The sequence below is a fragment of the Streptomyces sp. NBC_01237 genome (assembly GCF_035917275.1).
Classification (GTDB): Bacteria; Actinomycetota; Actinomycetes; order Streptomycetales; family Streptomycetaceae; genus Streptomyces.
Genome location: NZ_CP108508.1, coordinates 6,877,709 through 6,935,041, shown reverse-complemented (window position 1 = coordinate 6,935,041; position 57,333 = coordinate 6,877,709). Strand labels below are relative to the sequence as shown.

Annotated in this window: 49 protein-coding genes and 1 pseudogene (2 of these 50 only partly in view); 16 read left to right on the top strand and 34 right to left on the bottom strand. The window is 70.7% G+C overall.

Going from position 1 to position 57,333, the window contains the following annotated elements:
• The 4 genes in view from OG251_RS30875 to OG251_RS30860 are tightly spaced (at most 30 nt apart) and all read right to left on the bottom strand, a layout consistent with a single transcriptional unit that may run on beyond the window.
• On the bottom strand, positions 1-720 hold the 5' portion of the coding sequence (locus OG251_RS30875) for a class II 3-deoxy-7-phosphoheptulonate synthase (protein ID WP_326680169.1). Its footprint begins 621 nt before the window's first position; only the first 720 of its 1,341 coding nucleotides appear in the window; its start codon is at positions 718-720; its stop codon lies off the left edge, out of view.
• Positions 721-750: 30 nt separating this feature from the next.
• Positions 751-2,586: an asparagine synthase (glutamine-hydrolyzing) gene (gene asnB, locus OG251_RS30870; protein ID WP_326680168.1), complete on the bottom strand. Its 1,836-nt coding sequence runs from the start codon at positions 2,584-2,586 to the stop codon at positions 751-753.
• Positions 2,587-2,598: 12 nt separating this feature from the next.
• Positions 2,599-4,134 carry a phenylacetate--CoA ligase family protein gene (locus tag OG251_RS30865; RefSeq protein WP_326680167.1) on the bottom strand — a complete coding sequence of 512 codons (1,536 nt, stop codon included), beginning with the start codon at positions 4,132-4,134 and terminating at the stop codon, positions 2,599-2,601.
• On the bottom strand, positions 4,118-5,761 hold the full coding sequence (locus OG251_RS30860) for an HAL/PAL/TAL family ammonia-lyase (protein WP_326680166.1): 1,644 nt from the start codon (positions 5,759-5,761) through the stop codon (positions 4,118-4,120). The genes OG251_RS30865 and OG251_RS30860 overlap by 17 nt, the downstream gene beginning before the upstream one ends.
• Positions 5,762-6,028: 267 nt before the next feature.
• On the opposite strand from OG251_RS30860, the gene OG251_RS30855 reads away from it, so the two are divergent.
• Together OG251_RS30855 and OG251_RS30850 are read left to right on the top strand one after the other, a co-directional pair.
• The gene (locus tag OG251_RS30855; RefSeq protein WP_326680165.1) at positions 6,029-6,706 is read left to right on the top strand and encodes a helix-turn-helix transcriptional regulator; all 678 of its coding nucleotides are present in this window, start codon (positions 6,029-6,031) and stop codon (positions 6,704-6,706) included.
• Positions 6,707-6,722: 16 nt separating this feature from the next.
• A complete protein-coding gene (locus tag OG251_RS30850) occupies positions 6,723-7,193 on the top strand; it encodes a hypothetical protein (protein ID WP_326680164.1) in 471 nt (156 codons plus the stop codon).
• On the opposite strand, the gene OG251_RS30845 is transcribed toward OG251_RS30850, so the two are convergent.
• Together OG251_RS30845 and OG251_RS30840 are read right to left on the bottom strand one after the other, a co-directional pair.
• Positions 7,183-8,250: a GDSL-type esterase/lipase family protein gene (locus OG251_RS30845; protein WP_326680163.1), complete on the bottom strand. Its 1,068-nt coding sequence runs from the start codon at positions 8,248-8,250 to the stop codon at positions 7,183-7,185. The two genes, OG251_RS30850 and OG251_RS30845, sit on opposite strands and share 11 nt — an antisense overlap.
• Positions 8,247-9,773, bottom strand: a complete 1,527-nt coding sequence (locus tag OG251_RS30840; protein ID WP_326680162.1) for an MFS transporter — start codon at positions 9,771-9,773, stop codon at positions 8,247-8,249. Before OG251_RS30840 ends, OG251_RS30845 begins: the two co-directional genes overlap by 4 nt.
• Positions 9,774-9,970: 197 nt before the next feature.
• Here OG251_RS30840 and OG251_RS30835 point away from each other — a divergent pair, with 197 nt between their 5' ends.
• Positions 9,971-11,161, top strand: a complete 1,191-nt coding sequence (locus tag OG251_RS30835; RefSeq protein ID WP_326680161.1) for an acyltransferase family protein — start codon at positions 9,971-9,973, stop codon at positions 11,159-11,161.
• 160 nt (positions 11,162-11,321) lie between these two features.
• Positions 11,322-12,530, top strand: a complete 1,209-nt coding sequence (locus tag OG251_RS30830) for a cytochrome P450 (RefSeq protein ID WP_326680160.1) — start codon at positions 11,322-11,324, stop codon at positions 12,528-12,530.
• Positions 12,531-12,645: 115 nt separating this feature from the next.
• Here OG251_RS30830 and OG251_RS30825 read toward each other — a convergent pair whose 3' ends face one another.
• From OG251_RS30825 to OG251_RS30815, 3 genes are read right to left on the bottom strand one after another with little or no spacing between them, the layout of a single operon-like run.
• The gene (locus OG251_RS30825; protein WP_326680159.1) at positions 12,646-13,485 is read right to left on the bottom strand and encodes a methyltransferase domain-containing protein; all 840 of its coding nucleotides are present in this window, start codon (positions 13,483-13,485) and stop codon (positions 12,646-12,648) included.
• Positions 13,482-13,643, bottom strand: coding sequence for a hypothetical protein (locus tag OG251_RS30820; protein WP_326680158.1), 162 nt, complete (start codon positions 13,641-13,643; stop codon positions 13,482-13,484). The genes OG251_RS30825 and OG251_RS30820 overlap by 4 nt, the downstream gene beginning before the upstream one ends.
• A complete protein-coding gene (locus OG251_RS30815; RefSeq protein ID WP_326680157.1) occupies positions 13,640-14,452 on the bottom strand; it encodes a cyclase family protein in 813 nt (270 codons plus the stop codon). Before OG251_RS30815 ends, OG251_RS30820 begins: the two co-directional genes overlap by 4 nt.
• Before the next feature lie 126 nt (positions 14,453-14,578).
• Here OG251_RS30815 and OG251_RS30810 point away from each other — a divergent pair, with 126 nt between their 5' ends.
• Complete coding sequence (locus OG251_RS30810; RefSeq protein WP_073720913.1) at positions 14,579-15,073, top strand: MarR family winged helix-turn-helix transcriptional regulator; 495 nt, start codon at positions 14,579-14,581, stop codon at positions 15,071-15,073.
• Between the two features lie 56 nt (positions 15,074-15,129).
• On the opposite strand, the gene OG251_RS30805 is transcribed toward OG251_RS30810, so the two are convergent.
• From OG251_RS30805 to OG251_RS30790, 4 genes are all read right to left on the bottom strand, one after another.
• On the bottom strand, positions 15,130-16,365 hold the full coding sequence (locus tag OG251_RS30805) for a serine hydrolase domain-containing protein (protein ID WP_326680156.1): 1,236 nt from the start codon (positions 16,363-16,365) through the stop codon (positions 15,130-15,132).
• A 285-nt stretch (positions 16,366-16,650) separates the two neighbouring features.
• Complete coding sequence (locus tag OG251_RS30800) at positions 16,651-17,631, bottom strand: LLM class F420-dependent oxidoreductase (RefSeq protein WP_326680155.1); 981 nt, start codon at positions 17,629-17,631, stop codon at positions 16,651-16,653.
• 272 nt (positions 17,632-17,903) lie between these two features.
• Positions 17,904-18,842, bottom strand: coding sequence for a M56 family metallopeptidase (locus tag OG251_RS30795; RefSeq protein WP_326680154.1), 939 nt, complete (start codon positions 18,840-18,842; stop codon positions 17,904-17,906).
• On the bottom strand, positions 18,839-19,207 hold the full coding sequence (locus OG251_RS30790; protein ID WP_326680153.1) for a BlaI/MecI/CopY family transcriptional regulator: 369 nt from the start codon (positions 19,205-19,207) through the stop codon (positions 18,839-18,841). Before OG251_RS30790 ends, OG251_RS30795 begins: the two co-directional genes overlap by 4 nt.
• A gap of 442 nt (positions 19,208-19,649) precedes the next feature.
• Here OG251_RS30790 and OG251_RS30785 point away from each other — a divergent pair, with 442 nt between their 5' ends.
• The gene (locus tag OG251_RS30785) at positions 19,650-20,687 is read left to right on the top strand and encodes an NlpC/P60 family protein (protein ID WP_326680152.1); all 1,038 of its coding nucleotides are present in this window, start codon (positions 19,650-19,652) and stop codon (positions 20,685-20,687) included.
• Positions 20,688-20,778: 91 nt separating this feature from the next.
• Here the strand turns inward: OG251_RS30785 and OG251_RS30780 are convergent, their stop codons facing one another.
• The 6 genes and pseudogenes from OG251_RS30780 to OG251_RS30755 form a co-directional block, all read right to left on the bottom strand.
• Positions 20,779-21,573: a GNAT family N-acetyltransferase gene (locus OG251_RS30780; protein ID WP_326680151.1), complete on the bottom strand. Its 795-nt coding sequence runs from the start codon at positions 21,571-21,573 to the stop codon at positions 20,779-20,781.
• Positions 21,574-21,704: 131 nt separating this feature from the next.
• Positions 21,705-23,855, bottom strand: a complete 2,151-nt coding sequence (kdpB, locus tag OG251_RS30775) for a potassium-transporting ATPase subunit KdpB (RefSeq protein WP_326680150.1) — start codon at positions 23,853-23,855, stop codon at positions 21,705-21,707.
• Between the two features lie 207 nt (positions 23,856-24,062).
• A complete protein-coding gene (locus tag OG251_RS30770; protein ID WP_442818437.1) occupies positions 24,063-25,925 on the bottom strand; it encodes an APC family permease in 1,863 nt (620 codons plus the stop codon).
• Positions 25,926-26,380: 455 nt separating this feature from the next.
• Positions 26,381-26,680 carry a hypothetical protein gene (locus OG251_RS30765; RefSeq protein ID WP_326680148.1) on the bottom strand — a complete coding sequence of 100 codons (300 nt, stop codon included), beginning with the start codon at positions 26,678-26,680 and terminating at the stop codon, positions 26,381-26,383.
• A gap of 235 nt (positions 26,681-26,915) precedes the next feature.
• A pseudogene (locus OG251_RS30760) lies at positions 26,916-27,020 on the bottom strand (zinc-binding dehydrogenase); the annotation flags it as partial.
• Between the two features lie 164 nt (positions 27,021-27,184).
• Positions 27,185-28,603 carry an MFS transporter gene (locus OG251_RS30755; protein WP_326681472.1) on the bottom strand — a complete coding sequence of 473 codons (1,419 nt, stop codon included), beginning with the start codon at positions 28,601-28,603 and terminating at the stop codon, positions 27,185-27,187.
• A gap of 270 nt (positions 28,604-28,873) precedes the next feature.
• Here OG251_RS30755 and OG251_RS30750 point away from each other — a divergent pair, with 270 nt between their 5' ends.
• The 8 genes from OG251_RS30750 to OG251_RS30715 all read left to right on the top strand — a co-directional run bounded on the left by OG251_RS30750 (position 28,874) and on the right by OG251_RS30715 (position 35,072).
• Positions 28,874-29,521 (top strand): TetR/AcrR family transcriptional regulator, encoded by a 648-nt coding sequence (locus OG251_RS30750; protein WP_326680146.1) that lies wholly within the window; start codon positions 28,874-28,876, stop codon positions 29,519-29,521.
• Positions 29,522-29,587: 66 nt separating this feature from the next.
• Complete coding sequence (locus tag OG251_RS30745; protein ID WP_326680145.1) at positions 29,588-29,818, top strand: hypothetical protein; 231 nt, start codon at positions 29,588-29,590, stop codon at positions 29,816-29,818.
• A complete protein-coding gene (locus OG251_RS30740; protein WP_326680144.1) occupies positions 29,815-31,002 on the top strand; it encodes an NAD(P)/FAD-dependent oxidoreductase in 1,188 nt (395 codons plus the stop codon). Before OG251_RS30745 ends, OG251_RS30740 begins: the two co-directional genes overlap by 4 nt.
• 18 nt (positions 31,003-31,020) lie before the next feature.
• A complete protein-coding gene (locus OG251_RS30735) occupies positions 31,021-32,244 on the top strand; it encodes a cytochrome P450 (RefSeq protein ID WP_326680143.1) in 1,224 nt (407 codons plus the stop codon).
• Positions 32,245-32,303: 59 nt separating this feature from the next.
• A complete protein-coding gene (locus tag OG251_RS30730) occupies positions 32,304-32,498 on the top strand; it encodes a ferredoxin (RefSeq protein WP_326680142.1) in 195 nt (64 codons plus the stop codon).
• 281 nt (positions 32,499-32,779) lie between these two features.
• Complete coding sequence (locus tag OG251_RS30725; protein WP_326680141.1) at positions 32,780-33,094, top strand: nuclear transport factor 2 family protein; 315 nt, start codon at positions 32,780-32,782, stop codon at positions 33,092-33,094.
• Positions 33,095-33,273: 179 nt separating this feature from the next.
• On the top strand, positions 33,274-34,284 hold the full coding sequence (locus tag OG251_RS30720) for an ATP-binding cassette domain-containing protein (RefSeq protein ID WP_326680140.1): 1,011 nt from the start codon (positions 33,274-33,276) through the stop codon (positions 34,282-34,284).
• Positions 34,281-35,072, top strand: coding sequence for an ABC transporter permease (locus OG251_RS30715; RefSeq protein WP_326680139.1), 792 nt, complete (start codon positions 34,281-34,283; stop codon positions 35,070-35,072). Before OG251_RS30720 ends, OG251_RS30715 begins: the two co-directional genes overlap by 4 nt.
• Here the strand turns inward: OG251_RS30715 and OG251_RS30710 are convergent.
• The 5 genes from OG251_RS30710 to OG251_RS30690 all read right to left on the bottom strand — a co-directional run bounded on the left by OG251_RS30710 (position 35,050) and on the right by OG251_RS30690 (position 43,778).
• The gene (locus OG251_RS30710; RefSeq protein WP_326680138.1) at positions 35,050-38,217 is read right to left on the bottom strand and encodes an ATP-binding protein; all 3,168 of its coding nucleotides are present in this window, start codon (positions 38,215-38,217) and stop codon (positions 35,050-35,052) included. The two genes, OG251_RS30715 and OG251_RS30710, sit on opposite strands and share 23 nt — an antisense overlap.
• 54 nt (positions 38,218-38,271) lie before the next feature.
• On the bottom strand, positions 38,272-39,600 hold the full coding sequence (locus OG251_RS30705; RefSeq protein ID WP_326680137.1) for a class I SAM-dependent RNA methyltransferase: 1,329 nt from the start codon (positions 39,598-39,600) through the stop codon (positions 38,272-38,274).
• Between the two features lie 113 nt (positions 39,601-39,713).
• Positions 39,714-41,762: an APC family permease gene (locus tag OG251_RS30700; RefSeq protein ID WP_326680136.1), complete on the bottom strand. Its 2,049-nt coding sequence runs from the start codon at positions 41,760-41,762 to the stop codon at positions 39,714-39,716.
• Between the two features lie 119 nt (positions 41,763-41,881).
• Positions 41,882-42,931: a 1-aminocyclopropane-1-carboxylate deaminase gene (locus tag OG251_RS30695; RefSeq protein WP_326680135.1), complete on the bottom strand. Its 1,050-nt coding sequence runs from the start codon at positions 42,929-42,931 to the stop codon at positions 41,882-41,884.
• A gap of 172 nt (positions 42,932-43,103) precedes the next feature.
• Positions 43,104-43,778 (bottom strand): GntR family transcriptional regulator, encoded by a 675-nt coding sequence (locus tag OG251_RS30690; RefSeq protein ID WP_326680134.1) that lies wholly within the window; start codon positions 43,776-43,778, stop codon positions 43,104-43,106.
• A gap of 313 nt (positions 43,779-44,091) precedes the next feature.
• Here OG251_RS30690 and OG251_RS30685 point away from each other — a divergent pair, with 313 nt between their 5' ends.
• Together OG251_RS30685 and OG251_RS30680 are read left to right on the top strand one after the other, a co-directional pair.
• Complete coding sequence (locus OG251_RS30685) at positions 44,092-44,760, top strand: potassium channel family protein (protein ID WP_073720935.1); 669 nt, start codon at positions 44,092-44,094, stop codon at positions 44,758-44,760.
• A complete protein-coding gene (locus tag OG251_RS30680) occupies positions 44,760-45,437 on the top strand; it encodes a potassium channel family protein (protein WP_073720936.1) in 678 nt (225 codons plus the stop codon). Before OG251_RS30685 ends, OG251_RS30680 begins: the two co-directional genes overlap by 1 nt.
• Positions 45,438-45,631: 194 nt before the next feature.
• On the opposite strand, the gene OG251_RS30675 is transcribed toward OG251_RS30680, so the two are convergent.
• From OG251_RS30675 to OG251_RS30630, 10 genes are all read right to left on the bottom strand, one after another.
• The gene (locus OG251_RS30675; protein ID WP_326680133.1) at positions 45,632-46,390 is read right to left on the bottom strand and encodes a DUF3159 domain-containing protein; all 759 of its coding nucleotides are present in this window, start codon (positions 46,388-46,390) and stop codon (positions 45,632-45,634) included.
• A 3-nt stretch (positions 46,391-46,393) separates the two neighbouring features.
• Positions 46,394-46,810 carry an OB-fold nucleic acid binding domain-containing protein gene (locus tag OG251_RS30670; RefSeq protein WP_326680132.1) on the bottom strand — a complete coding sequence of 139 codons (417 nt, stop codon included), beginning with the start codon at positions 46,808-46,810 and terminating at the stop codon, positions 46,394-46,396.
• Positions 46,811-46,963: 153 nt separating this feature from the next.
• Positions 46,964-47,656: a response regulator gene (locus tag OG251_RS30665; protein WP_326680131.1), complete on the bottom strand. Its 693-nt coding sequence runs from the start codon at positions 47,654-47,656 to the stop codon at positions 46,964-46,966.
• A 58-nt stretch (positions 47,657-47,714) separates the two neighbouring features.
• Entirely contained in the window at positions 47,715-50,258 is a 2,544-nt protein-coding gene (locus OG251_RS30660; RefSeq protein WP_326680130.1) for a sensor histidine kinase KdpD, read from the bottom strand.
• Between the two features lie 432 nt (positions 50,259-50,690).
• Complete coding sequence (locus tag OG251_RS30655; RefSeq protein ID WP_326680129.1) at positions 50,691-51,425, bottom strand: ABC transporter ATP-binding protein; 735 nt, start codon at positions 51,423-51,425, stop codon at positions 50,691-50,693.
• Between the two features lie 352 nt (positions 51,426-51,777).
• Complete coding sequence (locus OG251_RS30650; protein WP_326680128.1) at positions 51,778-52,446, bottom strand: potassium-transporting ATPase subunit C; 669 nt, start codon at positions 52,444-52,446, stop codon at positions 51,778-51,780.
• Between the two features lie 6 nt (positions 52,447-52,452).
• Positions 52,453-54,588 (bottom strand): potassium-transporting ATPase subunit KdpB, encoded by a 2,136-nt coding sequence (gene kdpB, locus OG251_RS30645; RefSeq protein WP_326680127.1) that lies wholly within the window; start codon positions 54,586-54,588, stop codon positions 52,453-52,455.
• The gene (kdpA, locus tag OG251_RS30640) at positions 54,585-56,249 is read right to left on the bottom strand and encodes a potassium-transporting ATPase subunit KdpA (protein ID WP_326680126.1); all 1,665 of its coding nucleotides are present in this window, start codon (positions 56,247-56,249) and stop codon (positions 54,585-54,587) included. The genes kdpB (OG251_RS30645) and kdpA overlap by 4 nt, the downstream gene beginning before the upstream one ends.
• A gap of 7 nt (positions 56,250-56,256) precedes the next feature.
• Complete coding sequence (gene kdpF / locus OG251_RS30635) at positions 56,257-56,346, bottom strand: K(+)-transporting ATPase subunit F (protein WP_037701211.1); 90 nt, start codon at positions 56,344-56,346, stop codon at positions 56,257-56,259.
• A gap of 325 nt (positions 56,347-56,671) precedes the next feature.
• On the bottom strand, positions 56,672-57,333 hold the 3' portion of the coding sequence (locus OG251_RS30630) for a DUF3710 domain-containing protein (protein ID WP_073721999.1). It continues 112 nt past the right edge of the window; only the last 662 of its 774 coding nucleotides appear in the window; its start codon lies beyond the right edge, outside the window; the stop codon is at positions 56,672-56,674.

Here is a 57,333-nt window from a genome sequence, read left to right as displayed (position 1 = left end):
GGTCAGCGCGTTCTCGTAGTCCAGCAGAAGCCCCTCGTGCGAGGAGTAGAACTCCACCGCCCTGAGCTGCTCCGGGTCCGTGCCGCACGCCTTCATGAAGGCCAGGGCCTTGTCGATCTCGCGCGCCAGGGCCTCGTAACGCCGCCCGGACGGCGAGGACTTCACGAACTCCCGGTTCCAGGTGTGGACCCGGCTCGGATCGGCGTAGCCACCGGTGGTGAACGCGCGCACCAGGTTCAGCGTCGACGCGGACGCCCGGTACATCCGCCTGAGCCGTTCCGGATCGGGGGTGCGGGCCTCCTCGGTGAAGGCCAGGCCGTTCACCGCGTCCCCCCGGTAGGAGGGCAGGGTCACCCCGCCCCGGGTCTCGGTCGGGCTGGAACGGGGTTTCGCGTACTGGCCGGCGATCCTGCCGATCTTCACCACCGGCACCGAAGCGGCGTAGGTCAGCACGGCGCTCATCTGGAGCATCGTCTGAAGGGTGCCCTGGACGTACTCCGCGGAGACCCGGTCGAACACCTCGGCGCAGTCGCCGCCCTGGAGCAGGAACGCCTCCCCCCGGGCCACGGCCGCGAGGCGGTCGCGCAGTTGGTCGCACTCGCCCGCGAAGACGAGCGGCGGATACGCGGCGAGCTCCGCGAGCACACCGTTCAGGGCCTCGGGGTCGGGATAGGCGGGTTGCTGCCCGGTCGCTGCGGAACCGGGGACCGCGCTCCGCACCTCAGCCCCCCGCCGATCGGCGCGGCGCGTTCACAGGACCACCTGTACGTCGTAGGCGGTGAGCCACTCGTTGAGCTGGAGGGCGCGCGGCAGGATCGGCGGCGGGGTGAAGGTGCCGTTGACCCAGTCCTGGTTCCTGACCATGGCGCGCAGGGTGTCCGCGTCCAGCAGTTCCATCGCGGGCGATCCCGGGTCCTCGATCATGTCGGAGACCGCGGTGCGCACGGATTCCAGGTACTCGGGGCTCTGCCCGACGGGGAAGCCGCTCTTGGGGCGGTGGACGACCTCGGTGGGCAGGGCGTCCTCGACGGCGGCGCGCAGCAGTCCCTTCTCCCGGCCGCCGAGCCGCTTCAGCCGCCAGGGCACGTTCCACACGTACTCGACCAGGCGGTGGTCGCAGTAGGGGACGCGGACCTCCAGGCCGTTGGCCATGCTCATACGGTCCTTCCGGTCGAGGAGGAAGGGCAGGAACCGGGTGTGCTGGAGGTAGTAGACCTCGCGCATCCGGCGGTCGACGCCGCTCTCGCCGTCGAGATGGGGGACTTCGTCCAGGGCCTCGCGGTAGCGGCTCTCCAGCCGTTCGTGCAGGTCCAGATGGGGGCGCAGCTGCGGCGACAGCACGGCGTTGCGGTCCTTGACCCCGGCCGACCAGGGAAAGCCGCCGCTGGGCCGCTCGGCCTCGCTCGCGAACCAGGGGTAGCCGCCGAAGGCGTCGTCCGCGCCCTCTCCGGACAGCGCGACGGTGAGGTGTCTGCGCACCTCCCGGAACAGGAGGTACAGCGAGACGTCCAGGTCGCCCACGCCTGGGTAGTCGCGGGCGCGCAGCGCGATGCCGGACTCGGAGAGCAGGGAGGCGGGTTCGACCAGTACCTCCTGGTGCTTGGTGCCGACGTGGTCGACGACGGCGCGGACGAAGGGGGCGTCGCGGGAGACGTGCAGGGCGTCGGCGGTGAAGTCGTCCTCGCCGCCGGCGAAGTCGACGGAGTAGGTGGCGAGGGTGCCGAGCCCTTCGGCGGCCATCGCGGACGCGCCGATCGCGGTGATGGCGCTGGAGTCGATGCCGCCGGACAGCAGCGCGCCCAGGGGCACGTCGGCGACGGTCTGCTCCGCGACGATCCGGTCCAGCAGGGACCGGACGGTGGCCACGGTCGTCTCCTGGTCGTCCTCGTGCGGGGCGGTGACCAGCTGCCAGTAGCGGTGCGAAGTGGTGCCGTTGTGGTCGAAGCGCAGGATGTGGCCGGGCAGGACCTGGCGGATCGTGCGGTAGACGGCGTCGCCGGGGCGTTTGGCGGCGACGGTGAAGACGTCCACCAGCCCTTCGGCGTCGACCTCGGGCCGCACGAGTCCGGAGGCGAAGAGCGCTTTGGGTTCGGAGCCGAAGACGACTCCGCCCGCGTGTTCCGCGTAGTACAGCGGTTTGATGCCGAGCGGGTCGCGGCCGAGGTAGAGGGTCTGCGTCCCGATGTCCCAGAGGGCGTAGGCGAACATTCCGGCGAAGCGGGTGATCGCCTCGGCGCCCCATTCCCGGTGGGCGGCGAGGATGACCTCGGTGTCGGAGGCGGTCCGGAAGCGGTGTCCACGGGCGCGGAGTTCGGCGCGCAGTTCGCGGTGGTTGTGGATCTCCCCGCTGAAGGAGACCACCGCGGTGTCGCGCCCGTCGTCCGGGCCGGTCGCGGTCATGGGCTGTTGGCCGTGCTCGGGGTCGGTGACGGCGAGCCGACGGTGTCCGAGGCCGATCCTGGGCGCGGTCCAGACCCCGGAGTCATCGGGTCCGCGGCGGGCCAGCGTGTCCGCCATGCGGCGTACGGTCTCGGTCTCGCGGGTCAGGTCGCGATCCCGGTCGAGCCACCCTGCTATGCCACACATGATCGGGTCTCCTCAGCTCTGGGTGGTGGACGCGTACTCGGCGAGGGTCGTCTCGACGACTCCTCTGATGGGGGCGGGCAGCCGGTCCCAGTTGCGGTCGTCGTTGAGGTCGAGCACCCGCGAGAGCTTCCAGCCGAGGTACTGGCCGAGCGAGGCGAGCGGGGGCAGCTTCTCGACCGGGCGCAGCGCGAGTTCGTAGCCGGGGAAGAGTCCGGCGATACGGCGGGTGGTGGCCTCGGTCCAGGCCGCGTCCGCCTCACCGGTGGTCGTCGCCAGGCACAGGATGGTGCGGTCGCGGATGACGAGCATGTAGTTCAGGACGTGTGTCGTTCCGGGGCGGGGGACGGGGAGGCGTGAGCCGTCGTCGCCGCCCCCGGCCTTCCCCGCCTGCCCGGCCGCGTCGTCCGTGTGACGGATGCGGCCGGTGTCGCCGTTCTCTTCGCCGGCCCAGATCGCGGACTCGAAGTCGTTCTGCCGGATGCCGTTGCCCTCCAGGGTGATGAGGTCCTGGGACCGTCCGAGGGTGCGCAGCAGAGGGGTGGCCACCCCGCAGGGGCAGTCGGTTCCGGTGATCTCCACGAGGTCGCCGGTGCGGTAGCGCAGCAGGGGCCTGGCGAGGATGTCGAGCGTGGTGACGACGAGTTCACCCCGGTCGGGGCGGCCGTCGACGCGGCGCGTCCCCGATGCGTCGTCCAGCTCCAGGACGTAACTCTGGGTCTGGAGGTGCAGATTGCGGTGTTCGCAGGTGACGGCGGTGGTGCCGGTCTCGGACGAGCCGTACGCGGCGACATAGGCGCGGGCGCCGGTGAGGCGTTCCAGGTGGCGGACGAAGGCGGGGCCGGTCTGCTCGGCCATCAGGAACAGCTTCTCGAAGGCCGGCACCGGCTCGTCGTTGCGGTAGGCGAACTGGATCATCTCCAGCAGCCGGGACGGGGGTCCGACGAAGACGTTGACGCCCAGCTCGCGGGTGAGCCGGAGTACCCGGGTGTAGTCGCCGGTGATGTTGTCCACCCAGGGGCGCAGCGAGAGGACCTGGAGGTATTCGAGGACCTTCTCGAACTGGTACGCGGCCGGGGCGAACGGCGCGTTGATCAGGATGAGGGCCCGGTCGGCCGGGGAGAGGATCCGGGCCCACAGCTCACCGATGTTGATGGTGTTGGCGACGAGGTCGTCCAGGGCCTTGGGCGCGGCGACGGGGTTCCCGGTCGTGCCCGAGGACTCGTAGTAGTGCAGGAATTCCGACAGACCGCGGGTGAAGGCCCGGTGTCCGCCCTCGCTGAGGGCCTTCTTGGGCAGGAAGGGAAGCTCGGTGAGGAGGTCGCCGATGGCCCGCTCCGGTTCCGTCCCGGCGGCCTTCGCCACCAGGGCGGGCCCGAGGGTGTCCTCGTAGAGACCGGAGCCGGCGGCCGCCCGGAGGGTGGCGGTGAACTTCCGTCCCAGGGAGGCGTGGTCGGGGCGTCCGGCGTGGCTGTCGCGGACGAGGGCGGTGTGGTCGCGTACCGCGTCGGCCAGTTCACGGGTGGTCGTCGTGTCACGAAGCAACAGCATGGGTGTCCCTCTCGTCAGCGGCCCCGGCGGCGCGGGCCAGGCTTCCGTCGGATATGAGGCGGGCGACGGCCGTGATGTCCTGGTCCATCCGGCGGTCGCGGTCGGCGTACGGCACGTGCGAACGGATCAGGGCGTGCACCTCACGGGTCCAGGGGGCGGCCCGGTCCAGCCCGCGCAGGTCGATGGCCTGGGCGGCCGCGAGCAGGGTGATCGCCGTGACCTGGCCGGTGAGTTCGTTGACCGTGCGGGCGTCCCGGGCGGCGGTGGTGGCCATGCTGACCTTGTCCTGGTTGTGCGCCTCGGTGGACCGGGAGAACACCGTGGCGGGCAGTGCCGTCTTGAGCGCTTCGGCGGTGACGGCGGACGCGGCGATCTGCATGCCCTTGAATCCGTGGTGCAGCCCGGCCTCGGCGCTGAGTTCGGGCGGTACGAGATTGGCGGGGAGCCCGCCGCTGAACTTCGGGTCGATGATCAGGGCGAGCTGCCGGTCGAGCAGGTCGGCGACGTTGGCCGTGGCGATCTTCAGGCTGTCCATGGCCTGGCCGACATGGCCCGCGTAGAAGTTGCCGCCGTGGTGCGGCCGTTCCTCGTCGACGGAGAACAGCGGGTTGTCCGTGGAGGCGTTGACCTCGGTGGTGAGCCAGGGGTCCACCCAGGACAGGGTGTCGCGGAGCACTCCGATCACATGGGGCGCGCAGCGCACGGAGTAGTGGTCCTGGATGCGCCGGTCCAGCTCCCGGTAGTCGCTGCCCTCCAGCGACGTGGTCTCGGCCAGGATCTGCTCGTACGTGGTGGAGAGCCGTGATCCGTCGAGCAGCCGTCGCAGGTGGGCGGCGCTGGCCACCTGCCCGGGGTGGGGCTTGGCCCGGTGGAGGAAGTCGGCGAAGTGGGAGGCGTTGCCCAGGAGCGCCTCGCTGACGAAGGCGGTGGTGATCTCGGCGGCGGTGACGATCCGGGCCGCGTCGTGCGCGGCGAGCACGGCGAAGGCGGTGGTGAAGGCGGTGCCGTTGATGAGGGCCAGGCCCTCCTTCGCCTCCAGGACGACCGGGGAGATGCCGGCCTCGCGCTGGGCGTCGGCGACCGGCAGGACGCGTTTGCCGACCTCGGCGTCGCCCTCTCCCAGCAGGGTGGCGGCGACGTAGCACAGGGGCACGAGGTCGCCGCTGGCGCCGAGTGATCCGCGCTCGGGGACCAGGGGGATGATGTCGGCGTTCAGATGGTCCAGGAGCCGGTCGATCACCAGTGGGCGGATGCCGGAGTTGCCGCGCGCCAGGCAGTTGGCGCGGATGAGGAGCGTCGCGCGGACGACGTCGGCCGGTGCGTTCGGGCCGACCCCGTTGAGGTGGTAGCGGATCAGGTTGTGCTGGAGCTGCGCGGCGCGCTCGGGGCTGATCTGGTTCGTGACGCTGTCGCCGAACCCGGTGGTGACCCCGTAGATCGGTTTTCGCTCGGCCATGAGCCGGTCGCGCAGCCGCACACTGCGCTCGGCGGCCGTGACGGCACCGGGGTGCAGGACGGCACGGACCGCGGGCTCCCGTGACGCGGGGCGGGCCAGCCGCACCACGTCGTGAAGGGTCAGGGAGGCGCCGTCCAGCGCGATGCGGGCGGGGTCGGTCCAGTCATTCACCTTCGGAACTCCAGGGAAGCGGGGGGCTTTTCGATTGCGCCCCAATACTTCGCGATGGGAGTGCCGAATTTCTTCTGCCGTCGGACCTGGTTGCGCCAGGTCCGGGGACCTGGGCCGACCCGGCCCATCGGCGTGGACCGCGAATTGTCACCGCACTGTGAACATCGTTACAAGTTTATTTCTTGCCCGGAACCTTTGAGATTCGGATTCCTCCGGCAATATTCTCGCCCTGGCACGGTCCACGTCGTCAACGATCCGGAGGCTTGGATGCCGCATACCGATACGGACCGCGGGCGGCACGGGACCATCAGGGTCCTGGCCCCCGGCTGCCGTTCGCTGTTCACCGCCGGCCTCGCCACGGCCCTGGGCAGGACACCCGGCCTGGAGGTCCTGCCGGCGGACGACGGGGCGGACTTTCCCGACGTGGCGCTGCTGGAGGATGTTCCGGCTGTTCCGGTGGCCGACACGCTCGCCGGTCTGGTACGTCGGCTTCCCCAGGGGCCCGGCGACCGAAGACCGAAGATCATCGTCATGATGCGGGACCCGAGGATCGACCGGATCTTCGCCTACCTCCAGGCGGACGTCCGGGGCTTCGTCTGCCACGACGCCCCGCTGGCCGAACTGGTCACCGCAGTGGAGGTGGTCTTCCGGAATGAAGCATTCCTACCGCACGGCATAGCACTCCAAGTCATCGACGGCATTCTCCCGTACCTCCCGAAGCCCGCTTCGGAAATCTGGCCGCACATGGAAACACTCACCGGAAGGGAGCGGGAGATATTCGCTCTGATGGCTTCCGGCGAATCAAATGCGGAGATTGCCGACGCCTTCTCCCTGAGCCAGAAGACCGTCAAATTCCATGTGTCCAACATCCTCCGAAAACTCGGAATGAAGAACCGTATCCAGGCAGTCGCCCGTGCCAGCGGAACCCACCGCGCCACGGTCTGAACAGAGAAGGTCCCCCATGTCCGTCCCCACGTCCGCGCCCGTCCCCGCCCCGCCCGGTTCCTCCGACGGCCCCGGCTCCCCCGGGAGCGTCGGCTCCCCCGGCGCCCCCGTCGCCCGGGAGGCCCGCGCCGCGCTCGACGCCTTCCTCGACGCCCTCAACAGCCGCTCCGTGCCCGACTGGGCGAAAACCCTCCACTATCCGCACGTTCGGGTCCACGACGGCGCGGTCACCGTCTGGGAGACGCCGGAGATCTACATCGAGAACTCGACGCCCGAGGTGGGGCAGTTGCTGGCGACCGGCTGGGACCACAGCGGCTGGGAGCGGGTCGAACTGATCCAGACGTCCCCCGATCAGGTGCACGCCCAGGTCAGGTTCGCCCGCTACGACAGCGAGGACGAGCCGCTCGGCTCCTTCGAGTCGCTCTACGTCCTCACCCGGCAGGACGGCCGCTGGGGCGTCCTGGCCCGGATCGGCTTCACGGCCTGAGCGACGCGACCCGTTGCAGCGGGATCCCGCCGAGCGCGGCACCGATCCGTTCGGCGAGGACGTGTTCGCCCGCGGCGGTGGGATGGAGGCCGTCGGCGTAGAGATGCGCCGCGTCCGCGACGGGGGCGAGCGCGAGCCCGTCCACCGGGTGGAGTGCGCGGTCCCCCAGGCGCTGGAGGACCCGCACCGCCTCCTCGGTGATCGCGCGGGTGTCCTCCAGCGTCAGCCCGGCGCTGTTGACGGCCTTCTCGCGGTCGGGCGACGACAGTGGGGTGAGCACCACGACGGGCGTGTCCGGGTGGCCGTCGCGGATCGTGTCGATGAAGCCGCAGACGGCCGGGCCCCAGCTCCGCTCGGTGAACGCCCCCCGGATGTAGGCGTTGATGCCCAGCTCCAGCGTGATCACGTCGGCCGGCGCGTCCCGGACCGCCCGCGCGACGACCGGGTCGAGGTATGCCTCCCCGGCGAACCCGAGATTGCGCAGCCGCCACCCCCGGCCCGCCGCGACCAGGGCGGGCCAGGTCTCCGAGGGCCCCGCCGCGTACATGCACTGGGTGAGTGAACTCCCGTACGCGACCCAGCGGGGCCCGGAGCGCTCGGCCGCCCGCAGGGACCGGTGGCCGCGGAAGGAGACGGCGCCGATCCGGGTGATGCCCAGGTGCGGGAGCCAGACCTCGACCTCGGCCGGGTCCGGCCCCCCGGCAGGCAGCGGGAACGTGACCCGCTGCCTGCCGGGACCACCGGTCCAGCGGTGGACCAGGGTGCCGTCGACCCGGACGTCCAGCGGCGAGCCGCCGGGATCGTTCTCCATGTCCAGCGTCAGCTCGGCGGCGTCGGTGCGGACCGCGAAACGTACTCCCGCGGTGGTCAGCGCGATCCGGGAGAAGTTGGCCGACATCGCCGTGGCGAGCCGCTCCACCGGCATCCGCAGGGGCAGCCGGCGGCCGGAGTCACCGCTCCAGCCGCCGATGCCGTCCCAGGACAGGCGCGGATCGTCGGGGGCGAGCGTCTCCGCCCCCGTGTCCGTGGTGCGGGTGGTGCCGGCGCCGGTGGTCATGCGCGCTCACCCTCCAGGACTGCGGGGCTGTCCCCCTCGCCCGTCACCGTGCCCGTGCCCGTGCCAACGGCCTTGTCCGTACCGGCAGTCGCGCCCCCGTCACCGGCGCCTTCCTTCTCGCCGGCGTTCTTGGCCGGACCGAGACCCAGCGCGGCGGCCAGCGCGCCGACGAGCGAGAAGATGCCCACGGCCAGGAACGCGTGGTGGTACGAGGCGAGTCCGCCGTCCGCTCCGCCGGAGGCCAGCACGGCCGCCGCCACGGCGACACCGAGGCCCCCGCCGAGTTGCAGGGCCGACTGGATCAGTGACGTCGCGAGGCCCTGCTGCTCGTCGGCGACGCCGCTGACACCCGCGATGTTGAAGCTCGGGAAGCTCAGACCGTTGCCGATACCGTGCAGGACGAGCGCGGGCAGCAGGACCGCGACGTAGCTGCTGTGCTCACCGGCCCGCAGGAACAGCAGGATGCCCAGCCCCTGGAGCAGCAGACCGACGACGGCCGGAATCCGCAGGCCCCAGCGGTTGATGATGCGCGGGGTCAGGTTCACGGTGACGAGGATCGCCGCGGCCATCGGGACGATCGCCGTCCCGGCGCCGAGGGCGTTGTAGCCGAGGACCTGCTGGAGGTAGAGCAGGGCGACGAACTGCCAGCCGATCGTGGCGCAGGCCCAGGTCAGCCCGACGATGTTGGCCGTCGACAGGGTGCGCGAGCGGAAGATGGAGAGCTGGACCAGCGGCTCGCTGCGGCGGCTCTGGATGACCACGAAGGCGATGAGCAGCGCCACGGCCGCGACCAGGGACAGTACGGTCACCGCCGAGCCCCAGCCCACCTCGGGGGCGCGGGTGAGCGCGAAGACCAGGAGCAGCACACCGCCGGTCGCGGTCAGCGCACCGAAGGCGTCGAATCCGGGACGGTCCCCGGTACGGGGCTCGTCGGGGGACACCGCGTACCGGACGGCCGCGAAGACCAGGGCGGCGATGACGAAGGGTACGAAGAACGTGAGCCGCCAGTTCAGCTGGGTGAGCACACCCGAGAGCACGAGCCCGGCCGCGTAGCCGCTGGCGCCGGTGAGGGAGAAGATGCCCACCGCCCGGTTGCGCTCGGGGCCTTCCTTGAACGTCGTCATGATGATCGACAGGGCCGCCGGGGCGATGAACGCCGCCGCGATTCCCTTGATGACCCGGCTGACGATCAGCAGCCCGCCGTCCGAGACGAATCCGCCCGCCAGGCTGGCCACGGCGAACACCGCGGTTCCCCAGAAGAACATCCGGCGTCTGCCGAACAGGTCGGCGGCCCGGCCGCCGAGCAGCAGGAAACCTCCGTACGCGACCGCGTAGCCGGAGATGATCCATTGCAGTTCTTCCGGGCTCAGCCCCAGGTCGTCCTTCAGTTCGGGCAGGGCCACGCCCATCAACGAGACGTCCATGGAGTCCAGGAACAGCTGCGCACAGAGCACAAGGAGGGCAAGTCCCTTGCGGGCGCCCAGGGTTCCGGCTGGACGCGAGGCCGACTGTGGGTCCGACATCGTTTGCCGCCATTCGATCCGGCAGACAACTGTCTGCTAGCCGATTATTTCCCCCGAACGTAGCAGCCATATCGTCTGGCAGCAAACAATCTCGACGGAACGCAAGCCGTTCGACCTTGTGGGCGACCGGGGGCATCCCTATGCTTCGATTGTTGACGAACTATAAAAGTTCACGGTGTCCCACATCCGGAGCGCACATGCCCACGGCACCACCCCGGTCCGACGACCGGTCACGTCTTCCCTCACTCACCGGACTGCGCTTCGTCGCCGTCCTCCTCGTCTTCGCCTTCCACGCCTCCCTGGAGTCGCCCTTCGCCGACGGCGGGGTCAACAGGGCGTACGCGGACGTGGTGGCGAACGCGGGCTGGCTGGGGGTCAGCTTCTTCTTCGTCCTCAGCGGATTCGTCCTCACCTGGTCGTCCCGCGAGACGGACACGGCACCCCGCTTCTGGCGCCGCCGCGCCGCGAAGGTCTATCCGCTGCACCTGCTGACCTGGGGCGCGGCCCTGGTTCTGCTCGCCTCGGCGGGCACACCGGCCGAAGCCCGCGCGGCGATCCCCAACTTCTTCCTCGTCCAGACCTGGGTCCCCGACCGTGACGTCTTCTCCAGCCTCAACGACGTCAGCTGGTCGCTCTCCTGCGAGGTGTTCTTCTACCTCGCCTTCCCCTTCCTGATCCGCGCCGTCCTGCGGATCAGGCCCGAACGGCTATGGCTCTGGGCGGCCGGTACCGCCCTGGCCGTCCCCACCCTGCCGTGGCTCTCCGCACTGCTGCCGGCCGGTGAGGCACTTCCCTTCGGCACCGGTTCGCAGGAGCAGTTCTGGTTCGTCTACGTCCTCCCGGTCGGCCGGGCCCTGGAGTTCGCCTTCGGCATCCTCCTCGCCCGCATGCTGCTGACCGGCCGCCGCATCACCGTCGGGGTGCCGACGGCCGTGATCCTGCTCGCCATCGGTTACGCGGTCTCCCTGCGACTGCCCTTCCTCCACGGACTGACCAGCGCGACGGTCGTCCCGATCGGCCTGCTCGTCGTGGCGGTCGCCCGCGCCGACGCCGGCGGGCGCCGCTCGTTCCTGGCGAGCCCGCTCCTGATCCGGCTCGGCGAGTGGTCCTTCGCCTTCTACCTCACGCACCGGCTGCTGCTCCAGCACGGGCACCGGCTGCTCGGGGAGGGACGGACCTGGTCCACCCCGGCGGCGCTGGTCCTGCTCGCCGCCGCGTTCGCGCTGTCCCTGGCGCTCTCCTGGGCACTTCACGTCCTGGTCGAACGACCCGCGACGAGGTACCTGGGACGGCCGCGATCCGACCCTGCCGCCCCACCCGCCCCACCGACCCCTCCGCCACCCGCCACCCCCGCGCCGGCCCTCTCCGGCGGCAGCGCGTCCCCCTGATCCCGCGGCCGGCCCGGCACACGGAGAACCGGGCCGGCCCGCCCCACGGACGCGACTCGCGGACCGGGCCGGCCCCACCGACCCGGCTCCGCGGACCGTCCCCACGAACCGCACCGACGGACCCGACCCGATCCGATCCCGCAGCAGAGAGGCAGTCCCCATGACCGACCAGCCCCTGGCCCTGCCCCAATACCCCTTCCCCGTGCGGCCGTTCGCCGAGCCGCCGCAGGAGTACGAGGAACTTCGCGCCAAGTGCCCCGTCACCCGGGTCCAGTTGCCCAGCGGGGACACCGCCCTGATGGTCACGGGCTACGACGAGGTCGTGGCCGCCATGGCCGACCGCAGGCTCTCCCGCGCGGCCCTGCGCGAACCGGGAGCCGTGCGTACGGTCAAGGGCGAGGACTTCTCCGACAACCCCTACAACCTCCTCAACCAGGAGGGCGAGGACCACGCCAGGCTGCGCCGGCTCATCGCGCCCGCCTTCACCCCGCGCAAGGCGGAGAAGTGGCGGGCCAGGGTCGAGGAGATCGCCCACGAGCTCATCGACCGGCTGGAGGCGGGCCCGCGCCCCGCCGATCTGCACCACGACTTCGCCGCTGTCCTGCCCGTCTGGGTCATCTGCGAGATGGTCGGGGCGCCCGTCGAGGACCGTGAGCGCCTGCAGGAGTGGACGGACCGGCTGGTCAGCATCACCGCGCACACCCCCGAGGAACGTCTCGCCGCGCGCTCCGAGTCGGCCGCCTACGTCGCCGGGCTGATCGCCCAGCGCCGGGAAGCTCCCAGCGACGACCTGCTCAGCGCCCTGATCACCGCCCGCGACGACAACGACCGCCTCGGCGAGCGCGAGCTGGTCTGGCTCGGCATCAACCTGCTGGTGGCCGGGCACGACACGACGGTCAGCGCCATCGTCCGCGCGCTCTACCAGCTGCTGCGCCACCCCGACCAGTGGCGGCTGCTGAGCGAGAACCCGGACCTGGTGCCCGGGGCCACCGAGGAACTGCTGCGCTACGCACCACCGTCGGAGATCGGCTTCATGCGCATAGCGACCGAGGAGCTGGAACTCGCGGGCACCACGATCGCGGCCGGTGAGGGCGTCATTCCGGTGATGCACGCGGCGGGCCGCGACACCCGCCATGTCTCACGCCCCGACGAACTGGACATCACCCGCACCGACGCGGTGCACGCCGCGTTCGGTCATGGCACGCACTACTGCCCCGGCGTCGGAGTGGCCCGGATGGAGCTCCAGGTGGCCTTCGGGGTCCTGGCCAAGAGGCTGCCCTCACTGCGGCTCGCCGTCCCCGCCGAGGACGTGGAGTGGCTGGGCGGTCTGCTGACCCTGCGGCCGAAGTCCCTGCCCGTGGAGTGGTGACAGGGCCCCGCGCCCGGCCGCGCCCGACGGGCTGAGGCGGGGCTGCCACACACAGGAGCGCCGGACGGGCTGGGATCGGCCCGTCCGGCGCTCCTTCGTGGTGCGGCGGGGCAGATCAGGCCCCGGACTCCTTGATGCCCCACGCGGTGAAGACCGCCAGGGAGAGGTCCTGGAACCCCGGGTCGGCCAGCTCCGCGTAGGCGGCGGCGAAGTCGTCGTCCGTGGCCAGTCCTTCGGCGACGACCGCCTCCCGGGTCTGCTCCAGGGTCAGCTGCCACCAGCGGGCCTCGTCGTCGCCGCCCTTGATCTGCTGGAACCGCGCGTCGTAGCCGATCTTGGCCAGCCCCTTGCCCTCGAACGGTACGGGGAAGGAACGCGCCCACTCCGTATCCGTACCGACGGCGCTCTCCAGGTGGGCGCGGAAGGCACGCATCACCTTCTGGTAGGCCGGGTGCGGGGAGTCCTTGATCGGGAAGAACGCGGGCTCCTCCAGCACCAGCACACCGCCGGGCGCCAGCCATTCGACGAGCCTGGCCAGCGCCTTCTCGGGGTCGGGCAGATGGATCACGACGTACCGGGCGTGGATGAAGTCGAAGGAGCCGGGCGGGAAGTCCTCGGTGTAGACGTCGTGGCGCAGCACCCGGACCCCTTCCTCGCCGAGCTCGTCGAGGAAGGTCGTGTCGAGGTCGGTGACGGTCACCTCGGCGCCGCGGCCGGCGAGCCAGCGGGCGACGGACCCGCCACCGCCGCCGACCTCCAGCACCCGGTGGCCGGTGGTCAGGCCGAGGCTTTCGAAACGGGCGCGGGTGTGGTGGTCGAGGACGGACTCCAGGAGGCTCAGCCGTTCCCGTTCGGTGGCGACGGCGTGGCTGAAGACGCCGTCCCGGTAGCGCTCCTGGTTCCATTCCCAGCGTTCGGCGGTCGTGGTGGCATCGGGGGCGGGCGAGGTGCTCATACCTGGGTCTCCTTGGCGTCGGGACGTGCGCGGGACGAGGACGGGACGGTGCGGTGGTCGATGGTGAGCGGCGGGCGGATCAGCGGCATGCGGCAGGACCGGGGGCGGACGGGCTGGGGGCGGATCGGCTGGGGGCGGACGGGCTGGGGGCGGTTCACAGGAAGGCCAGCACCCTGGCCGGTCCACCGGTGCCGCCCGCGTGGCGGGGAGCTCCGACGACGGCGACGGCGCCGACGTCGGGGACGGTGTCCAGGCCCGCCAGGCACTCGACGCCGTACTTGCCCGCGGGGAGCAGCACCCGGTGGGTGTGCGGGTCGGCGGGGCGGGAGCCGGGGTCCAGGCTGGGCGAGTCGGTACCGACGCCGACCACGGAGCGCTCCTCGACGAGGAAGGCGGCGGCTTCCACGGAGATCCCCGGGAAGCGGTAGAGCCCCTCCTTCTCGTCGAAGTTCAGGAAGGCGCCGGGGGTGTTGATGCGTACGGCCCAGTCGTTGTCCACGGCGAGCAGGGCACGGTCGGGGATCCTGCCGTTGCGGCTCTCCCAGGCGAGGAGGTCGTCCACGGTCAGCTCGGTGACATGGTCGCGGGCCGCGCGCTCCCCGACCCGGACGACGGCGAGCGGGGCGACGAGGGTCTCCACCGGAATCCGTTCGACGGACAGACCGTCGTCGTCGAAGTGGAGGGGCGCGTCGATGTGGGTGCCGATGTGCTCGTTGTACGTCAGTTCCAGGGCGTTGTACTCGTGCTCGGCGAGGTTGGCCAGCGGCCTGATCTCCATCGGCCGGACGTAGAGGTCGAAGACCGGCCAGTCGGGGCCGACGACATGGGTGAGGTCACGGACCGTGCCGGTGGGCAGTGTCACCCGCGGGGCAGCGGGGGTGTTCTGCCGGGCATCGTCGGGGCTCCGCCCGGAGGGGCGGCCGGATTCCGGCGGAACCGAGGCGGCGATGGTCTGGGGGTTGCACATGGAGAACCTTCCGTTCCGTCGGCTTCCGGGAGTCGACGCTAGACTGGGGAGGGAAAACGTTCTGGGGATGGACAATCTGGAATGCGCCCGGATGGCCCGCCGTCCAGGACCACAGGAGGAACCGCCATGACCGCCACGCAGCCTTCCCGCCTCGCTTCGCCCAGCCGGCAGCCGGAGGACGGGGGACGGGGTCAGTACTTCTCGAAGCTGGCGCAGGAGCGTCCGGACATCGCGATGTGCCGTGCGACCACGCTGGTGGCCCGGACGATCGACGAGGAGCTGTCCGGTCACCACCTGACCGTGGCCCAGCACCTCGTACTGAAGATGCTGAACGATGTCGGCCCCTGTTCGCAGCAGGAGCTGAGCGAGCAGCTGCGGATCGACCGGAGCGTGATGGTCGGCTGTATCGACGGTCTGGAGGACTCCGGGCTGGTCCGGCGTGAGCGGCACCCCCGGGATCGCCGGGCCTATGCCGTGACGCTGACCCCCGAGGCGGGACCGGCGCTCGAAGAGGCGGAGAACGGTGTCCCGCACCTGCTCGACCGGGCGTTCGAGGCTCTGACCGCTGCCGAGCGCAGGACCCTGGCCCGGCTGGTCGGCAAGATCCTCGACGTGAACTGACCCACCGGACGGCCGCTCCTGCGCGGGAGTGGCACCGTCGCCGGGCGTCCGGCCCGTCAGTCGACGATGGCCTGGTTGACGAGCTGCCTGAGCCGTCCGTGCAGCGGGTGGGCGCTGGAGGGCATCAGCTGGGTGAAGAACAGGGCGGTGAGCCGCTCCTTCGGGTCGACCCAGAAGACCGTTCCCGCGGCGCTGTGCCACCCGTACTCCCCCGGACCTGCCACGACACCGGCCTGCGCCGGGTCCTCGACCACGGCGAATCCGAGCCCGAAGCCGACTCCGGCGGTCGGCATCTCGGAGAAGACGGGGCGCCCGACGCTCTGGAGATCGGCGCCACCGGGCAGGTGGTTGCGCAGCATGTGCCGCAGGGTGCGGGGCCCGAGGACGCGCTGCCCCTCGAAGATCCCCTCCCCGAGCAGCATCTGTGTGAAGCGGTGGTAGTCCGCGAGGGTCGTCACCAGTCCGGCGCTTCCGGAGAGCGCGGCGGGCCGGTGCAGGGCCCCGGCCCCGAGCCCGTCGTTACGGACGGCCCGGCCGGTCGCGGGGTCGGCGGTGTAGAACGCGGCGAGCCGGTCGGCCTTCTCCGGCGGCACGAAGAAGCCCGTGTCCTCCATCCCCAGGGGTTCCAGGATGCGCCGGGCGAAGAAGTCCTCCAGGCTCTGGCCCGAGGCGACTTCGACGACCCTGCCGAGGACGTCGCTGGACACCCCGTAGTTCCAGGCGCTGCCCGGTTCGAAGAGCAGGGGGAAGGAGGCCCACTGCTCGCAGCAGGCGGCGAGGTCGAGGCCGGGCGGGGTGGCCCATTCGTAGCCGTTCTTCGTGTAGATCTCGTCCACGGGGTGGGCACGGTGGAAGCCGTAGGTGAGTCCGGAGGTGTGGCTCAGCAGATGGCGTACGCGGATGGGTTCGGCGGCGGGGACGGTCACCGGCCGGTCCACCGGGCCCCGCTGGTAGACGCGTACGTCGGCGAAGGCGGGGATGTACCGGGAGACCGGGTCCTGGAGTCCGATCGCGCCTTCCTCGACCAGGATCATGGCGGCCACCGAGGTGACCGGTTTGGTCATCGACCAGGCCCGGTAGAGGGTGTCCCCGTGCGAGGGGAGGCCGTTCTCCACGTCCCGTGAGCCGTATTCGGCGAGATGGGCGACGCGGCCGTTCCGGGTCACGGCGAGCTGCCAGCCGGGCAGCCGACCGTCGTCCACGTAGGCGGACAGATAGTCGTCGATCCGGCGGAGACGGTCGGGACTCAGCCCTACCTCCGCCGGGTCCACCTCGGTCTTGATGCGGGACACTTCGCCTCCTGACGAGCCGGACCGGACGACTGAGCCGGACCCGACTGGTTTGAAAGTTCGCAATACATAGAACTATAGAATCAACCGCGCCGCCCAACAAGGGCCGCAGACCGCGAACAGCCGCCGCCCCAGGACGCCTTCAGGCCACACACGCCTCCGGACCGCGCGCCATCAAGCCGCACACACCTCCGGACCACGCGCCTTCAGCCCGCGCGCACCTTCAGGCCATGCACACCTCGGGCCATGCGCACCTCAGGCTGTGCACACCTCGGGCCGCGCGCACCCTCAGTCCGCCGGGGCCAACGCCCGCAGCGCCGACAGCATCCCGTCCGGCCCGGCACCGAACTCCGGGACAGGGAGCACCGCGAGCAGGGGCGTGGTGACCCCGGCGTCGACATAGCGGGCCACCTGCTCCCGACACTCGCCGGGCTTGCCGTGCACGAGCAGGGCATCCACGAGCGCGTCGGGCACCGCCTCGCAGGCACCCCGGAAGTCCCCGCGAGCCCATGCGCGACGGGAGGCGGCCAACTCCTCGTCGCGCCCCAGCCAGCCATGGAACGCCGAGTACGTACGCGCGTTGAGGATCGGCCCCAGCATCGCCCGGCCCCGCGCCCGCGCGTACGCGGTGTCCGCGGTCGGACAGACGAAGAGCCGGGCGACCACCTCCTTGCCGGCCCCTTCCGGACCCATCGCCTCCAGCACCGGCCGGACATCCTCCACCGCGAGGAAGTTGGTGACGAGACCGTCCGCCTCCCGGGCCGCCAGGCGCAGCATCTGCGGCCGCAACGCCCCGATCAGCACGGGCGGCACGGGATCGGGGCGCAGGGCGGGCCGGTAGTCCTCGATGGTGAACGAGTCGAAGACGCCCTGCACCGACTTGCCCGCCAGTGCCGCCTTCAAGAACCGCACGGTGTCCCGGACATGGCGATAGGGGTGCTCGAAGGGAATGCCGTTGATGCGCGTGACGAACGGCGGGCCCGACGAGCCGACCCCTACGGCGACCCGCCCCGGCGCCGCCTCGGCGAGTGTCGCCACCGTCATGGCCAGCAGGGCGGGCCCCCTGGTCTGTACGGGAACCACGGCCGTGCCCACCCGCAACGACGGCGCCCAGGCCGCCGCGAGAGCCAGCGGGGTGAAGCCGTCGTACCCGGCGGCCTCGCCCGTCCAGGCATCGGTGTAGCCGAGATCGGGCAGTTCCTCGATGATCCGCCGATGGCCCGACAGCGGCACGGAATTGAGCGGGATCGTCACTCCATGACGCTTCATGTCTTCCTCTCGCCCCACACTTCGTCAACCACCGGAAGCCCGCGGGGAATCCGCTACGAGTCCGCAGCAAATCCGCCGGGAACCCCCGATGATTCGAGTGTTCTATGTTTGTCGAAGTATCGAGGGAGGGGCGGGGCGTGTCAACGGGGCCCCATCGGCCACGTACACACGGCCGAACCCGGCCTGACCGGTCGGACCGGTCGGACCGGTCGGACCCGCGGGACTGATCAGATCCGCCGGACCCACCGGACCGGTCAGACCCTCCGGACCCGTCAGACCGTCGGCCCGCACGCGAGGAACAGCGGCAGCAGCGGGGCGAGAACCGACGCCGCCACGATTCCGAGCCAAGTCACCCGGTGGGGTTCCGGCTGCGGAGCGAGGACCCGCCGCAGCCGGATCAGCACCCCCGCGCCCCCGGCACCCGCCGCACCGAGCGCGGCGTGCGGGGCCCGGCCACCGGCGATCTCGCACATCGCGGCGGCGAGCGCCTCCCGCGGGTGGGAACGCAGGGCCCGGTCGTCCGCCGCCATCTCCAGCAGGAGGGCCGTCTGTTCCCTGGCGTGCCGGGCGAGGGGCAGACCGCGGAAGGCGAGCGCGAACGCTTCCGTCTCCATATGGAGGAGATGATGGCGGCCCACGAGGTGACCGCGCTCATGCTCCAGCACGGCGCGCAACTGCGCTTCCGAGAGCACATCCAGCGCTCCCCGGGTGACCACCACGCGACAGGAGCGCCCCGGCAGGCAGTAGACGGCCGGCACGCCGTGCTCCACGACGGTGGCGCCGTACTCGGGAACCGGAAGGCCGACCAGGGTGAGCAGATCGAGGTGACGGCGACGGGCACGGCGGGTCCGCACCACCGTACGGACGAGCCAGGCCGAGGGGAGCAGCACGATCGCCGCCGGGGCCAGCAGAACGGCCGCGGCGCCGAGGGGCGAGGAGTCGTCCGTCGGGGAGTTCGGGGCGGTCGTGGCGTCAGGGGCGAGTCCGCACGCGCTCAGCAGCCCGAGGAAACCGTCGTGCACATGGTGTTCGCGGACGACCAGGTGGTAGACCGCAAGTGCGGTGGAGACGACGAACGTCACCATCAGCCCCTGCCAGGCCAGGACCCCGACCGCCGGAGCCCGGTGGGGCCAGCGCGCCCGTGACAGCACGGCCGGCACCACGACTCCGGCCAGGAGGGCGTATCCGGCCAGCGCCACGGCCGCGGTCATCCGTCGGCCCGCCTCTTGGCCGTGCGCAGGGCGGCGCGCAGGGCATCGGCCTCGTCGGGCGACATCTGCTCCACGAAGCTCAGCAGCGCGCCCGCGGGGTCGGGATTGCTGCCGAGTGCCTGCTGCATCAGGGCCGCGGTGTACTGCTGGCGCGTGCAGGTGGGCTCGTAGACCCAGGCCCGCCCCTCCTTCTCGCGGCGCAGCATGCCCTTGCCGTACAGGATGTCGGCGACGGTCTTGACCGTGCTGTAGGCGATGGGGCGCTTCTTGTTGAGGTCGGTCAGGACGTCACGTGCGGTCGCGGGCCGCCCCCAGGCCCACAGGCGGTGCATGATCTCCGCCTCCAGCTCACCCAGCTGACGCACGAACGCTCCCCTCGGCCCCGGAAGCGCGCCGTCCGGGCTTCGGTATCCGCTCATCGTAGTCTCGCCGCCACCACGGCCGGAGCCTGCCGGCGACCGGACCGCCCTCCGGCGGGCGCGCCATACAGACGCCGCCCCACCCCCTCACTCCACCAAGCGTCTTAGTAGTATCTCGACGTCCAGGAGCGGCTTCGACGCCCCCGTACACCCACCCAAAGAGCGTTACGACAAACCATTGACGCACGACGTCACTTGGAATCCATATGCTAAGCCACTTAGTATTTTCCTGACTTCCGGGACTCCGGACCCGGCGAACCCGCTACCTCGTCGGGGGCCGGCCGCATCCGCAAGCACAGCCGTATCCGCAGCACAGCGCCGCACCGCCCGCATCCGCCGTCCCGGCTGCGGCAGGGAGGCGGCCGAGGAAGAAGGAGTTGGCCCCATCGTGGCGTCCCACCGCCGTCCCAAGCCGCCCCACCAGGCGTACACGAGCGTGCTGACGGCCACCGCCGCCGCGGCCGTCGCCCTCTCGGCGCAGCCCGCGTCGGCCGATCCGCTGCCGGACCCGAACAAGAAGGGCGTCCAGGCGCAGGTCGATCGCCTCTACGAGGAGGCCACGCAGACGACGGAGAAGTACAACGGCGCGAAGGAGAAGGCCGACACCCTCCAGAAGCAGGTCGCCGACCTCCAGGACACGGCGGCCCGCAAACAGGAGGCGCTCAACACCTTGCGCGACCGGGTCGGCACGATAGCCGCCGCTCAGTACCGCGGCGGAGGCATCACCCCCTCCGTACAGCTGATGCTCTCGTCCGACCCCGATGCCTATCTGGATCAGGCCTCCCTCATGGACCGGCTGAGCGACCGTCAGATCAGCGTTCTCCGGGCGTACGAGAGCAGACAGCGCGTCCTGCGGCAGCAGCGCACGCAGGCAGCGGAGAAGCTCGGGGACCTGGAGAACGTACGCGCCGAGATGGGGCGCCAGAAGAAGGAGATCCAGGGCAAGCTCACCAAGGCCCAGCAGCTCCTCAACACCCTCACCGCCGAGGAGCGGGCCAAGGTCGCCGCCAAGGAGGAGCGCGCCAACCGCGCCAGCGACCGCACCGTTCTGGGGAACGAGGCCAGCGCCTCCGGACGTACCTCCTCGGCCTTCGCGGCAGCCAAGAGCCGCGTCGGCATGCCGTACGTGTGGGGCGCGACCGGGCCCGGCTCGTTCGACTGTTCGGGCCTGACCTCCTGGGCCTTCAAGCAGGCCGGCGTCTCGATACCCCGTACCTCGCAGGCCCAGGCGAACGCGGGTACCCGCATCAACTCACTGGGCGCCCTCAAGCCCGGCGACCTCATCATCATGCGCACCGATCTGAGCCATGTCGGCTTCTACGCCGGCAACGGCCAGATCCTTCACGCACCCAAACCGGGCGCCCAGGTCCGCTACGAATCGATCGCGCGCAGCGGCATGCCGTTCATGTGGGGTGTGCGCTTCTGACCCTCGACGCGACCACGCCGGGGGCGTGGAGGGCATCGGAGGCGTCGGGGGCGTGGAGGGGCCGCACCCGCGTACGCGGGTGCGCGTTCGTTCAGGCGCGTGCGCGTGCGCGATCCGGTCCTGACGCCTCCTCGGTCCGGACCGGATCACCGGTGGCGTACTCGACGTACTCGCGCTCAAGCCGGAAACCGGCCCGCCAGGCGAGCAGCCGGCCGGGACGGTCGTCGCCGGAACAGGTCCAGGTGGGGATGCGCCCACGGGCGGCGATGTCCGCGCAGAGCGCCGTGACACAGGCGAGCGCGAGGTGCTGCCGCGGGTCGGGGGGCGAGAGGACGGCGACGTCCTCGTAGCGGCTGCCCAGGACACACGTACCCGCCACCGCGAGCAGCCCGCCCCGGTGGAAGGCGCCCCAGGCGACCCCGGACGCGGCCAACGGGTACGGGCCGCCCCAGGTCGCGTGGAGGCGTCGCGCGTCGCCGCCGGGTCCGGCCGTCGCCGTCGCGTCCGCCGCCGTGAGCCGCCGAACGGCCACGCCGCGCGGGGGACGTGACGCAAGCGCGGAGGTGTGGTGGACGTAGACCATCCGCTCCCCCGGGTCGAGGCGCGTGAAGGCGGTGCTCAGGGCCGGCAGGAAGTGGGCGGGGGCCTGGACGCGCAGGGAGGCCAGCGGGGCGAGAGCCGCAGGAGCGAGCGCCTGGGGGTTGCCGCGCAGCAGCGCGTGGTCCCCGGACGAGACGGCCACGACCCGTGGGTCGACGGCCCGGTCGGCCCACCAGCGACCGCTGCCCGTGGCGCGCACATGCTCGGCGAGAGCCGCGACGCCGGGTGCCCCGACGGGGAACCAGTGGGTGAGATCGGGGAGACGGGCGGGCTGGAGTTCGATCATGTGAGCCACCTCGGGGGCGGGAAAGGAAAGACGGAGGGCAGGGGCGGGACCGATTCCGGGACCGGGCATCGGGCATCGGGCATCGGGCATCGGCCCAGGCGGTACGGGCTGCGGCCCAGGCGGTACGGGCTTCAGCCGAGGCCGGGGACGGCGGAGACCAGGGTGTCGATGAGCTTGATGCCGACGAACGGCAGGACGAGGCCGCCCAGCCCGTACACGGCGAGATTGCGGCGCAGCAGGTCGTGCGCCGAGGCGGGCCTGTAGCGGACCCCGCGCAGGGCGAGCGGGATCAGGGCGATGATGATCAGCGCGTTGAAGATGATCGCGGCGGTGATGGCCGAGGTCGGACTGTGCAGGCCCATGACGTTCAGCGCCTCCAGGTCCGGGTACGCCGACGCGAACATGGCCGGGATGATCGCGAAGTACTTCGCGACGTCATTGGTGATGGAGAACGTGGTGAGTGCGCCGCGGGTGATCAGGAGCTGCTTGCCGATCTCGACGATCTCGATCAGCTTGGTCGGATTGGAGTCCAGGTCCACCATGTTCCCGGCCTCCTTCGCGGCCGAAGTACCGGTGTTCATCGCCACACCGACATCCGCCTGCGCCAGAGCCGGGGCATCATTCGTCCCGTCACCGGTCATCGCGACCAGCTTGCCCCCCGCCTGCTCCCGCTTGATCAGAGCCATCTTGTCCTCGGGCGTCGCCTCCGCGAGATATTCGTCCACACCTGCCTCGGCCGCGATCGCCCGCGCGGTCAGCTCGTTGTCCCCGGTCACCATGACCGTGCGGATCCCCATGCTCCGCAGCTCCGCGAAACGCTCCCGGATTCCCTCCTTGACCACGTCCTTGAGGCGGATGATCCCGAGGACGCGCGGACCGTCCCCGTCGTGGACGGCGACCAGCAGAGGCGTCGCCCCGGAGGCGGACACGGACGCGGACCACTGCGCGGCCTCGGGCGGCACCGTCCCGCCGCGCATCGTCACCCAGTCGGCCACCTGCGCCGTCGCACCCTTGCGGATCGCACAGCCCGCGCCGTTGTCCCAGGTCAGGTTGACGCCGCTCATCCGGGTGCGGGCGCTGAACCCGACGAACCTCGGGTTGCTCAACTCGCCCTCGCCCGGCGGCCGAAGACCGTGCCGTTGGGCCAGGGCCACCACGGACCGGCCTTCCGGGGTCCCGTCGGCGAGCGAGGACAGCTGGGCGGCGTCCGCCAGCTTCGGCAACTCGACTCCCGGCAGCGGGATGAAGTCGCTCGCCTCACGGTTGCCGAGGGTGATCGTGCCCGTCTTGTCGAGCAGCAGCGTGTCCACGTCTCCGGCCGCCTCCACCGCGCGGCCGCTCATCGCGATGACGTTCCGCCGGACCAGCCGGTCCATGCCCGCGATGCCGATCGCGGAGAGCAGCGCGCCGATGGTGGTGGGGATGAGCGTGACCAGGAGGGCGACCAGAACCGTGGTGGACTGCGCGGCTCCGGCGTATCCGGCCATCGGCTGGAGGCTGACGACCACCAGGACGAAGATGACGGTCAGGGCTGCCAGCAGGATGTTGAGGGCGATCTCGTTCGGGGTCTTCTGCCGGGAGGCCCCCTCGACCAGGGCGATCACGCGGTCGATGAAGCTGTGCCCGGGGTGCGAGGTGACCCGTACGACGATCGAGTCCGACAGGACGGTCGTACCGCCGGTGACACCGGAACGGTCCCCGCCCGACTCCCTCAGCACCGGCGCCGATTCGCCCGTGACGGCGGATTCGTCCACCATGGCGGCCCCGTCGACCACCTCGCCGTCGGCGGGGATCAGCCGGCCCGCCTCCACGACCACGAAGTCAAAGGGCCGCAGCTCGCCGGGGGGCACCGCCTCGGTCTCCGCGCGGCGCGGATTCATCCCGTACGTCCAGTGTTCCAGCCGCAGCGCGACGGTCTCCGTACGCGCCCTGCGCAGGGACTCCGCCCGGGCCCGGCCGCGCCCCTCGGCGACCGCCTCCGCGAAGTTGGCGAAGATCACCGTCAGCCAGAGCCAGACACTGATCACCCAGGTGAAGACGGACGGGTGGACGAGTGCCGACGCGGTGGTGAGTACGGAGCCGACGGCGACGACGAACAGGACGGGCTTGGCGGCGAGTGCGCGCGGATGGAGCTTGCGTACGGCCTCCACGGCCGAGGCCGCGAGCCGCTCGGTCTCCAGCGGGTTCGCCGGGCGGACGCGGGTGCGGGGCGGCCGGGTGGCCGGGGGGTGCGGAGGGGCCCCGGGGGCCGGGGGGACGTGCCGGGTGTCGGCGGGAGGCATGGCGGGACCTTCTGCTGGGTCCGAGCAGGGCAACCCCTGCCCGGTCCGGGTGAATGCCCTGATGGGCGGGGTGAGTTGGCGTTATGCCGACGAGAGGCGGACAAGGCCCGCCGGGACGGCCGTCGGGGCCGCGGTGCGCACCCGTCAGAGCTGCGGGTGCGCGCCCGTCAGGCCGTGGCGCGAACCCATCAGGACCGGGGGCCGCCGTCAGGGAGTGACGCGGAATCGGAGCCGGCAGATCACGGCGTCGGTGTCGCGGCGTACGGCATGGGCGACGACGGCGCCGCGCTGGTTCTGCAGCAGCCGCTCCCAGAGCCTGGCCGGTTCGGTCTCGGGAATGAGGACGGTCACCTGGGCGCCGGGATGCGAGCGGGCGAGCTCTCCCACATACGCGGACACCGGGCGCCCGAGCGAGCGGGTGGGTGCCGCGATCTCGATCAGCTCGACGCCCGGGTTCCACAACTCCCAGTCGCGGCGCAGCGCTTCGGCCGCCTTCCGGTCCTCCGGGGCGGGGTGGGTGACCGTGACGGCGAGGACCTCCTCGCCGAGGGAGCGGGCGGCGGACAGGGCACGGCAGGTCAGCTTCGACAGTCCGGAGACGGGCACGACGACGACCGAGTGCTCCTGTCGCGGCGGCTGCGGGATGCGGCCCAGTTCCAGGCGGGCACCGATCCGGGCGTAACTGCGGTGGATCCGCTCGAAGCCGAGGACCAGCAGCGGCAGGGCGAGGACGATCAGCCAGGCGCCCTCGGTGAACTTGGTGGCGGTGACGACGACCGCCGAGACCCCGGTGAGCAGGGCGCCCAGGGCGTTGAGGGCGGCCTTGGCCCGCCAACGTGCGGGACGTTGCCCGTACCAGTGCCGGACCATCCCGACCTGGCAGATCGTGAAGCCGACGAACACACCGATCGCGAAGAGCGGTACGAGGGTGTTGGTGTCACCGCCGGAGAAGACCAGCAGGGCGGCGGAGACGGCCGCCAGGGCGAGGACCCCGTGCCGGTGCACCTGACGGTCGGCCTTGAGGGCGAAGACGTGCGGCAGGTGGTTGTCCCTGGCCAGCAGGCTCATCAGGACGGGCAGCCCGCCGAAGGAGGTGTTCGCGGCCAGCGCCAGCAGCACCATGGTGGCGAACTGGACGACGTAGAACGCGATGTTGTGTCCGAAGGACGCGTCCGCGAGCTGGGCGAGTACCGTCACGCCCTCGACCGGCTGGAGATGGAAGCGTCCGATCAGCACCGAGAGCCCGATCAGCATCACCCCGAGGAGCGCGCCGAGCGCCACCTCGGTGCGCTGAGCGCGGCGGGCGGCCGGGGCCCGGAAGGACGGCACGGCGTTGGCCACCGCCTCGACGCCGGTCAGCGCCGAGCAGCCGGCCGCGAACGCCTTCAGGAGCAGCAACGCTCCTACGGCCGTGGCCCCTTCGCCCAGCGCTGAGGCATGGCCGTCGGCGGAGGCGGTGCTCACCGGTCCGTCCCGGAAGAGCCCCACCGCGATCATCGTGAGGATCGAGCCGACGAAGAGGGCGGTCGGCACGAGGAACGCCTTGGCCGAGTCCACGACGCCCCGCAGGTTCACGGCGGTGACGAGCACCAGGACGGCCAGGCAGATCCAGACCCGCTCCCCGTACAGCTGGGGGAAGGCCGAGGTCAGGGCGGCGACGCCCGCCGTGACCGACACGGCGACGTTCAGGACGTAGTCGAGGATCAGGGAGGCGGCGGCGACCAGGCCGGTGCGTCGGCCGAGGTGCTTCCTGGCGACGGCGTAGGAGCCGCCACCGTCCGGGAACGCGGCGATGACCTGCCGGTAGGAGGCAACGAGTACGGCGAGCAGGGCGGCGATCGCGAGCGTGACGGGAAGCGTGAAGCCCATGCCGTACGCCCCGGCAGCGGCCAGGACGAGCACGATCGACTCGGGCCCGTACGCCACGGACGCCATCGCGTCGAGGGACAGGGCGGAGAGGCCCTGGAGGGCGGTCAGCCGGTGCCGGTCCCCGGCCGCGGGCTTCGGTGCGCCGGTATCGGGAGGTTCCTCCTTGCTCGGGCCGTGCCCTGCCGTGCTCGGTCTACCCATGTCGATGGACATTTTCGCTCGTTCCTCCGTCGGACCAACTGAGGACAGCGTGGGAACAGCGCGGCCCGATGACGAGCACTCCTGGCGGCTTCCATACGGCCGCGGCCCCAGTCTTCACACACTCCTGACGCCGGTGGCCGGAGAACCGCGGGGCCGTGGCATGCCGGGGGCCGTGGCATGCCGGGGGGGGGGTGACATGCCGGGGGGTGACATGCCGGGGGGCGTGGGCTGACGTCCGCCCGTCCGCGGCGGGCGCCCGATCGTGCCCCCTACGACTCTGTGCGCTACCCCGCCACTCGCCGATGGGATGAAGCGGCTGCTGGACCGCCGGCCCGTCCTTGTCGATCCGGAGCACGGGGACCTACGGTCCGGGCCTCTGGACGAGCGGCGACTGTGGAGGACGAGTCGGTGACCGGGCTGTGGACGTGCTCAACCGCAGGTGCGGGGATTCGCCTTCAGGCTCCGTGCTTCCGGACCGACGCGATACCCGCCCGTACCGCTTCCAGAAGGGCTTCCAGGCCCTGCGCCCGCTGCCATTCCTCGGCCGAGTGGTGCCATGTGTCCTGCGTCGCCGGTGCTTCGGGCGGACCGGCGACGATCTCGACGGTCCGCCTCCCCTTCCGGTCGGGGCCCGTGACCCGCAGGTCCATGTTCCGGATGTGGAACCGCTTCGGATAGCTTCCGAAGACCTCCAGGATCCGGCCGTCGAACGTGTAGAACTCTCTACCTGCCCTGGCCGTGATCTCGTCCGTCATGGGGTGACGCTACCTCCGGGGTCCCGCGGCTGTCAGGCCGTCGGCCCGCCTCGGCACCCGGATCTCCCGACCGTCGGAAGTGACGACCCGTGGCCGGGAGTTCGGCGCCGTACCTCTACCGGCAGCCCGGGAGGGACGGGCGGACGCGTGCTCGTCCGCAGCGGGCGCCGGGGCCGCGTGCTCGTCCGCAGCGGGCGCCGGGGCCGTGACAGGACGCCGACGGCCGGGGCGGTGCTCAGGGGACGGTCAGGGCGACCTTGCCGTGGGCCCGGTGGCTGCGCAGACGGGCGGCGGCCTCGGCGGCGCTGTCGAAGGTGTGCACGCTGTCGATCACCGGCCGGACGCGCCCGCCGCCCCTCCAGCACGCTCCGGGTGAGGTCCTGACGCGAGGTCACGACGACCGCATCGGCTCCGTACCGCCTGAGCAGGTCCACCTCGTCCGGGGACCGGGTCGTGGCCAGAAGGGTGCCGGCTCCCGGTGCCCCGGCGCCCCCTCCGCCCACGTCAGCCCTTCGCGGGTGCCTCCGCCGGGTCGGCCTGCGGCGCGTGCTGCCCGTCCGGTGCCTGGGCAGGGCGCTTACCGGGAAGGAAGGACGCGAAGGCCAGCGCGACGAGAGCCGCGCCGGCGCCGATGATCATGACCGTGCGGAAGCCGTTCTCCGACGGTACGGAGACGGGCCCGAACGGGGTGGTCATCTGCGCGAGGACCACCCCGGCCACCGCGCTGGCCACCGAGGTGCCGACGGCCCGCATGAGGGTGTTGAAGCTGTTGGCCGCGGCCGTCTCGGACACGGGCACGGCGCCCATGATCAGCGCGGGCATCGCCCCGTAGGCGAGTCCGATCCCGGCCCCGATGACGGTGGAGACCAGCACGAGCTGCCAGATCTCCGACATCAGCCCGATGCTCAGGCCGTACCCGGCCGCGACCACCACCGCACCGGCCATCAGTGTCACCTTCGGCCCCCTGGTGCGGGTGATGTGCGCGGACACGGGCGCCATGACCATCATGATCAGGCCGGAGGGGCCGAGGACCAGGCCCACGGTCACCATCGACGTACCGAGTCCGTAGCCGGTGGCCTCCGGCAACTGCAGCACCTGGGGCAGCACGAGCGACATCGCGAACATGGCGAACCCGAAGACGGCGGAGGCCACGTTGGTGAGGAGCACCTGCCGACGGGTGGCCGTCCGCAGGTCGACCAACGGCTGGGACACGCGCCGCTCCCACCGGACCCACAGCACCAGGACCACCAGGGAGGCGGCTGTCAGGCCGACCGTGGGCGCGCTGGTCCACCCCCACGTACCCCCCTTGGATATCGCGAGGAGAAGGGACACCAGGGCGAACGAGAGTCCTGCCGCTCCCACCACGTCGAAGCGACCGCCGGAGCGGACCGGCGATTCCGGTATCAGCACCAGCACGAGAACGGCGGCGACCGCGCCGAAGCCCGCCGCGCCCCAGAACAGCACGTGCCAGTCGATGTGCTGGGCCAGGAAGGCCGCGGCCGGCAGTCCGAGTGCGCCACCGATGCCCAGCGAGGCGCTCATCAGCGCGGTCGCGGAGCCGAGCCGATGGGCGGGCAGCTCGTCGCGCATGATGCTGATGCCCAGCGGGATGACACCGGCGGCCAGGCCCTGGAGGGCCCGTCCGACGATCATCGGGACCAGCGTGTCGCTGAGGGCGCCGACGACCGAACCGGCCACCAGCAGACCGAGACTGACCAGCAGCATCCGGCGCTTGCCGTACATGTCTCCGAGCCGCCCCATGACCGGCGTGGCGACCGCTCCGGCGAGCAGCGTGGCGGTGATCGCCCAGGTCGTGTCGGCCGCCGACGCGTGCAGCAGCCGGGGCAGTTCGGGCACCAGAGGGATCACGATCGTCTGCATCAGCGCGACGACGACGCCGGCCAGGGCGAGGACGGCCACCAGGCCCTTCGACGGTTCCCGCCGGTCCTCTCCGGGGCTCTCCCCGGCGTGCGATGAAGTGCTGGCCACCACAGATACCTCCGCGTTCCTGCGTGTCGGGCCCGCACCCATGACGTGGGGCGGCGCCCGTGGACCGATTTAAGTCACTCGCTTGACTTACGTTAGCAAGCTGCCTTCACTGGTTACGTACGCCGGAGCCCCAGCGCCCCGGAGACGGGCAGCCCGGAGTCCGGCCGTCGTCGTACTTCGTGAACTCCCCGTGAGGTGGTGACCATGACCGGCAGAACCGCCCGTTCCCAACGGGCCGACGGAACCAAGGAAGCGATCCTCGACGTGGCCGAGAGGCTCTTCGCCGAGCATGGTGTGTTCGCCGTGTCGAACCGCCAGATCAGCGAAGCCGCCGGGCAGGGCAACAACGCCGCCGTCGGCTACCACTTCGGCACCAAGACCGACCTCCTGCGGGCGATCGTCCGCAGGCACAGCGAGCCGATGGACGCGCTGCGCCGGCGCATGCTCGACGAGACCGGGGACTCCACCGACGTACGGGACTGGGTGGCCTGTCTGGTGTGCCCGGGTACCGAGCATCTGACGGAGCTCCCCTACCCGACCTGGTACGCACGGTTCGGCGCGCAGCTGATGACCGATCCGGTGCTGCGAGAGGTGATGGTCGACGAGACGTTCGGACCGTCGATCCAGCGAACCCTGGACGGACTCAACCGGTGCCTGCCCGACCTGCCGCTCCCGGTGCGGATCGAGCGCGGCGACATGGCCCGCAACCTGTTGGTGCACATGCTCGCCGAACGTGAGCGCGCTCTCGCCGACGGCACCCACACCGCCCGCCCCACCTGGCACGCGTACGCCACCGGCCTCATCGACGCGATCACCGCGATCTGGCTCGCCCCGGTGACACCCGACCGCTGAAGCCACCTGTTCGCGGGCTGAGCCCCCTCCACGGGGCCGGCCCATGCCCTCCTGCCGAGGAGCCCCATGAAAGTGACCGTGGACGAAGGCGCCCGCTGCGGTACCGGCAGCCGCGCCCCGATCGCACCGGACGATTTCGGCCGGTGCGACGACGACGGCACAGGCATAGGCATAGGCACCGGCACCGGCACCGGCACCGGCATCCTGCTGGGCGCTCAACCAGCAGGGGCGTTACGGGAGTCGGTGCATGACGAGGCCGCGCATGTCCGCCCCGCACCTGCGGTATCCGCCTCATGAAGGCTCCCGGCAGTGTCTTGGTGGTCGGCGCCTCCGCGGCGGGACTCACCACGGCGGAAACGCTGCGCCGCCTCGGCTACCCGGGCGAGCTCACCGTCGTCGGAGCCGAGCGGCACCCGCCCTACGACCGGCCTCCGCTCTCCAAGCAGGTGCTGTCCGGCCACTGGGAACCCGAACGCGCCACCCTGCCGCGCCCCAGGGAGTCGCAGGCGCGACTGGAGGCCGAGATCATCCTCGGCTCCCCCGCCGTCGCACTGGACACCGCGACCAGGTCGGTCCGCACGGCTGCCGGGCGGACACTGCGTGCGGATGCCGTCGTCATCGCCACCGGCCTGAGCCCCCTGCTCCTTCCCGGCCGGGCGGACCTGGCGGGGGCGCACGTGCTGCGCACCCTCGACGACGCGCTCGCCCTGCGCGCCGAGCTGACGCCCGGCACACGTCTCGTCGTCGTCGGTGATGGCGTGCTCGGCACCGAAATCGCCGCCACGGCAAGCGCCATGGGAGTGAACGTCACGCTGGTGGGCCCCCAACCTGCCCCGATGACCGCTCAGTTGGGGCCACTCGTAGCCGAGAAGCCGGCCCGCCTCCACACCCACCACGGTGTACGTCTGTTGCCCGGCACCGGGGTACGCGGCCTGAGAGCCGCCGGGGGACGCGTCACCGGGGTCCTTCTCGGCTCCGGCGAGACCCTGTCGGCCGAGGTGGCCGTGGTGGCCATCGGCGCGACACCCAACACCGCGTGGCTGGCCGGCAGCGGCCTCCGCGTCGACAACGGCCTGGTGTGCGACTCCCGGTGCCGGGCCGCCGACGGCATCTACGCGGCCGGTGACGTGGCGCGCCGGCACCACGACGCGCTCGGCACGCTCCAGCGCCTGGAGAACCGCACCAACGCCACCGAGCAGGCCATGGCCGTCGCCCGCACCATCCTCGGCGACGACCGGCCCTACCGCCCGATCCCCTACGTCTGGACCGACCAGTTCACCACCAGGATCCAGGTGTACGGAGCACCCTCCGCCGACGCCGAACTCACCGTCACCGACGGCGACATGACCGAGGACCGCTTCGTCGCGCTCTACCACCGGGGCGGGGCCGTCATCGGCGTACTCGGCTGGAACATGCCCAAACAGGCGCGACTACGACGACAGCGCCTCGTGGACGCGCACGCCGCCTCCACGGCACCGTAACCCCCACGAAGGGACGTCATGGCTCAGACTCCGACCTCGGCCGGGCAGCACGCGGCCGAGATCCCCGAATTCCCGATGCCCCGCGCCGCCGGATGCCCGTTCGACCCGCCACCGGCCCTGCGGGAACAGCAGGAGGCCGGGCCCCTCACCAAGGTCCGGCTCTGGGACGGCAGCACACCGTGGCTGGTGACCCGGTACACCGAGCAGCGGGCGCTCATGGCCGACCCCCGGGTGAGCGCCGACATCACCCGGCCCGGCTACCCGAGCCCGGCGGCCGGCAGGACCAACAGCATCGGCTTCATCCTGATGGACGACCCGGAACACGCCCGCCTGCGCCGCATGGTCACCGCCCCCTTCACGATCAAACGGGTCGAGGCCCTCCGCCCGAGGGTGCAGCAGATCGTGGACGACCTCATCGACGGCCTGCTCGACGGCCCCCGTCCGGTGGACCTGGTCGAGACGTTCGCCCTGCCGGTCCCCTCCCTCGTCATCTGCGAACTGCTCGGAGTGCCGTACGCGGACCACGACTTCTTCCAGGACAACAGCAGGACGATCATCAATCGCCACTCGACCATGGAAGAGCGCGGCGCCGCTCTGGGACGGCTGACCGACTACCTCGACGGTCTGATGTCACGGAAGCGGGAATGCCCCGCACAGGACCTGCTCTCCGGCCTCGCCGAGCGCGTCAACAAGGGCGAACTGTCCCAGTCGGAAGCCGCGCGCACCGGGGTGCTGCTGCTCATCGCCGGTCACGAGACCACGGCGAACATGATCGCGCTCGGCACGCTCGCCCTGCTCCAGCACCCCGAGCAACTGGCCGCGCTGCGTGAGACGCGGGACCCGAAGCTCGTGGCCGGAGCGGTCGAGGAACTGCTGCGCTACCTGCACATCACCCACAGCGGACGACGCCGGGTGGCATTGGAGGACATCGCGGTCGCCGGGCAGCTCGTCAGGGCCGGCGACGGGCTGGTCATCCCCAACGACATCGGCAACCGCGACCCAAACGCCTTCACCGACCCCGACCACCTGGACATCCACCGCGACGCCCGCCACCACGTGGCGTTCGGCTTCGGCGTCCACCAGTGCCTGGGCCAGCCGCTGGCCCGGATGGAACTCCAGGTCGTCTACGGCACCCTCTACCGGCGCATCCCCGCCCTGCGGCTCGCGGCGGAACTGAACGACATCCCGTTCAAGCACGACGGCTCTGTGTACGGCGTGTACGAACTCCCTGTCACCTGGTGATCCGCCACCGCCCCACGACCCTCACATCTCCCCTCCCCGTCCCTCCCCCAAGGAGCACAGTGAAAGTCACCCTCGAACAGGACAAGTGCGTCGCCTCGGGCCAGTGCGTCATGGCGGCCCCCGACGTCTTCGACCAGCGCGAGGAGGACGGCATCGCCGTACTCCTGGATGACACCCCCTCCACGGCGGACGCCCCCGACGTCCGCCACGCGGCCGCCGTCTGCCCGGCGCTGGCCATCCACGTGGAGGAGTAGCCCCGCAGCGGGCCGGTCGATGGAACCAAGGCCCTGACCTGCCCGAACCGTGGACGGTGGAGGCGGTGAGGCGGTCGGCGAGCACAACGGCCGACCGCCTCCGGCCGACACACACCGACAGGCCGACAGGCCGCCGGTGCGGTGAGGGCCGATACTGGTGCGGTGAGCGTTTCGCCCGTCGAGCCTCACGTGCGGTGCGTGGACGGCAGCAGCTCGTCACCGGCTGGCGACTCCACCGGCTGACCGGCGCGGCCCACGCCGATTCCCCTGTGGAGGTCATCATGACTGTGCAGCTCACGGACCCCGCCATAGCCGCCTTCGTCGCGGCGATCAACTCCGGTGACAAGAAGGCGTTCTTCACCGCCCTGACCGAGAACGCCACCATGTCCGACGACGGCACCGACCGCGACCTGGACGCCTGGACGGAGAAGGAGATCTTCTCCGCGAACGGCCACCTGGACGTCGAGAGCCTGTCGGACGACGGGCTTTCCCTGACCGCCGTCTACACCAATTCCACCTGGGGAAGCATGCGGACCCGGTGGAGCTTCACCGTCACCGACGGCAAGGTGAGCCACTTCGAAACGGGCCGGGCCTGACCACACCGTCACCGCCTCGGCATCCGCGGCCGGAGCCTCCAGCGACGTCAGCGCCTCACCCTCGACCGCCCGGCAGCCGGCGGAGAGGCCCTCGTAGGGCGAATCCCGGAGAGGCATCCCGGAGAGGCTGAAACCGCACTGAAACCGTGGTGAACCCGCTCGGACCCAAGCTCTGCGGCATGACGAAAACGACCGACGAACTCGCCATCTCAGCAACCGGGTTGCGCAGGTCCTACGGCGAGAAGACCGTCCTCGACGGCGTCGACCTCCACGTACCCGCGGGCACGGTCTTCTCTCTCCTCGGGCCCAACGGCGCCGGCAAGACAACCGCGGTCCAGATCCTCTCCACGCTCATCTCCGCCGACGCCGGCGTGCTGCGGGTGGCCGGGCACGACCTTGCCGTCGAGCCGCGGGCGGTGCGCGCCGCGATCGGTGTCACCGGGCAGTTCTCCGCGGTGGACGACATGATCACCGGCGAGGAGAACATGCTCCTGATGGCGGACCTGCACCATCTTCCCCGTGGTGAAGGCCGCCGGGTAGCGGCCGAGTTGCTGGAGCGCTTCGATCTGACCGAGGCCGCGAAGAAACCCGCTGCCACCTACTCCGGCGGTATGCGCCGCCGTCTCGATCTCGCCATGACCCTGGTCGGCAGCCCGCGGATCATCTTCCTCGACGAGCCGACCACCGGCCTCGACCCACGCAGTCGGCACGGCATGTGGAACATCATCCGCGAGCTCGTCGCCGGGGGTGTCACGGTCTTCCTCACCACCCAGTATCTGGAGGAGGCCGACCAGCTCGCCGACCGTATCGCCGTTCTCCACGGCGGCAAGATCGTCGCCCAGGGCACCGCCGGGGAGCTCAAGCGGCTCGTTCCGGGCGGGCATGTCCGGCTGCGGTTCGCCGGGCCGCAGGCGTACGAACACGCGGCCGACGCCTTGCGCGGCGCCACCCGGGACGAGGAATCACTCTCCTTGACCATCCCCAGCGGCGGCAGCCAACGCGAGCTGCGCGCCATCCTCGACGGGCTCGACACGGCCGGCATCGAGGCCGACGAGCTGACCGTGCACACCCCCGACCTCGACGACGTGTTCTTCGCCCTGACCGGCCATCCCGCCGCGTCCGGCGCACCCACAGCGCCCACCACAACCACCGCAGCCGCCACGCGCGCCGCCAAGGAGACCGCCCGATGAGCACCCTGTCCCTCACCGTGCGCGACTCGTCCACCATGCTGCGCCGCAACCTCCTGCACGCGCGGCGCTACCCCTCCCTCACCCTCAACGTCCTGCTCACGCCGATCGTCCTGCTGCTGCTCTTCGTCTACGTCTTCGGCGATGTGATGAGCGCCGGCATCTCCGGCGGCGGAGCGGACCGCGCCGAGTACATCGCCTACCTCGTCCCCGGCATCCTGCTGATGACCATCGGCGGAACCTCCGTCGGCACCGCCGTGTCCGTCTGCATCGACATGACTACGGGCATCATCGCCCGCTTCCGCACGATGGCGATCTCCCGCGCTTCCGTGCTGATCGGACATGTCGTCGGCAGTGTGGTGCAAACGCTCATGGCCCTGGTGCTGGTGCTGGGCGTCGGCCTCGCCATCGGATTCCGCCCCGAGGCCACCGTGGTGGAGTGGATCGCGGCGGCCGGCCTGCTGACCATGGTCAGCCTGGCACTGACCTGGATCGCCGTCGGTCTCGGTCTGGTCGGCCCGACGCCCGACGGCGCGAGCAACAACGCCCTGCCGCTGATGATGCTGCCGTTGCTGTCCAGCGCGTTCGTGCCGGTGGACGCCATGCCGGGCTGGTTCCGCTGGTTCGCGGAGTACCAGCCCTTCTCCCCCGCCATCGAGACCCTGCGCGGGCTGCTGCTGGGCAGCCGGATCGGCGACAACGGATGGCTGGCCGTCGCCTGGTGCGCGGGTCTGACCGTGCTGGGCTTCCTCTGGTCGACGGCGCAGTTCAATCGCGAGCCGGTGCGCTGATCGCGCGCAGCGCCGCCGCCCTCAACTCAGCGCTCTCCAGGGCCGTGTACTCCGACACCGCGTCGGCGTACACGGCCCTGGCAGCATGCCCGGCGTCCTCGGCGGCCCGGCGTGCCCGTGCGGCGGACAGCGTCGGGAACTCCCGCAGCACGCGCATCCGTTCCGCCAACGCCATCAGCCGAACGGCCGAGATGTCGCCCCGACTGAGACCGGCCAGGCCGAGCGCCCGCAGAACCGTGCCGTACACCGGCAGCTTCTCGGGGGACTGCGTACCGGGCCGGACGTCGAGCAACGCCCTCAGCCCCTCGCGCAGTTGGACGGGCAGTTCCCCGAGCAGCTCCAACCGGCCGTGCTGTGCATGCGCGGCCAGTGCCGCCGACTGCACTTCCAGCGACCACGGGTCCACGAACTGATCCGTGGCCTGCGGCGGGCGCCCTGCCCGCATCCGTTCCACGGCCTGCCGCCACAGCTCAAGCCCGGCCCCGGTCTGACCGCGGGCCAGCGCGATCTCCGCCCGCGCCGCCAGGTCCGGGGTGAAGAAGTCCTCGCTCGCCTCTGGGTGCTGGTCGAGGACCGCCTGCTCCAGCCAGTACTCCGCCTCGTCGACATCCCCGCGTTGCAGGCAGGCAAGAACCAGCCCCCAGCGGATGCCGATCGAGTCCGACAGTCCCTCGAACCGGTCGAGCGCGCCCAGTGCCGCCCGCAGATGGCGGTGCGCTTCCGTGCCCTGTTCGGTCTGTAGACACAGGTCGCTGATCCGGCCGTGGCTCAGCGTCTGCATCGCCGGATTCCTCAGCGTCCCCAGGGCGTCGAGCGTCCGGCGGGCGGAGGCCAGTGCCCGTTCCACGTCGTTCTCGTACTCCCACACGTAGCTGGCGGCACACTCGGCGAGGCCCGCCACCAGTGGTTCGTCCGCTGCGCACAACTCGCGCAGGCGCGCGTAGTCCGGCGGGCGCACATCGGGCGTGGCGCACAGGACGACGGCCAGGGCTCGTTGCAGGGTGTCGGGCGCGGCGGGCGGCAGCCGGCGCAACGTGACGAGCTGGCGCACGGCGTGGGGTCCGTGGTTCATGAAAAGGGCGGCCGCGCACACGGCCGCCGCGCTCCGGGCCGTCTCGACGTCCTCGGGACCGGGGTGGAAGCGGGAGAGCGGACCTCCGGTCTCGGCGGCGAGGGCCGCCAGTCGGGGGTGATTGAAGTCGGTGGCCCAGAGCGAGGAGAGCACCGCCGTGAGGGCCGCCGTGGTGGGGCCGTCGGCGCGCGCCAGGGCGTGGCGCAGGGCCAGGACGAGATTGTCCTGCTCGGCCCGGATCCGACCCCAGGACGGCAACGGGTCGTCGCTGAAGAGCGCGTCGTGGTGCGTACGGCCGAAGGCCCGTGCCCAGGCGAGGAACCCGAGGGTGACGGCCTCCTCCTCCCCGGCCTGCGCACGCCGGGCGGCACTGAACTCCCGTACGGTCTCCAGCATGTGGAAGCGCATCCCGGACGTGGTCTCGGCCGCCTTGATCAACGACTGATCCGCCAGCTGTTCCAACAGGAAGAGCGCTTCCCCCTCACCGCGGCCGGTGATCACGTGCTCCGCCGCGTCCTCGGTGAAACCGCCGGGGAACACCGAGAGCGCACGCAGCGCGGCACGTCCTTCGGGCTCCAGCAGGTTCCAGCTCCACTCGACGACGGCGTGCAGGGTGCGATGCCGCTCCGGTGCGTCCCGTGCTCCGCCGCGCAGCAGAGCGAAGCGGTCCCGCAGGCGGCGGCCGATCTCCGCCACGGGCAGCACCCTCACCCGGGCAGCGGCCAGCTCCACTGCCAGCGGCAGACCGTCCAGATGACGGCAGAGTCCGGCCACGGTGGCGGCGGGCAGCTCGACATCGGGGCGGACGGACCGGGCCCGCTGCCCGAAGAGTTCGACGGAGGTGGCGAGAGTCAGCACCGGCAGCGCGTACAGGGATTCAGAGGTCAGCCCGAGGGGGGCCCGGCTGGTGGCCAGCACCCGTAGCTCCCGCGACCGCGACACCAGAGCCCGTACCAGGTCGGCGGCGCCGTGGACGACCTGCTCACAGTTGTCGAGTACGAGCATGACGGGGCCGGAGCCCAGCGCTCCGACCATGGCGCCGACAAGATCCCCGCCCCCGGCGAAGTGCAGTCGCTCCCCCAGCCCGACCCCGACACCGAGCGCCGATGCCACCTCCCCTGCCACATCGTCATCAGCGGTGACACCGGCGAGCGGCACGAAGTGCACCACGCGCTGTTCGGCGGCCCGGCCCACGGCGTACGCGAGCCGGGTCTTGCCGAGACCACCGGGGCCGGTGACCGTGACGACCCGCGAGGTGCGCAGCAGCCCGGCCACGGCGGCGATGTCGCTCTCCCGGCCGAGCAGCGGATTCGGCTCATGCGGTACGCCGTGCCTGACCACCGGCGCCTCGGCGCGCAGCAGCTCCTGGTGTACGGCCTTGAGCCCGGCCCCGGGGTCGGTGCCGAGCTCGTGACGCAGCCCTCGCCGGTAGGCGTCGTACCGCCTCAGCGCACCGGCAGGTCCTGCCGTGACGGCCTCGCAGCGCAACAGCTCCGCCAGGACCTCTTCGTCCCGCGGCAGTTCCCCGGCCAGCTCGGCCAGTGGCCCCGCCGCCTCTTCGCGCCGCCCGACCCGGGCCAGGGCGAGTGCGCGGGTGCGGCCCAGCCCGCGATGGGCAGTGGCCCGCGCGGTACGCAACGCGACCACCGGGTCGCGCAGCTCCTCCCCGACACCGGCGGCCACCACCCCGTCCCACAGGTCCAGCCCCGCCTCGGCTTCCTCCAGGGCGCCCCCGTGGTCACCTTTGCGGGCCCGCTCCACACCGGCCGCCTCACGCAGCAGGAGTGCGGAACTGTCGACCTGCGCCTCATCCAGCGCCAGCCGGTATCCCGTCGGCGTGCTCACGATGAGCTCGGCACCCAGCTGCGACCGCACCCGGGAAACCAGCACCTGCACCGCCTTGCCCGGCCGCTCCGGCAACACCTCCGGCCACAGCCCCTCCACGAGCCTCCCGACACTGCACCCGGCCCGCAGGTCAACGGCAAGCAACGCGAGGAGCCCGCGCAGACGCGGCGCGGTTATCTCCTGCCCGCGGTAGGCGACGCGGGGCAGGAGGATCAGCTCAGAGGTCACCCGAGCAGACTAGCCAGCGCCCGGGTCACCTGGATCGAAGCGCCGGGCGGCAGCTCAGTCGTCCTTCTTCACCGGCTCCAGGATCGCCACGCACTCCACGTGGTGCGTCATCGGGAACAGGTCGAACGCCCGCAGCGTCCGCACCGTGTAGCCGCCGTCCCGGAAGTACGCCAGGTCGCGGGCCAGGGCCGCCGGGTCGCAGGCCACGTAGGCGATGCGGCGCGCGCCGAGAGCCGACAGTTGCTTGACCGTCTGCTTGCCTGCGCCCGCGCGGGGCGGGTCGAGGACGATCAGGTCGGCCTCGGTGATGCCGGTGCGGGGCAGGATCTGGTCGACCTTGCCGTGCTCGATCCGGACGCGGTCGAGGTCCTTGAGGTTGTGGCGGGCGTCCTCCGCCGCGCGCTTGCCGGACTCGATGCCGAGGACCGCGCCGTTCTCCCCGACGCGTTCGGCGATGGAGCCCGCGAAGAGGCCGACGCCGCAGTACAGGTCGAGGGCCGTCTCGCCCTTGCGCGGCATCAGGCCCTGCATGACCGCCTTGACCAGCGTGTACGCGGCCTGGGGGTGGACCTGCCAGAAGCCGCCGGAGCCGACGCGGTAGGTGCGGTCGTCGGCGCGCTCGCGGACGAAGGCGCGGCCGTGGACGCGGTGCACACCGCCGTCGTGCTCCTCGACGCGCAGCACGGAGACCGGCTTGTCGAGCTCGACCAGGGGCAGCCTGCCGCCGGGCTTCGGGGTGAGGATGACCTGGCGGTCGTGGGAGCCGGTGGCGGCGATGGCCTCCACCGCGGCCAGCGTCGGCCACTCGCGCTTCTCGATGCCGAGCTCGGAGACGCCGGGGGCGGCGATCAGGCAGTGGTCGATCGGCTGGACGTCGTGCGAGCGGTGCTTGCGGAGTCCGGCGCGGCCGTCCTCGTCGATCGCGTACTGGACACGGGTGCGCCAGGCGGGCACCTCGCCCTTGGGGAGCTTGTCGCCCTCGGCCGGTACGACCGTGCCGTCCCAGCCGGCCTCCTCGGGGGTGAGGCCCGCGAGGCGCTGGAGCTGCTCGGTGATCACCTCGCCCTTGAGCCGCCGCTGGGCGCCGGGCTTGGCGTGCTGCCAGTCGCAGCCGCCGCACTTGCCGGGGCCCGCGTACGGGCAGGGGGCCTCGACGCGGTCCTTGGACGCCTCGATGATCCGTACGGCGTCGGCGCGCAGGAAGCGGGAGTCGCTCTCGCCCTCGGTGACCTTGGCGACGATCTTCTCGCCGGGGAGCGTGTGCCGTACGAAGAGCACCTGGCCCTCGGCGGTACGGGCGATGCAGTGACCGCCGTGTGCGACGGGCCCGACCTCGACCTCGTACTCCTCCCCGACCAGCGACGACGTGGATTCGTTCTGCATGAGGGGAGGCTCCAGAGCTCAAAAGGGCAAACGGCCGGACGTGCGGCCGGACAACAGCCCACCAGTCTACGTGGGTGGCGTCCGACCGCTTACCACAATCACCGGCCGGAGTGTCAGCCCTTGGTGGTGGGTTCCTTCTGCCTGCGTTCCACCGGGCCCCGTCGCACCGAACCCGGCGCGGTCCAGTCCGCCCGCTTCCTGGCCCGCTTCTTCGCGGCCTCGGAGGACTCCAGCTGGTACGGCACCGAGGTCACCATGACCCCGGGGGTGAACAGCAGCCGCCCCTTCAGGCGCAGGGCGCTCTGGTTGTGCAGCAGGTGCTCGTACCAGTGACCGACGACGTACTCCGGGATGTAGACACTGACCACGTCACGCGGGCTCTCCCGGCGCAGGCCCTTCACATACTCGATGACCGGGCGGGTCACCTCGCGGTACGGGGAGTCGAGGATCTTCAGCGGTACGTTGATGCCGCGCCGCTCCCAGTCCTCCCTGAGCGCCTTCGTCTCGGCCGCGTCGACGCTGATGGACAGCGCCTCCAGGTGGTCGGTGCGCATCAGTTTCGCGTACGCCAGGGCGCGCAGGGTGGGGCGGTGGAGCTTGGAGACCAGGACGATCGAGTGGACCCGGGAGGGCCGGACGCTCTCGTCCGAGGGCGTCTCGTCGGCGGCGATCTCCTCGGCGACCCGGTCGTAGTGCCTGCGGATCGCGGTCATCGTCCCGTAGAAGATCACCATGCCGAGCAGCGCCACCCAGGCACCGTGGGTGAACTTGGTGGCCAGGACGACCACGAGCACCAGGCCGGTGAAGAACGCGCCGAACGTGTTGATCGCACGGGAGCGGATCATGTGGCGCCGCTTGGCCGGGTCCTTCTCCGTCCGCAGATGACGGTTCCAGTGCCGCACCATGCCGGTCTGGCTGAGCGTGAAGGAGACGAAGACGCCGACGATGTAGAGCTGGATGAGGCGCGTGGAGTCCGCCCCGTAGATCCAGACGAGCAGAATGGCGGCGCCCGCCAGCAGCACGATGCCGTTGGAGAACGCGAGCCGGTCCCCGCGGGTGTGCAGCTGGCGCGGCAGGTAGCGGTCCTGGGCGAGGATCGAGCCGAGCAGCGGGAAACCGTTGTACGCCGTGTTCGCCGCCAGGAACAGGACCAGCGCGGTGGCGGCGGCGAGGATGATGAAGAAGAACGATCCGTCGCCGAAGACGGCGGCCGCGACCTGGGAGATCACCGGGTCCTGGACGAAGCTCTCACCGACGGCCGCACCGTTGTGGATCAGGTCCTTCGCCGGGTTCTCGGCCATCTTCACATCGGTGGCCATGGCCAGCCCGATGATGCCGCAGAACATGGTGACGGCCAGCAGGCCCATCGCGGCCAGGGTGGTCGCGGCGTTCTTGCTCTTGGGCTTGCGGAAGGCGGGCACACCGTTGCTGATCGCCTCGACCCCGGTCAGCGCCGCACAGCCGGAGGAGAACGCGCGCAGCAGCAGGAAGACCAGGGCGAAGCCGGCCAGCCCCTGGTGCTCGGGCCTGATCTCGTAGTCCGAGGTCGGGGCGTGCATCGAGTCGCCGAGGACCAGGCCCCGGAACGCGCCCCAGAGGATCATGATGAAGACACCCGCCACGAAGAGGTACGTGGGGATGGCGAACAGCTTTCCGGACTCCTTGACGCCGCGCAGATTCATCAGCGTCAGCAGCACGATGGCCACGATGGCGCTGAGCGTCTTGTGCTCGACGACGAACGGGATCGCGGAGCCCAGGTTCTCGACGCCCGAGGAGATCGACACGGCGACGGTCAGGACGTAGTCGACCAGCAGGGCGCTGGCGACGGTGAGTCCCGCTTTGGGGCCGAGGTTGGTGTTGGCGACCTCGTAGTCACCACCGCCGCTCGGATACGCGTGCACGTTCTGCCGGTACGAGGCGACGACCGTGAACATCAGGACCACGACGGCGACCGCGATCCACGGGCTGAAGTGGTAGGCCGACACGCCCGCGATGGACAGCACCAGGAGAACTTCTCCCGGTGCGTACGCCACCGAGGACAGCGGGTCGGATGCGAAGACGGGAAGCGCGATGCGCTTGGGGAGGAGCGTTTCTCCCAGCTTGTCGCTGCGCAGCGCCCGGCCGATCAGGATCCGTTTGGGCACGTCGGTCAGTTTGGACACGCAGAGGATCGTAAGCGCTGGACAGCGGGGTCACCGCCGCCCAAACGCCGTGGCCTCGCATTCTTCTGCGATCAGCGGGAAAGCTCACACATTCCTTAACGCAATCCTTGCGCCCGCCCCTACGAGAACAACGCGCTGTAACCGTTCAGTGCCGGCTGGCCACCCAGATGGGCGTACAGCACGGTGGACTCGCGGCCGATCTCGCCGCGCCCCACGAGGTCGGCCATGCCCGCCATGGACTTCCCCTCGTACACCGGGTCGGTGACCATGCCCTCCGTACGGGCGGCCAGCCGCATCGCGTCGAGCGTCGTGTCGTCGGGGATGCCGTACGTACCGGCGTGGTACCGCTCGTCCAGCTCGATGTCGTTCACCGTGAGTGCGCGGCGCACACCGATGAGCGAGGCGGTGGCACCCGCGATCCTGGCGATCTGTTCGCGGGTACGGGCCGGTTCGGCGGAGGCGTCGATACCCAGCACACGGCGGGGACGGCCGCCCGCCTCCTCGATGGCGGCGAAGCCCGCGACCATGCCGGCCTGGGTGGAGCCGGTCACCGAGCAGACGACGACCGTGTCGAAGAAGACGCCCAGCGCGCGTTCCTGCTCGACGACCTCGTACGCCCAGTTGGCGAAGCCGAGTCCGCCCAGCGGGTGGTCGGAGGCGCCGGCCGGGATGGCGTACGGGCGGCCGCCGCGCTCCTCGACCTCGCGCAGCGCCTGCTCCCAGCTGCCCTTGACGCCGATGCCGAATCCGGCGCGGACGAGGCGGATGTCGGCTCCGGCGAGACGGCTGATCAGGATGTTGCCGACCTTGTCGTAGACGGCGTCGGGCCACTCGACCCAGCTCTCCTGGATCAGCACGCACTTCAGGCCCGCGCGAGCGGCGACCGCGGCCACCTGGCGGGTGTGATTGGACTGGACGCCGCCTATGGAGACGAGGGTGTCGCAGCCCTTGGCCAGCGCGTCGGCGACGAGGTATTCGAGCTTGCGGGTCTTGTTGCCGCCGTAGGCGATCGGGGAGTTGCAGTCCTCCCGCTTGGCCCAGAGTCCGGCACCGCCGAGGTGCTCGGTGAGCCGGTCCAGGCGGTGCGTCGGCGAAGGGCCGAAGAGGAGGGGGTAGCGGTGCGGAGCGGAGAGTGCGGCCGGGAGGGTGGGAAGGGGCGCGGTCGTCATGGGGGCTCCTTGGGTCGCGATCGGGGACCGGTGAAGGGACGGAAGGACGGCAGAAGGACAGGAGGGAGACGGAAGGAGCGAGACGGGAGGAAAGAGACGGGAGGAAAGAGACGGGAGGAAGGAGACGGGAGGACGGGGCCGGCGAGGGGAACGGGAACGGGGGTCCTGGCGCTCATGTCTCCTGGGCGGTGGCGTTCTCCTCCTCGTCCGCCAGCCCTTCCAGCGCACTCCAGATCTCCGTCGTGATCCGCGCCGCCGCCTCCACGTCGCCTTCCGCACAGGCGTCGATGAGACGGTCGTGGAGTTCCGCCGATCCGTGCGCCGCGCTCGCCGTGCCGAACCGGCGCCACTCCAGGCGGCGGATCAGTGGGGTGTAGCGCTCGATGGTGGCGGCGACCGCGCGGTTGCCGCAGGCGGTGACGAGAGTGTCGTGCAGTTCGTCGTCGGCGCGCAGCGCGGCCGCGACGTCACCCCCCTCGGTCGCGGCCCTGAAGCGCTCGTTCGCCTCGCGCATCGCCGCGGTGTCCCGCTCCGTGAGGTGCGGCACCGCGCCGCGCGCCGCCAGTTCCTGCATGGCCTGTACGACGGCGGCGGCATCCCGGACATCGCGCGGCACGAGCCGTGTCACCCGGGTGTAGCTCTGCGGCTTGCTCTCGACGAGGCCCTCCCCGATCAGCCGGGACAGGGCCTCGCGGACCGGGGCGCGGGAGAGGCCGAGACGTTCGGCGAGGTCGGCGTCGCGGACGGGGGCCCCGGGTGGGATGTCCCCGCGGACGATGGCGTCGCGGATGGCTTCGTACGCGGTGTCCCGCAGCAGTGTCCGCCGGACCGGGCGAAGGGTCTCCATGAACTGACATGTTAGATGTCTGTCGTCCTGGCCGGAAGGGTGCGTGCGGCGGGGGTTCGGGCGGAGGGGGCGGGGCACCGGAGGCGGGGCGGGCGGCCTGGCGGACGGGCGACTTCCCTTTACCTCCCTTTTGCTGGAGTGTCGCGCCGAACGCACACTCGGATGAGGCATTGGATGCATGGCCGCATAAGCTCATCCCCTGGCAACGCCGCAGGCGGTTGCCCCGTTGTTTGCCCGGCAAGCTGAGAGAGAAGTGTGAGCAGGGTGTTTTCGCAGGTCAGCCGGACGACCAGGACTGCGAGGTAGGCGCAAGGTGCACATCGTCATCATGGGCTGCGGGCGAGTCGGAGCCGCTCTCGCGCAGACTCTGGAGCAGCAGGGGCACACGGTCGCGGTGATCGACCAGGACCCCACGGCGTTCCGCCGCCTCGGTTCCGGATTCGGTGGCCGTCGGGTCACCGGGGTCGGCTTCGACCAGGACACCCTCCGCGAGGCGGGCATCGAGGAGGCCGGGGCGTTCGCCGCGGTGAGCAGCGGCGACAACTCGAACATCATCGCCGCCCGGGTGGCCCGCGAGATGTTCAGCATCGAGAACGTCGCGGCCCGGATCTACGACCCCCGGCGTGCCGAGGTCTACCAGCGTCTCGGTATCCCCACCGTGGCCACGGTCCGCTGGACCGCGGACCAGATGCTGCGACGTCTGCTGCCCTCGGGCGCCGAGCCGCTGTGGCGCGACCCCAGCGGTGGTGTGCAGCTCGCCGAAGTGCACACGACGCCGTCCTGGATCGGCCACAAGATCAGCACGCTCCAGGAGGAGACGGGCGTCCGCGTGGCCTTCCTCACCCGTTTGGGTGAGGCCATACTGCCGACGTCGCAGACCGTCCTGCAGGAGGGCGACCTGGTCCACGTGATGATGCGTACGGACGAGATCGCCAAGGTCGAAGCGGCCTTTGCCGAGGGTCCCGAGGAAGGCGGTCACTGATGCGCGTATCGATTGCCGGGGCCGGCGCGGTGGGCCGTTCCATCGCGGCCGAGCTCCTGGAGAACGGGCACGAGGTGCTGCTGATCGACAAGGCGCCGACCGCCATCTCGGTGGAGCGGGTCCCGATGGCCGAGTGGCTGCTCGCGGACGCCTGTGAGATCACCTCGCTCGACGAGGCCGCCCTGCAACGCTGCAACGTCGTGATCGCCGCGACCGGCGACGACAAGGTCAACCTGGTCGTCTCGCTGCTCGCGAAGACCGAGTACGGCGTTCCGCGGGTCGTCGCCCGGGTGAACAACCCCAAGAACGAGTGGCTGTTCAACGAGTCCTGGGGCGTCGATGTCGCGGTCTCCACGCCGCGCCTGATGTCGGCCCTGGTCGAGGAGGCGGTGAGCGTCGGCGATCTGGTCCGGCTGCTGCGCTTCAGCCACGGCGACGCGAACCTGGTCGAGCTGACGCTGCCGCCCGAGTCGGCGCTGGCCGGCACCCAGGTCGGGGACGTCGCATGGCCGGAGGACACCTCGCTGGTCACCATCATCCGCGGTACGCGCGTACTGACGCCGAGCACCGAGGAGACCCTGGAGGCCGGTGACGAGCTGCTGTTCGTGGCCGCCCAGGCGCGCGAGGAGCAGCTGGAGGACCTGCTGTCGGTCCGCCGCGACCCCGAGGACGACTGAGCGGGCGCCACAGGCCGCGTACGTACGGAAGCCACCGGCAACACCGTTCGTACCGGAGCCAACGGCAACACCGTACGTACGGGAGCCACCGTTCGTACCGGAGCCCCCGGCGGCACCGTACACATGTGAAGGGCCCGGAACCGTGAGTCACGGTTCCGGGCCCTTCACAGCGTCTGCCGGTGGCGGTGTGGCGGTCAGCCCTCGTAGTTGCGCGCTGCCGCCGCCTGCGCCTTGCGGGCCTTCTCGGCCTGCTCCTCCGCCTCCATCTCGGCGAAGACGTCGATGGGCGGCGGCGCCTTGGCCAGGAAGACCCAGGTCAGGTAGACCGCGAGCAGGAACGGCGGAATCTTCAGCGCGACCAGCACCCAGCCCAGCTGAGCGGTGTCGGCCCACCAGTAGAGCGGGAAGAGGATCGCGCACTTGGCGAGCAGGATGAGACCCCAGGCGTAGCTGGCCTTGGCGTACGCCTTCTTGCGGCCGGGGTTCCTGGTGCGCCAGGAGAGGTTCTCCTTGAAGACCGGGCCCAGGATCAGGCCGATCAGCGGAACTCCGGCGAGGGTCGTGATGAGGTAGGCGAGCGCCAGGCCGAGCGTGTAGACCATGCCCGGCAGGTAGAAGTCCTTGGCGTTGCCGGTCATCATCGCGAAGACCACACCGAAGGCCACGCCGAAGACGCCGCTGAAGGCGTGCTTGACGGTGTCCTTGCGGATCAGCCGTACGGCGACGAGCGCGAGGGACACCGCCAGGGCCGCGATGGCCGAGACGTGCAGGTTCTTGTTGATGGTGAAGATCGTGACGAAGAGCAGCCCGGGGAGGACTGTCTCCACCATGCCGCGCACGCCGCCGAAAGCCTCGGAGAGCGCGGCCTCGGTGACCGCTTTCGCTTCGGCTTCCTGCTCTTCGGTGCGATGGGGCTGGTCCGTTTCGGACGTCGGCTTGTCAAGAGACGTCACCGGCTACTCCTTGCCGAGCGGTCGGAGTTCGTATGTGGGGTTGAACAGCACCCGGCGCCCGTGACTCATGGCGACGCGGCCCGAGACGATGAGTCTGCGGCCGGGCTCGATGCCGACGATCGAGCGTCGGCCCAGCCAGACCACGTCCAGCGGCGCGGTGCCGTCGAAGAGCTCCGCCTCCAGGGCGGGCACTCCGGCACGCGGACGCAGGGTGACGGTCCGCAACGTACCAGCCACCTTCACGATCTGGCGGTCCGAGCATTCGGAGATACGCGTGCACCCCGACGCCTGCGTGTCCTCCTGCAGCTCCTCCGACTCCAGGTCCTGCTGGGAGCTGGACAGCCGGTCGAGCATGCGGCGGAAGCGGCCGGAGGGCTTTTCCGCCTTCCCGGCCTTCTCGAATCGAGGAACGGCACTCATACCCGAAGGGTACCGGTCCCCTGTGGTACGGGCGGGGGTCGGGGAAGATCACTCGTACGGGTTACGGGGACGTGTGGCCCAGGTTGTCGTTACCGGGCGCGAGCCGCGGGCGCCCCCTCACCGGTATCCGCCCTCGGCCGCCGCCGGACGCCGTCAGCCGCGCTCGAAGCGGTATCCCATGCCCGGCTCGGTGACGAAGTGCCGGGGGTGCGAGGGATCGGCCTCCAGCTTGCGGCGCAGCTGGGCCATGTAGACCCGCAGGTAGTTGGTCTCGGTGCCGTACGAGGGGCCCCAGACCTCCTGGAGCAGCTGCTTCTGGCTGACCAGGCGGCCGCTGTTGCGGACGAGGACCTCCAGCAGGTGCCATTCGGTGGGAGTGAGCCGTACGTCACGGCCCTCGCGGTGGACCTTCTTCGCCGCCAGGTCGACCGTGAAGCCCTCGGTCTCGACGACCACGATGTCGTCGGCGCCGTCCTGCCCGACGGGTTCGGCACGGCGCACGGAGGCACGCAGCCGGGCCAGCAGTTCATCCATGCCGAACGGCTTGGTGACGTAGTCGTCGGCCCCCGCGTCCAGTGCCTCGACCTTCTCGTCGGACGTGTGGCGGGCGGAGAGCACCAGGATCGGTACCCGGGTCCAGCCGCGCAGCCCCTTGATCACCTCGACACCGTCCATGTCGGGCAGCCCGAGGTCGAGGACGACGACATCGGGGTGGCGGGCGGCGGCGAGCTGGAGGGCGGTCGCCCCGTCGGGGGCCGCGTCCACCTCGTACTTGCGCGCCTTCAGATTGATCACGAGGGCGCGTACGATCTGCGGCTCGTCGTCGACCACAAGCACCCTGGTCATCGCGGACCTGCCTTTCTGCTGTTCGGAGAGTGTGTGCTGTACAGAATCGGGGCTGCCGTCACGAGGTGACCGGGGCAGGAAGATCGGGGCTGGCCGCAACGTATCCCGGTGCCGCCTTCAGGGTGAGCACCATGGTCAGGCCGCCGCCGGGGGTGTCCTCGGCGTCGAGTGTGCCGCCCATGGCCTCCACGAAGCCGCGGGCGACGGCGAGACCGAGGCCGACCCCGGCGCCGCGCGGAGCGTCGCCGTACCGCTGGAAGGGCTCGAAGATCCGTTCCTTGCCCTCGTCCGGAACCCCGCGGCCCCGGTCGGCGACCCGTAGCTCGACGCGTTCGCCCAGCGCGCTGGCGGCCACGGCGACGGGCTTCCCGTCGGGGCTGTACTTGACGGCGTTCTCGACGATGTTGGCGACGGCCCGCTCCAGCAGCCCGGGGTCTACGGCGACCATCGGCAGCGTCTCGGGGATGTCGAGGTCGACGCTGCCCTCGGGGACGCCGCCGAGTGCCATGGGCACGACCTCGTCCAGATCGATCTCGCGGATCAGCGGGGTGACGGTGCCGGTCTGGAGGCGGGACATGTCCAGGAGGTTGCCGACCAGGTGGTCGAGGCGGTCGGCGCCGGCTTCGATGCCTTCGAGGAGTTCGGCCTCGTCCTCCTCCGACCAGGCGACGTCGTCGGAGCGCAGCGAGCTGACGGCGGCCTTGATGGCGGCCAGCGGGGTGCGCAGATCGTGGCTGACGGCGGCGAGCAGAGCCGTGCGTATGCGGTTCCCCTCGGCGAGTCTGCGGGCCTCCTCGGCCTCCCAGACCAGGCGCTGGCGGTCCAGGACGACGGCGGCCTGCGCGGCGAACGCACCGAGCACGCGCCGGTCCTCGGCGGGCAGGACGCGGCCGGACAGGGCGAGCGCCATGTGGTCGCCGACCGGCATGTCCACATCGGCGTCGTCGGGGCGGACGGCGGGGGCCGGGCCGACGGACCCGGCGCAGGTCCACGGGTCGACGTCGCTCTTCCGCTCCAGCAGGGCGACGGACTCCATGGCGAAGGTCTCGCGGACCCGGTCCAGCAGGGCGTCCAGGGTGGTCTCGCCGCGCAGGACGCTGCCCGCGAGGAAGGAGAGGATCTCCGACTCGGCACGCAGCCGGGCCGCCTGATGGGTGCGGCGGGCCGCCAGATCCACCACGGAGGCGACCGCCACCGCGACCGCGAAGAAGATCACGATCGCGACGAAGTTCTCCGGGTCCTGCACGGTGAGGGTGTGCGTGGGCGGGGTGAACCAGTAGTTCAGGAGCATCGAGCCGACGGCGGCCGAGGCGAGGGCGGGGCGCAGTCCGCCGAGCAGGGCCGCGGCGACGGTCAGGAAGAGGAAGAGCAGGACGTCGTTGGCGAGTCCCGGGCCGTTCTCCAGGCTGGTCAGCAGCAGCGAGAGGAGGGCGGGTCCTGCGACGCCGACGAGCCAGCCCCAGATGATGCGGGCACGGCCCAGCCGGGCACCACGGGCGATGGGCAGACCACGCCCCTTGGCGACTTCCTCGTGCGTGACGATATGGACATCGAGGTCGGGGCCGGAGTCACGCGCGACGGTCGACCCGACACCGGGACCATAGATGTACTGCCACGTCTTGCGCCGGCTGGAACCCAGAACGATCTGCGTGGCATTCACCCCCCGCGCGAACTCCAGAAGAGCCGCGGGTATGTCATCACCGATCACATGATGAAACGTCCCCCCGAGATCCTCCACCAACGTCCGCTGGACCGTCAGCTCCTTCGGCGACGCCGCCGTCAGACCATCACTCCGCGCGATATACACCGCGAGAATCTCACTGCCCGACCCCTTCGCCGCCATCCGCGACGCACGACGGATCAGCGTCCGCCCCTCCGGACCCCCCGTCAGCCCCACCACGATCCGCTCACGCGCCTGCCACGTCGAACGGATGTTGTGCTCACCCCGGTACTGCTGCAGATACTCATCCACCCGGTCCGCGACCCACAACAACGCCAGCTCACGCAGAGCCGTCAGATTCCCCGGACGGAAATAATTCGACAACGCCGCATCCAGCTTGTCCGGCTGATAAATATTCCCGTGCGCCATCCGCCGCCGCAACGCCTGCGGCGACATGTCCACCAGCTCGATCTGATCCGCCCGCCGCACCACCTCGTCCGGCACCGTCTCCCGCTGCCGCACCCCCGTGATCGACTCCACCACATCACCCAGCGACTCCAGATGCTGGATATTCACCGTCGATATCACATCGACACCCGCCCGCAGCAGCTCCTCCACGTCCTGCCACCGCTTCGCATGACGCGAACCCGGCACATTCGTATGCGCCAGCTCATCCACCAACGCCACCGCCGGAGCCCGCTCCAGCACCGCATCGACATCCATCTCGGTAAAAACCGCCGAACGGTACTCGATCTCACTGCGCCGCACCTGCTCCAGACCGTGCAGCATCACCTCCGTACGCGGCCGCCCATGATGCTCCACGAACGCCACCACACAGTCCGTACCCCGCTCCACCCGACGATGAGCCTCCGACAACATCGCGTACGTCTTACCGACACCGGGTGCCGCACCCAGATAGATCCGAAGCTTGCCGCGCGCCATGGCCCCATTGTCTTCTCGAATCCGGCGTTGTCTCTCATCAGCCGGTGGCGCCCGGAGCGGCGGCCGATGTCGACGCTACTCCGAAGATTTCGGACATCGCGGGCTGAGGGTGGGGGCGGGAGCCGTATTGACGGAACTCTGATGCCTTCCCGGTGGCCACCCGACGGCGCTGCGACCTGCCGGAAAGGCCGCAGGCGGGTGCTCTGCCGGCCGGTCGGCAGGCCCGTTGCGCGTGCCCGGCAGTTCTGCCCCGGGGGCAGAACTGCCGGGCAGGCCGTCACGCGTGCTCGACGGCCGTCACACATGCTCGACGGCCGTGACACCTGCTAGACGATCCGGCCGTCACGCACACTCGACGGCCGGGCGTCACGCACACTCGACGGCCGTCACGCGCGCTCGACGGCCTTCACGCGCGCTCGACGCGGCCGGGCGTCACGCGTGCTCGACGATGTGCCCGTCGCTCAGCTCCAGGACCCGGTCGGCGAAGCCCAGCAGCTGGGGGTCGTGGGTGGCGACCAGGGCGGTGACGTTCTCGCTGCGGACGACCGCGCGCAGCAGCTCCATGACCGCGAGTCCGGTCTCCGCGTCGAGCTGCCCGGTCGGCTCGTCGGCGATCAGGAGGGCGGGGCGGTTGGCGAGCGCCCTGGCGATGGCGACGCGCTGCTGCTGGCCACCGGAGAGTTCGCCGGGGCGCTGCTGGGTGTGGTCGCCGAGGCCGACCAGGGAGAGCAGCAGTGCCACCCGCTCCTCGCGCTCGACCGGGTCGGCCTTGCGCAGGCGCATCGGTACGCCGACGTTCTCGGCGGCGGTCAGGATGGGAATCAGGCCGAACGACTGGAAGATGAAGCCGATCCGGTCGCGGCGCAGTTCGAGCAGCCCGTTCTCGCCCAGTGCGGAGATGTCGGTGCCCTCGACGGTGATGCGGCCGCCGTCCGGCGCGTCCAGGCCGCCGACCAGGTTGAGCAGGGTCGTCTTGCCGGAGCCGGAGCGTCCCTTGAGCGCGACCAGTTCGCCGCGCGGGATCTCGAAGGAGACGCCGCGCAGGGCGTGCACGGCGGCGGCGCCCGTGCCGTACGAACGGTGCAGGTCCTCGACGCGCACCATGGGCCCGCGTGCCGGGTCCTCGGCTACGGCCGTGCTGCTCTGTCCGCTGGTGCTCTCGGTCATGTCACTCCCCGTACGTACGCGTCTCTCGCGGTCGCCAGTATGTGCATGAGGCACACGGCCGGGCAATGGTCAGTTCTCGGGCCGCCCGGGTTCGGGGTGCCGGCCGAGCGGCCGGAGGGGGCCGGTCGCGGGCGATCACCCCCTCCCCACGCCTTCACGTGCGAGGACGCGGCCCCGCGTCCTCGCGTCGACGTCCCGTCCGCCGTGCGGTGACGCGGCCCGTGTCCCGCCCGCGGTGTCCCTCGGCAGCACGGCGCCCGCCGTGCCCGCCCCGGTGTCGAACTGCCCCATGAGCCACGGGAGAGTCCGTACAGCGGGCGGGCACGACTGCGTTGCGGGCCGTGCGGGCGGTTCAGGCGCCCTTCGCCAGGTCCTTCAGCGCGATGTTGAGCTGGAGGACGTTGACGCGGGGTTCGCCCATGAAGCCGAGGATGCGGCCGTCGGTGTGGTCCTCGACCAGTTTCTCCACCTGGTTCACGTCGAGGTGGTTCTTCTCCGCGACGCGGCGGATCTGGAGTTCGGCGTAGGCCGGGGAGATGTCGGGGTCGAGACCGGAGCCGGAGGAGGTGACGGCGTCGGCCGGCACATCGGCCGGGTCGACCCGGTGACCGGGGACGGAGTTGTCCTTGACCACGGCGGCCTTGGCGGCGGTGACCCAGTCGATGAGTTCCTCGTTGTCGCCGGAGCGGTTGGTCGCGCCGGAGAGGATCAGCTTGTACTGGGTGTTGACGCTGTTGCTGCCCAGACCGTTGGAGGGACGGGGCTGGAACCACTTGAGGTCCGGCTCGGCGGTCTCCTGGCCGTCCTTCAGCGGCAGGTCGTAGCGCTGCCCGATGAGGGAGGAGCCGACGACCTTCCCGTTCGAGGTGACTTCGGAGCCGTTGGCCTTGCCGGGGAAGAGTGCCTGGGCGACACCGGTGACGGCGAGCGGGTAGATGACGCCGCAGACCAGGGTGAGGACGAGCAGGGCACGCAGTCCGGCGCCCAGCAGCCGGGCCGTGCTTCCTAGGGAGTTGTTCATGGCAGGTCAGCCGATTCCGGGGATGAGGGAGAGGATCAGGTCGATGATCTTGATGCCGATGAACGGGGCGACGAGGCCGCCCAGTCCGTAGATGCCGAGGTTGCGCCGGAGCATGCTGTCGGCGCTGGAGGGCCGGTAGCTGACGCCCTTCAGGGCGAGCGGAACCAGCGCGATGATGATCAGCGCGTTGAAGATGACGGCGGACAGGATCGCGGACCTCGGGGAGGAGAGGTCCATGATGTTGAGCTTGTCCAGGCCCGGGTAGACCACGGCGAACATGGCCGGGATGATCGCGAAGTACTTCGCGACGTCGTTGGCGATGGAGAACGTGGTGAGTGCGCCGCGGGTGATCAGGAGCTGCTTGCCGATCTCGACGATCTCGATCAGCTTGGTCGGATTGGAGTCCAGGTCCACCATGTTCCCGGCCTCCTTCGCGGCCGAAGTACCGGTGTTCATCGCCACACCGACATCCGCCTGCGCCAGAGCCGGGGCATCATTCGTCCCGTCACCGGTCATCGCGACCAGCTTGCCCCCCGCCTGCTCCCGCTTGATCAGAGCCATCTTGTCCTCGGGCGTCGCCTCCGCGAGGAAGTCGTCGACTCCCGCCTCCTCGGCGATGGCCTTCGCGGTCAGCGGGTTGTCACCCGTGATCATGACCGTCCTGATGCCCATGCGGCGCAGCTCGTCGAACCGCTCCTTCATGCCTTCCTTGACGACGTCCTTGAGGTGGATGACACCCAGGACCCGCGCGCCGTCCGCGTCCTCCAGAGCCACCAGCAGCGGCGTGCCACCAGCCTGGGAGATCCGGTCGGTGAGCGTCTGCGCGTCCTGCGAGACACTGCCGCCACGCTCCTTGACCCAGGCGATGACCGAACCGGTCGCGCCCTTGCGTACCTTGAGCCCGTCGACGTCCACCCCGGACATCCGGGTCTGGGCGGTGAACACGACCCACTCGGCCTGTGTCAGCCGGCCCTGGTGACGCTCGCGCAGCCCGTACTTCTCCTTGGCCAGGACCACGATCGAGCGGCCCTCGGGCGTCTCGTCGGCCAGCGACGACAGCTGGGCGGCGTCCGCCAGCTCGGCCTCCGTCACACCCTTGACCGGGACGAACTCGGCGGCCTGCCGGTTGCCCAGCGTGATCGTGCCGGTCTTGTCGAGCAGCAGCGTCGACACATCGCCCGCCGCCTCGACCGCGCGCCCGGACATGGCCAGCACATTGCGCTGGACCAGCCGGTCCATGCCCGCGATGCCGATCGCGGAGAGCAGCGCACCGATGGTGGTCGGGATCAGGCAGACCAGCAGAGCGGCCAGCACGATCATCGACTGCTTCTCGCCCGCGTAGATCGCGAACGGCTGCAGGGTCACCACGGCCAGCAGGAAGACGATGGTCAGCGAGGCGAGCAGGATGTTCAGCGCGATCTCGTTGGGCGTCTTCTGCCGGGCCGCGCCCTCGACCAGGGCGATCATCCGGTCGATGAACGTCTCGCCGGGCTTGGTGGTGATCTTGATGACGATCCGGTCGGAGAGCACCTTCGTGCCCCCGGTCACCGCCGAGCGGTCACCGCCGGACTCGCGGATGACCGGTGCCGACTCACCCGTGATCGCGGACTCGTCCACACTCGCGACACCTTCGACGACGTCCCCGTCGCCGGGGATGATGTCGCCCGCCTCGCAGACCACCAGGTCCCCGATGCGCAGATCGGTGCCGGCGACCCGCTCCTCGTTCTTCCCGATGAGCCGTCGGGCGACCGTGTCGGTCTTCGCCCTGCGCAGCGTGTCGGCCTGTGCCTTGCCGCGCCCCTCCGCCACCGCCTCCGCCAGGTTGGCGAAGATCGTCGTCAGCCACAGCCAGCCCGCGATGGCCCAGCCGAACCAGTCCGTCGGATCCAGCACGGCGAGCACGGTGGTGAGCACCGAGCCGATCAGCACGACGAACATCACCGGGGACTTGACCATCACCCGGGGATCCAGCTTGCGGACCGCGTCGGGGAACGAGGTGACCAGCTGCTTGGGGTCGAACAGGCCCCCGCCGACCCGCCCTTCGGGCCCGCGTCCCGTCGGCAGGTCACTGTGGGGCGCGAGGCCCGGATCGGCGGTGGACATGGAGCCGGGCTCCTCAGGCTTCTTTACGTTGGTGGTCATGACGCCAGCCCTTCGGCGAGCGGACCCAGCGCGAGGGCCGGGAAGTAGGTGAGGCCGGTGATGATGAGGATCGTGCCGACCAGCAGACCGCTGAACAGCGGCTTCTGGGTGCCGAGCGTGCCGACGGTCGCCGGTACGGGCTTCTGTTCGGCCAGTGAGCCGGCCAGGGCCAGGACGAACACCATGGGCAGGAACCGGCCGAGCAGCATCGCGACACCGATGGTGGTGTTGAACCACTGGGTGTCCGCGTTCAGCCCGGCGAAGGCCGATCCGTTGTTGTTGGCACCGGAGGTGTAGGCGTACAGGATCTCCGAGAAGCCGTGTGCCCCCGAGTTGGTCATGGAGTTGCCCGGAGTGGGCAGTGCCATGGCCGCGGCGGTGAAGCAGAGCACCAGCGCCGGGGTGATCAGGATGTAGCAGGCCGCGAACTTGATCTGGCGGGTGCCGATCTTCTTGCCGAGGTATTCCGGCGTACGGCCGACCATCAGACCCGCGATGAACACCGCGATGATCGCCATGATCAGCATCCCGTAGAGCCCCGAACCGACACCGCCGGGCGCGATCTCGCCGAGCTGCATGCCCAGCATGGTGATGCCGCCGCCGAAGCCGGTGTACGAGGAGTGGAAGGAGTTCACCGCGCCGGTCGAGGTGAGGGTGGTGGCGACCGCGAAGATCGACGAGCCACCGATCCCGAACCGGTTCTCCTTGCCCTCCATCGCCCCGCCCGCGATGTCGAACGCGGGGCCGTTGTGGGCGAATTCGGTCCACATCATCAGCGCACTGAAGCCGAGCCAGATGACGCCCATCGTGGCGAGGATCGCGTAGCCCTGCTTGACGTTGCCGACCATCTTGCCGAAGGTCCGGGTCAGGGCGAACGGGATGACCAGGATCAGGAAGATCTCGAAGAGGTTCGAGAGCGGGTTGGGGTTCTCGAAGGGGTGGGACGAGTTGGCGTTGAAGTAACCGCCGCCGTTCGTACCCAGCTCCTTGATGACCTCCTGCGAGGCGACCGCCCCGCCGTTCCACTGCTGCGTGCCGCCGTTGAACTGGCCGACCTCGTGGATGCCGGAGAAGTTCTGGATGGCGCCGCAGGCGACCAGCACGAGGGCGCCGATCACCGCGATCGGGATCAGGATCCGTACGGTGCCGCGCACCAGGTCGGACCAGAAGTTGCCGAGTTCACCAGTGCGGACACGGGCGAAGCCGCGTACCAGTGCCACCGCGACGGCCATGCCGACCGCCGCCGAGACGAAGTTCTGCACCGCGAGGCCGCCGGTCTGCACGACGTGGCCCATGGCCTGTTCGCCGTAGTACGACTGCCAGTTGGTGTTGGCGACGAAGGACGCCGCCGTGTTGAACGCCTGGTCCGGGTCGATCGACGAGAAGCCGAGCGAGCCGGGCAGGGACCCCTGCACCCGTTGCATCAGGTACAGGAAGAGGACGCTCACCGCCGAGAAGGCCAGGACGCCGCGCAGATAGGCGGGCCAGCGCATTTCGGTGGTGGGATTGGCGCCGATGGCCTTGTATATCCACTTCTCCACCCGCAGATGCCGGTTCGAGGAGTAGACGCGGGCCATGTGGTCGCCGAGCGGACGGTACGCCAGACCCAGCGCCACGACGAGCGCGAGCAACTGGAGCACACCAGCGAGGACGGGGCTCATTTCGGGCTCAGAACCTCTCCGGGTACAGAAGGGCGAGGACGAGGTAGCCCAGCAGGGCGACGGCCACGATCAGACCGACGATGTTCTCGGCAGTCACAGCTTCGCCACCCCCCGCGCGATGAGAGCCACCAGCGCGAACACCGCGATCGTGGTGACGACGAAGGCCACATCGGCCATCGTGTGCTCCTAGATGAGGTTCGGATTCTCGGACCTCATGAGCAAACATCCGCCCGGAGCCTTCTCCGCTCGCGTTGATGCCTTCCTTACGGTGAGGGGCAAGCCCTTGATGCCGCCCATACGTGCCCGATACGCGCCCCATACGCGCGCCCCCGCACGCGGTGGGGACGCACGGAAAAAGCCGGTGGGCCGCACCCCGTGAAAGGGGTGCGGCCCACCGGCCGGCGTATGTGCCGAGAGCGTGTCTAGCGGACCTCGGTGATCTCGGGTCCGCGCTGGAGCTGCCCCATGCCACCGGAGAACTTCGAGTTCTCCTGGTCCTCCTGCTGGATTCCCTCCGGCACCATCTGGGCGTCGTTGGGGAGCTTGAGGACGATGGGGTCGCGCGGGGCCATCGGGCCCTCCCCGCGGACGACCACGGTGTCCTGGAAGATCGTCTCCAGCAGTCCGGCGGCCTCCGGCTGCACGGCACCCTGACCGGAGATCACCCCGCGCAGGAACCAGCGCGGTCCGTCGACGCCGACGAAGCGCACCAGCTGCACGCCGTTCGTCCCGTCCGGAAGCTGTACGGGGACCTGGGCGCGCAGCTCCCAGCCCAGCGGGCCCTCGACCTCGTCGATGATCCCGCCCTGCTGGGTGATGCCCGAGGCGATCTCCTCGCGGACCTCGCCCCAGATGCCCTCCTTCTTGGGGGCGGCGAAGGCCTGCAGCTGGACCGCGCTGTCGCGCAGGACCACGGTGGCGGCGACGATCGCGTCCCCGGCCACCTCGACCCGCAGCTCCATGCCCTCGACACCGGGCACGAAGATGCCGCCCAGGTCGACCCGGCCCTCGCCGGGCTGGGAGACCTCCTCGATGTCCCACGGCCCGTCCGGCCTGGGGGCAGGCGGAAGGTTCGTCCGGCGAG

Bases quoted from the DNA above. Each gene is read 5' to 3' on its own strand.
- OG251_RS30855 (WP_326680165.1), top strand. From the start codon at position 6,029: ATGCCGCATACCGATACGGACCGCGGGCGGCACGGGACCATCAGGGTC.
- kdpA (WP_326680126.1), bottom strand. From the start codon at position 56,249: ATGAGCCCCGTCCTCGCTGGTGTGCTCCAGTTGCTCGCGCTCGTCGTG.
- OG251_RS30695 (WP_326680135.1), bottom strand. From the start codon at position 42,931: ATGACGACCGCGCCCCTTCCCACCCTCCCGGCCGCACTCTCCGCTCCG.
- OG251_RS30735 (WP_326680143.1), top strand. From the start codon at position 31,021: ATGGCTCAGACTCCGACCTCGGCCGGGCAGCACGCGGCCGAGATCCCC.
- OG251_RS30780 (WP_326680151.1), bottom strand. From the start codon at position 21,573: ATGATCGAACTCCAGCCCGCCCGTCTCCCCGATCTCACCCACTGGTTC.
- OG251_RS30745 (WP_326680145.1), top strand. From the start codon at position 29,588: ATGAAAGTGACCGTGGACGAAGGCGCCCGCTGCGGTACCGGCAGCCGC.
- OG251_RS30810 (WP_073720913.1), top strand. From the start codon at position 14,579: ATGACCGCCACGCAGCCTTCCCGCCTCGCTTCGCCCAGCCGGCAGCCG.
- OG251_RS30665 (WP_326680131.1), bottom strand. From the start codon at position 47,656: ATGACCAGGGTGCTTGTGGTCGACGACGAGCCGCAGATCGTACGCGCC.
- OG251_RS30830 (WP_326680160.1), top strand. From the start codon at position 11,322: ATGACCGACCAGCCCCTGGCCCTGCCCCAATACCCCTTCCCCGTGCGG.
- OG251_RS30835 (WP_326680161.1), top strand. From the start codon at position 9,971: ATGCCCACGGCACCACCCCGGTCCGACGACCGGTCACGTCTTCCCTCA.
- OG251_RS30845 (WP_326680163.1), bottom strand. From the start codon at position 8,250: ATGACCACCGGCGCCGGCACCACCCGCACCACGGACACGGGGGCGGAG.
- OG251_RS30720 (WP_326680140.1), top strand. From the start codon at position 33,274: ATGACGAAAACGACCGACGAACTCGCCATCTCAGCAACCGGGTTGCGC.
- OG251_RS30715 (WP_326680139.1), top strand. From the start codon at position 34,281: ATGAGCACCCTGTCCCTCACCGTGCGCGACTCGTCCACCATGCTGCGC.
- OG251_RS30850 (WP_326680164.1), top strand. From the start codon at position 6,723: ATGTCCGTCCCCACGTCCGCGCCCGTCCCCGCCCCGCCCGGTTCCTCC.
- OG251_RS30690 (WP_326680134.1), bottom strand. From the start codon at position 43,778: ATGGAGACCCTTCGCCCGGTCCGGCGGACACTGCTGCGGGACACCGCG.
- OG251_RS30655 (WP_326680129.1), bottom strand. From the start codon at position 51,425: ATGACCGAGAGCACCAGCGGACAGAGCAGCACGGCCGTAGCCGAGGAC.
- OG251_RS30660 (WP_326680130.1), bottom strand. From the start codon at position 50,258: ATGGCGCGCGGCAAGCTTCGGATCTATCTGGGTGCGGCACCCGGTGTC.
- OG251_RS30670 (WP_326680132.1), bottom strand. From the start codon at position 46,810: ATGAGTGCCGTTCCTCGATTCGAGAAGGCCGGGAAGGCGGAAAAGCCC.
- OG251_RS30815 (WP_326680157.1), bottom strand. From the start codon at position 14,452: ATGTGCAACCCCCAGACCATCGCCGCCTCGGTTCCGCCGGAATCCGGC.
- OG251_RS30765 (WP_326680148.1), bottom strand. From the start codon at position 26,680: ATGACGGACGAGATCACGGCCAGGGCAGGTAGAGAGTTCTACACGTTC.
- OG251_RS30800 (WP_326680155.1), bottom strand. From the start codon at position 17,631: ATGAAGCGTCATGGAGTGACGATCCCGCTCAATTCCGTGCCGCTGTCG.
- OG251_RS30740 (WP_326680144.1), top strand. From the start codon at position 29,815: ATGAAGGCTCCCGGCAGTGTCTTGGTGGTCGGCGCCTCCGCGGCGGGA.
- OG251_RS30705 (WP_326680137.1), bottom strand. From the start codon at position 39,600: ATGCAGAACGAATCCACGTCGTCGCTGGTCGGGGAGGAGTACGAGGTC.
- OG251_RS30750 (WP_326680146.1), top strand. From the start codon at position 28,874: ATGACCGGCAGAACCGCCCGTTCCCAACGGGCCGACGGAACCAAGGAA.
- OG251_RS30795 (WP_326680154.1), bottom strand. From the start codon at position 18,842: ATGACCGCGGCCGTGGCGCTGGCCGGATACGCCCTCCTGGCCGGAGTC.
- asnB (WP_326680168.1), bottom strand. From the start codon at position 2,586: ATGTGTGGCATAGCAGGGTGGCTCGACCGGGATCGCGACCTGACCCGC.
- kdpB (WP_326680127.1), bottom strand. From the start codon at position 54,588: ATGACCACCAACGTAAAGAAGCCTGAGGAGCCCGGCTCCATGTCCACC.
- OG251_RS30725 (WP_326680141.1), top strand. From the start codon at position 32,780: ATGACTGTGCAGCTCACGGACCCCGCCATAGCCGCCTTCGTCGCGGCG.
- OG251_RS30680 (WP_073720936.1), top strand. From the start codon at position 44,760: ATGCGCGTATCGATTGCCGGGGCCGGCGCGGTGGGCCGTTCCATCGCG.
- OG251_RS30770 (WP_442818437.1), bottom strand. From the start codon at position 25,925: ATGGGTAGACCGAGCACGGCAGGGCACGGCCCGAGCAAGGAGGAACCT.
- OG251_RS30650 (WP_326680128.1), bottom strand. From the start codon at position 52,446: ATGAACAACTCCCTAGGAAGCACGGCCCGGCTGCTGGGCGCCGGACTG.
- OG251_RS30865 (WP_326680167.1), bottom strand. From the start codon at position 4,134: ATGCTGTTGCTTCGTGACACGACGACCACCCGTGAACTGGCCGACGCG.
- OG251_RS30840 (WP_326680162.1), bottom strand. From the start codon at position 9,773: ATGTCGGACCCACAGTCGGCCTCGCGTCCAGCCGGAACCCTGGGCGCC.
- kdpB (WP_326680150.1), bottom strand. From the start codon at position 23,855: ATGCCTCCCGCCGACACCCGGCACGTCCCCCCGGCCCCCGGGGCCCCT.
- OG251_RS30825 (WP_326680159.1), bottom strand. From the start codon at position 13,485: ATGAGCACCTCGCCCGCCCCCGATGCCACCACGACCGCCGAACGCTGG.